58 protein-coding genes and 1 tRNA gene (1 of these 59 only partly in view) are annotated in these 57,671 nt (G+C 44.4%); 41 read left to right on the forward strand and 18 right to left on the reverse strand.

All coding sequences use genetic code 11. The annotated features are described in order from the left end of the window. A protein-coding gene (locus QXR61_00325; GenBank protein MEM3756399.1) for an MFS transporter crosses the window boundary here: on the forward strand, positions 1-952 show its 3' portion. It extends 236 nt beyond the left edge of the window; 952 of the gene's 1,188 nt are visible here — the last part of the coding sequence; its start codon lies beyond the left edge, outside the window; its stop codon occupies positions 950-952. Here QXR61_00325 and pheA read toward each other — a convergent pair. Next, positions 949-1,815 (reverse strand): prephenate dehydratase, encoded by an 867-nt coding sequence (pheA, locus tag QXR61_00330; GenBank protein ID MEM3756400.1) that lies wholly within the window; start codon positions 1,813-1,815, stop codon positions 949-951. The genes QXR61_00325 and pheA overlap by 4 nt on opposite strands. A gap of 173 nt (positions 1,816-1,988) precedes the next feature. Here pheA and QXR61_00335 point away from each other — a divergent pair, with 173 nt between their 5' ends. Further along, on the forward strand, positions 1,989-2,474 hold the full coding sequence (locus tag QXR61_00335) for a 50S ribosomal protein L15e (GenBank protein MEM3756401.1): 486 nt from the start codon (positions 1,989-1,991) through the stop codon (positions 2,472-2,474). Positions 2,475-2,561: 87 nt separating this feature from the next. On the opposite strand, the gene QXR61_00340 is transcribed toward QXR61_00335, so the two are convergent. Further along, positions 2,562-3,101: an arginine decarboxylase, pyruvoyl-dependent gene (locus QXR61_00340; protein ID MEM3756402.1), complete on the reverse strand. Its 540-nt coding sequence runs from the start codon at positions 3,099-3,101 to the stop codon at positions 2,562-2,564. 192 nt (positions 3,102-3,293) lie between these two features. Between QXR61_00340 and QXR61_00345 the strand changes: the two genes are divergently transcribed. From QXR61_00345 to QXR61_00370, 6 genes are all read left to right on the forward strand, one after another. Beyond that, a complete protein-coding gene (locus tag QXR61_00345; GenBank protein ID MEM3756403.1) occupies positions 3,294-3,485 on the forward strand; it encodes a ribosomal protein L13e in 192 nt (63 codons plus the stop codon). Positions 3,486-3,593: 108 nt separating this feature from the next. Continuing rightward, positions 3,594-6,281, forward strand: a complete 2,688-nt coding sequence (locus QXR61_00350; protein MEM3756404.1) for a family 78 glycoside hydrolase catalytic domain — start codon at positions 3,594-3,596, stop codon at positions 6,279-6,281. Between the two features lie 120 nt (positions 6,282-6,401). Beyond that, positions 6,402-6,839: an RNA-binding domain-containing protein gene (locus tag QXR61_00355; protein MEM3756405.1), complete on the forward strand. Its 438-nt coding sequence runs from the start codon at positions 6,402-6,404 to the stop codon at positions 6,837-6,839. After that, positions 6,812-7,570, forward strand: a complete 759-nt coding sequence (locus QXR61_00360; GenBank protein MEM3756406.1) for an RNase P subunit p30 family protein — start codon at positions 6,812-6,814, stop codon at positions 7,568-7,570. The genes QXR61_00355 and QXR61_00360 overlap by 28 nt, the downstream gene beginning before the upstream one ends. Before the next feature lie 20 nt (positions 7,571-7,590). Continuing rightward, positions 7,591-7,905 (forward strand): Rpp14/Pop5 family protein, encoded by a 315-nt coding sequence (locus QXR61_00365; GenBank protein ID MEM3756407.1) that lies wholly within the window; start codon positions 7,591-7,593, stop codon positions 7,903-7,905. A gap of 89 nt (positions 7,906-7,994) precedes the next feature. Then, entirely contained in the window at positions 7,995-8,711 is a 717-nt protein-coding gene (locus tag QXR61_00370; GenBank protein MEM3756408.1) for a DUF120 domain-containing protein, read from the forward strand. Between the two features lie 28 nt (positions 8,712-8,739). Here the strand turns inward: QXR61_00370 and QXR61_00375 are convergent, their stop codons facing one another. The 3 genes from QXR61_00375 to QXR61_00385 form a co-directional block, all read right to left on the reverse strand. Then, positions 8,740-8,979 carry a hypothetical protein gene (locus QXR61_00375; GenBank protein MEM3756409.1) on the reverse strand — a complete coding sequence of 80 codons (240 nt, stop codon included), beginning with the start codon at positions 8,977-8,979 and terminating at the stop codon, positions 8,740-8,742. 45 nt (positions 8,980-9,024) lie between these two features. Further along, positions 9,025-11,202, reverse strand: coding sequence for a CDC48 family AAA ATPase (locus tag QXR61_00380; GenBank protein MEM3756410.1), 2,178 nt, complete (start codon positions 11,200-11,202; stop codon positions 9,025-9,027). A gap of 103 nt (positions 11,203-11,305) precedes the next feature. Further along, positions 11,306-11,575, reverse strand: coding sequence for an elongation factor 1-beta (locus QXR61_00385; protein MEM3756411.1), 270 nt, complete (start codon positions 11,573-11,575; stop codon positions 11,306-11,308). 145 nt (positions 11,576-11,720) lie between these two features. On the opposite strand from QXR61_00385, the gene QXR61_00390 reads away from it, so the two are divergent. From QXR61_00390 to QXR61_00400, 3 genes are all read left to right on the forward strand, one after another. After that, the gene (locus QXR61_00390) at positions 11,721-12,926 is read left to right on the forward strand and encodes an NAD(P)/FAD-dependent oxidoreductase (GenBank protein ID MEM3756412.1); all 1,206 of its coding nucleotides are present in this window, start codon (positions 11,721-11,723) and stop codon (positions 12,924-12,926) included. Positions 12,927-13,007: 81 nt separating this feature from the next. Beyond that, positions 13,008-13,169, forward strand: coding sequence for a zinc finger domain-containing protein (locus QXR61_00395; GenBank protein ID MEM3756413.1), 162 nt, complete (start codon positions 13,008-13,010; stop codon positions 13,167-13,169). Between the two features lie 166 nt (positions 13,170-13,335). Then, the gene (locus QXR61_00400) at positions 13,336-14,448 is read left to right on the forward strand and encodes a uroporphyrinogen decarboxylase family protein (protein MEM3756414.1); all 1,113 of its coding nucleotides are present in this window, start codon (positions 13,336-13,338) and stop codon (positions 14,446-14,448) included. Between the two features lie 20 nt (positions 14,449-14,468). Here QXR61_00400 and QXR61_00405 read toward each other — a convergent pair whose 3' ends face one another. From QXR61_00405 to QXR61_00415, 3 genes are read right to left on the reverse strand one after another with little or no spacing between them, the layout of a single operon-like run. Continuing rightward, positions 14,469-15,683 carry an FtsX-like permease family protein gene (locus tag QXR61_00405; GenBank protein ID MEM3756415.1) on the reverse strand — a complete coding sequence of 405 codons (1,215 nt, stop codon included), beginning with the start codon at positions 15,681-15,683 and terminating at the stop codon, positions 14,469-14,471. Between the two features lie 14 nt (positions 15,684-15,697). Continuing rightward, the gene (locus tag QXR61_00410) at positions 15,698-18,910 is read right to left on the reverse strand and encodes a hypothetical protein (protein ID MEM3756416.1); all 3,213 of its coding nucleotides are present in this window, start codon (positions 18,908-18,910) and stop codon (positions 15,698-15,700) included. Then, positions 18,907-19,662, reverse strand: a complete 756-nt coding sequence (locus tag QXR61_00415) for an ABC transporter ATP-binding protein (protein MEM3756417.1) — start codon at positions 19,660-19,662, stop codon at positions 18,907-18,909. Before QXR61_00415 ends, QXR61_00410 begins: the two co-directional genes overlap by 4 nt. 135 nt (positions 19,663-19,797) lie before the next feature. On the opposite strand from QXR61_00415, the gene QXR61_00420 reads away from it, so the two are divergent. The 7 genes from QXR61_00420 (at position 19,798) to QXR61_00450 (ending at position 25,994) form a co-directional block, all read left to right on the forward strand. Continuing rightward, complete coding sequence (locus QXR61_00420; GenBank protein ID MEM3756418.1) at positions 19,798-20,385, forward strand: PadR family transcriptional regulator; 588 nt, start codon at positions 19,798-19,800, stop codon at positions 20,383-20,385. A gap of 46 nt (positions 20,386-20,431) precedes the next feature. Beyond that, positions 20,432-21,388 (forward strand): 4-demethylwyosine synthase TYW1, encoded by a 957-nt coding sequence (gene twy1, locus QXR61_00425; protein ID MEM3756419.1) that lies wholly within the window; start codon positions 20,432-20,434, stop codon positions 21,386-21,388. 95 nt (positions 21,389-21,483) lie between these two features. Beyond that, positions 21,484-21,762: a UPF0147 family protein gene (locus QXR61_00430; protein MEM3756420.1), complete on the forward strand. Its 279-nt coding sequence runs from the start codon at positions 21,484-21,486 to the stop codon at positions 21,760-21,762. Between the two features lie 12 nt (positions 21,763-21,774). Next, entirely contained in the window at positions 21,775-22,821 is a 1,047-nt protein-coding gene (locus QXR61_00435; GenBank protein MEM3756421.1) for a zinc-binding alcohol dehydrogenase, read from the forward strand. 30 nt (positions 22,822-22,851) lie between these two features. Continuing rightward, on the forward strand, positions 22,852-23,907 hold the full coding sequence (gene amrS, locus QXR61_00440; GenBank protein MEM3756422.1) for an AmmeMemoRadiSam system radical SAM enzyme: 1,056 nt from the start codon (positions 22,852-22,854) through the stop codon (positions 23,905-23,907). An 83-nt stretch (positions 23,908-23,990) separates the two neighbouring features. Beyond that, positions 23,991-25,286 carry a PQQ-binding-like beta-propeller repeat protein gene (locus QXR61_00445; GenBank protein ID MEM3756423.1) on the forward strand — a complete coding sequence of 432 codons (1,296 nt, stop codon included), beginning with the start codon at positions 23,991-23,993 and terminating at the stop codon, positions 25,284-25,286. A 12-nt stretch (positions 25,287-25,298) separates the two neighbouring features. Then, entirely contained in the window at positions 25,299-25,994 is a 696-nt protein-coding gene (locus QXR61_00450) for a CehA/McbA family metallohydrolase (GenBank protein MEM3756424.1), read from the forward strand. 31 nt (positions 25,995-26,025) lie between these two features. Here QXR61_00450 and QXR61_00455 read toward each other — a convergent pair whose 3' ends face one another. The 3 genes from QXR61_00455 to QXR61_00465 form a co-directional block, all read right to left on the reverse strand. After that, a complete protein-coding gene (locus QXR61_00455; protein ID MEM3756425.1) occupies positions 26,026-26,886 on the reverse strand; it encodes a sugar phosphate isomerase/epimerase family protein in 861 nt (286 codons plus the stop codon). Positions 26,887-26,942: 56 nt separating this feature from the next. Then, a complete protein-coding gene (locus tag QXR61_00460) occupies positions 26,943-27,953 on the reverse strand; it encodes a Gfo/Idh/MocA family oxidoreductase (protein ID MEM3756426.1) in 1,011 nt (336 codons plus the stop codon). 97 nt (positions 27,954-28,050) lie between these two features. Beyond that, positions 28,051-29,277 (reverse strand): cation:proton antiporter, encoded by a 1,227-nt coding sequence (locus QXR61_00465; GenBank protein MEM3756427.1) that lies wholly within the window; start codon positions 29,275-29,277, stop codon positions 28,051-28,053. 108 nt (positions 29,278-29,385) lie between these two features. Here QXR61_00465 and QXR61_00470 point away from each other — a divergent pair, with 108 nt between their 5' ends. From QXR61_00470 to QXR61_00490, 5 genes are all read left to right on the forward strand, one after another. Then, complete coding sequence (locus QXR61_00470) at positions 29,386-29,715, forward strand: winged helix-turn-helix domain-containing protein (protein MEM3756428.1); 330 nt, start codon at positions 29,386-29,388, stop codon at positions 29,713-29,715. After that, positions 29,708-30,280 (forward strand): hypothetical protein, encoded by a 573-nt coding sequence (locus QXR61_00475; protein ID MEM3756429.1) that lies wholly within the window; start codon positions 29,708-29,710, stop codon positions 30,278-30,280. Before QXR61_00470 ends, QXR61_00475 begins: the two co-directional genes overlap by 8 nt. A gap of 88 nt (positions 30,281-30,368) precedes the next feature. After that, positions 30,369-30,929 (forward strand): hypothetical protein, encoded by a 561-nt coding sequence (locus QXR61_00480; protein MEM3756430.1) that lies wholly within the window; start codon positions 30,369-30,371, stop codon positions 30,927-30,929. 45 nt (positions 30,930-30,974) lie between these two features. Beyond that, complete coding sequence (locus QXR61_00485; GenBank protein ID MEM3756431.1) at positions 30,975-32,237, forward strand: FtsX-like permease family protein; 1,263 nt, start codon at positions 30,975-30,977, stop codon at positions 32,235-32,237. Then, complete coding sequence (locus tag QXR61_00490; protein ID MEM3756432.1) at positions 32,230-32,913, forward strand: ABC transporter ATP-binding protein; 684 nt, start codon at positions 32,230-32,232, stop codon at positions 32,911-32,913. The genes QXR61_00485 and QXR61_00490 overlap by 8 nt, the downstream gene beginning before the upstream one ends. Positions 32,914-32,965: 52 nt before the next feature. Here QXR61_00490 and QXR61_00495 read toward each other — a convergent pair whose 3' ends face one another. Both QXR61_00495 and QXR61_00500 read right to left on the reverse strand, forming a co-directional pair. Then, on the reverse strand, positions 32,966-35,020 hold the full coding sequence (locus tag QXR61_00495) for a beta-galactosidase trimerization domain-containing protein (protein MEM3756433.1): 2,055 nt from the start codon (positions 35,018-35,020) through the stop codon (positions 32,966-32,968). 180 nt (positions 35,021-35,200) lie between these two features. After that, positions 35,201-37,555 (reverse strand): ABC transporter substrate-binding protein, encoded by a 2,355-nt coding sequence (locus tag QXR61_00500; protein MEM3756434.1) that lies wholly within the window; start codon positions 37,553-37,555, stop codon positions 35,201-35,203. 166 nt (positions 37,556-37,721) lie between these two features. On the opposite strand from QXR61_00500, the gene QXR61_00505 reads away from it, so the two are divergent. The 6 genes from QXR61_00505 (at position 37,722) to QXR61_00530 (ending at position 42,760) form a co-directional block, all read left to right on the forward strand. Beyond that, positions 37,722-38,543, forward strand: coding sequence for an ABC transporter permease (locus QXR61_00505; GenBank protein ID MEM3756435.1), 822 nt, complete (start codon positions 37,722-37,724; stop codon positions 38,541-38,543). 8 nt (positions 38,544-38,551) lie between these two features. Further along, positions 38,552-39,418, forward strand: a complete 867-nt coding sequence (locus QXR61_00510) for an ABC transporter permease (protein MEM3756436.1) — start codon at positions 38,552-38,554, stop codon at positions 39,416-39,418. Between the two features lie 6 nt (positions 39,419-39,424). Beyond that, a complete protein-coding gene (locus tag QXR61_00515) occupies positions 39,425-40,426 on the forward strand; it encodes an ABC transporter ATP-binding protein (GenBank protein ID MEM3756437.1) in 1,002 nt (333 codons plus the stop codon). Positions 40,427-40,437: 11 nt separating this feature from the next. After that, the gene (locus QXR61_00520) at positions 40,438-40,809 is read left to right on the forward strand and encodes an ATP-binding cassette domain-containing protein (protein MEM3756438.1); all 372 of its coding nucleotides are present in this window, start codon (positions 40,438-40,440) and stop codon (positions 40,807-40,809) included. Further along, entirely contained in the window at positions 40,800-41,408 is a 609-nt protein-coding gene (locus tag QXR61_00525; protein MEM3756439.1) for an ABC transporter ATP-binding protein, read from the forward strand. Before QXR61_00520 ends, QXR61_00525 begins: the two co-directional genes overlap by 10 nt. 86 nt (positions 41,409-41,494) lie before the next feature. Continuing rightward, complete coding sequence (locus QXR61_00530; protein MEM3756440.1) at positions 41,495-42,760, forward strand: cytochrome c biogenesis protein CcdA; 1,266 nt, start codon at positions 41,495-41,497, stop codon at positions 42,758-42,760. 119 nt (positions 42,761-42,879) lie between these two features. Here QXR61_00530 and QXR61_00535 read toward each other — a convergent pair. Continuing rightward, positions 42,880-43,035, reverse strand: a tRNA-Leu gene (locus QXR61_00535). Between the two features lie 76 nt (positions 43,036-43,111). Between QXR61_00535 and QXR61_00540 the strand changes: the two genes are divergently transcribed. The 3 genes from QXR61_00540 to QXR61_00550 all read left to right on the forward strand — a co-directional run bounded on the left by QXR61_00540 (position 43,112) and on the right by QXR61_00550 (position 45,373). Continuing rightward, on the forward strand, positions 43,112-44,044 hold the full coding sequence (locus QXR61_00540; protein MEM3756441.1) for a trypsin-like peptidase domain-containing protein: 933 nt from the start codon (positions 43,112-43,114) through the stop codon (positions 44,042-44,044). A gap of 59 nt (positions 44,045-44,103) precedes the next feature. Beyond that, entirely contained in the window at positions 44,104-44,418 is a 315-nt protein-coding gene (locus QXR61_00545; GenBank protein MEM3756442.1) for a 4Fe-4S binding protein, read from the forward strand. 88 nt (positions 44,419-44,506) lie between these two features. Next, positions 44,507-45,373, forward strand: a complete 867-nt coding sequence (locus QXR61_00550; protein MEM3756443.1) for a VIT1/CCC1 transporter family protein — start codon at positions 44,507-44,509, stop codon at positions 45,371-45,373. Positions 45,374-45,443: 70 nt separating this feature from the next. Here the strand turns inward: QXR61_00550 and QXR61_00555 are convergent, their stop codons facing one another. Continuing rightward, complete coding sequence (locus QXR61_00555) at positions 45,444-46,106, reverse strand: peroxiredoxin (protein MEM3756444.1); 663 nt, start codon at positions 46,104-46,106, stop codon at positions 45,444-45,446. Between the two features lie 173 nt (positions 46,107-46,279). After that, positions 46,280-48,109, reverse strand: coding sequence for a transketolase (locus QXR61_00560; GenBank protein MEM3756445.1), 1,830 nt, complete (start codon positions 48,107-48,109; stop codon positions 46,280-46,282). Between the two features lie 259 nt (positions 48,110-48,368). On the opposite strand from QXR61_00560, the gene QXR61_00565 reads away from it, so the two are divergent. The 6 genes from QXR61_00565 (at position 48,369) to QXR61_00590 (ending at position 54,256) form a co-directional block, all read left to right on the forward strand. Continuing rightward, positions 48,369-48,491 (forward strand): hypothetical protein, encoded by a 123-nt coding sequence (locus QXR61_00565; protein MEM3756446.1) that lies wholly within the window; start codon positions 48,369-48,371, stop codon positions 48,489-48,491. Between the two features lie 124 nt (positions 48,492-48,615). Further along, a complete protein-coding gene (locus tag QXR61_00570) occupies positions 48,616-49,482 on the forward strand; it encodes a YciC family protein (GenBank protein ID MEM3756447.1) in 867 nt (288 codons plus the stop codon). A 154-nt stretch (positions 49,483-49,636) separates the two neighbouring features. Beyond that, complete coding sequence (locus QXR61_00575; GenBank protein ID MEM3756448.1) at positions 49,637-51,400, forward strand: ATP-dependent DNA ligase; 1,764 nt, start codon at positions 49,637-49,639, stop codon at positions 51,398-51,400. 246 nt (positions 51,401-51,646) lie between these two features. After that, positions 51,647-52,294, forward strand: a complete 648-nt coding sequence (locus QXR61_00580) for a hypothetical protein (GenBank protein ID MEM3756449.1) — start codon at positions 51,647-51,649, stop codon at positions 52,292-52,294. A gap of 6 nt (positions 52,295-52,300) precedes the next feature. Then, on the forward strand, positions 52,301-52,933 hold the full coding sequence (locus QXR61_00585; GenBank protein ID MEM3756450.1) for a rhomboid family intramembrane serine protease: 633 nt from the start codon (positions 52,301-52,303) through the stop codon (positions 52,931-52,933). A gap of 126 nt (positions 52,934-53,059) precedes the next feature. Further along, a complete protein-coding gene (locus tag QXR61_00590; protein ID MEM3756451.1) occupies positions 53,060-54,256 on the forward strand; it encodes a glycosyltransferase in 1,197 nt (398 codons plus the stop codon). Between the two features lie 10 nt (positions 54,257-54,266). Here QXR61_00590 and QXR61_00595 read toward each other — a convergent pair whose 3' ends face one another. Together QXR61_00595 and QXR61_00600 are read right to left on the reverse strand one after the other, a co-directional pair. Then, positions 54,267-54,872, reverse strand: coding sequence for an RlmE family RNA methyltransferase (locus QXR61_00595; protein ID MEM3756452.1), 606 nt, complete (start codon positions 54,870-54,872; stop codon positions 54,267-54,269). Positions 54,873-54,904: 32 nt separating this feature from the next. Then, the gene (locus tag QXR61_00600) at positions 54,905-55,258 is read right to left on the reverse strand and encodes an Lrp/AsnC family transcriptional regulator (protein MEM3756453.1); all 354 of its coding nucleotides are present in this window, start codon (positions 55,256-55,258) and stop codon (positions 54,905-54,907) included. Positions 55,259-55,379: 121 nt separating this feature from the next. Between QXR61_00600 and kae1 the strand changes: the two genes are divergently transcribed. Genes kae1 through QXR61_00615 form a run of 3 tightly spaced genes read left to right on the forward strand, consistent with a single transcriptional unit; the run spans position 55,380 to position 57,661 of the window. Further along, positions 55,380-56,390 (forward strand): KEOPS complex N(6)-L-threonylcarbamoyladenine synthase Kae1, encoded by a 1,011-nt coding sequence (gene kae1, locus QXR61_00605; GenBank protein MEM3756454.1) that lies wholly within the window; start codon positions 55,380-55,382, stop codon positions 56,388-56,390. 36 nt (positions 56,391-56,426) lie between these two features. Next, the gene (locus tag QXR61_00610; protein MEM3756455.1) at positions 56,427-57,065 is read left to right on the forward strand and encodes a KEOPS complex kinase/ATPase Bud32; all 639 of its coding nucleotides are present in this window, start codon (positions 56,427-56,429) and stop codon (positions 57,063-57,065) included. 2 nt (positions 57,066-57,067) lie between these two features. Beyond that, the gene (locus QXR61_00615) at positions 57,068-57,661 is read left to right on the forward strand and encodes an XTP/dITP diphosphatase (GenBank protein ID MEM3756456.1); all 594 of its coding nucleotides are present in this window, start codon (positions 57,068-57,070) and stop codon (positions 57,659-57,661) included. The last annotated feature ends 10 nt before the right edge of the window (positions 57,662-57,671 follow it).

Below are 57,671 nucleotides of genomic sequence, written 5' to 3' on the forward strand. Positions count from 1 at the left end.
AACACTCCTATACGGGCTATCATGCATATTTTACGCCATGGCTGAAAACCCACACATACTCATCCCCATAAGGGCCCTAGAATGGTGCTCAATAGCCCTATTCTGGCCGTCCGCCGAAGCATTATTGGCGGAAGTCGGCGGAAAAAGAATCGATGAAACCCTTGAGAAGTTCAATCTCTCGTGGGGTTCAGCCATGATTGTAGCTCCGATGATCGGCGGCCTACTGGTGAACGCTTTAGGCGCAGACTCAAAAATACCGTTTATCTCCCTCTCAATCATTTTATTTGCGCTGTCCTGCTCCTCGATTCCAGCGATAAGAGAGGGGAAAGAGAAGCCAATAAGCCGGGAAAGACGTGGAAAAACTGAGCGGGAGCGGCTGAACGCGCACGTTATAATCGCTGTAATAGCGATTTTCCTTTTCGCTTTCGTCGGCGGAATAATATTTAACCTTTTCCCAGCCTACGCCGTAGACTTAGACGTATCGGCAAGCGAGATCGGGCTGATAATGCTCTTTAATGGTCTGTTTAGGCTGGCAGCATTCCTGCAGGCATATAGGATAGAGAGTAAAATCGGCGAAGGCCGCATATTTCTCATGGGTTCTGCGGCAATGTCCCTAGCGCTAGCTCTAACAGCCCTAGGAAGAACGACGCCGGCTTTCTTAGCAGCCCTCTCAATAATGGGCTTCGGCGCCGGAATACTTTACGCGGAATCCATATCAATCATGCTTAAGAACTGGAGGCATGCGAGGGGATATGCGGCCGGACTATTTGAGAGCCTCATAGGCACCGGATACTTTTTAGGCTCACTGCTCGGAGGGGTCGTCGCCGACAAATATGCTCCGAACGCGCCATACATCTTAGGTTTCCTAGCCAGCTTAGCGGTAACCCTAGCGTTAGCTTTAAAGCGACCCCCTAAGAGGGATTCTGGGGCGGAGCGTTTAGGCCCGGTTTAAATGGCGTTATTTATCTCAGGGGCCTTAGGGTAAGACCCCAAAATCTTAACGAATAATGTATTAGCCTTCAGCCCCTCTAAGGCTTCGGCGCACCTAGCCTCAGTTCTATGCCCCTCAAAATCTAGATAGAAATTGTATTCCCAAGGCCTCTGTCTCGTAGGCCTAGACTCTATCTTCGTCAGGTTTATTCCCCTTAGGGCAAACTCCCCTAAAGCCCTATAGAGCGCTCCCGGAACATGTCTCGTTGAGAAAATTATGGATGTTTTGTCGTTGCCAGTCGGCGGAGCATCAGACCTTGAGAGGACGAAGAACCTTGTGTAATTGTTTGGGTTGTCGGCTATATCTCTCGCAAGAATATTCATGCCGTAGATCTTTGCAGCCCTCTCGCTAGCTATAGCTGCGGCGTTAATCATATTATTCTCCTTAATCATCTTAACGCTTCCAGCAGTATCATACGTAGATATTATCTCACAGTTCAACCTCTCAAGAAAGTTTCTGCACTGGCCTAGCGCCTGCGGATGCGAGTAAACAACCCTTATGGAGCTAAGCGCGACGTTTGGGTTCGCTATTAAACAGTGGGCTATTTTTAAGACCACTTCTCCACAAACCTTAACATCATATTCTAGAAAAAGGTCGTAAACCTGCGTTACGCTGCCTTCAATAGAATTCTCTACTGGGACAACGCCAAACCCCGTCTCCCCGCTATCCACGTATCTAAACACATCTGAGAAGCGTTTACATGGAACTGGCTGAACATCCTGCCCGAAGAACTCATAGATTGCGCTCTCACTATATGCGCCTATCTCACCCTGAAAGGCAACTTTAACAGGCTTCTCTGAGCGTCCATTGCTTAACAGCGCCATTTCCCCTCTCACTCTAAAGCCGAACTCAAAGACGTACGGTAAATCAAATTAGTTTTCGAACTCAAAATATAAATATTATCTCTCTTAAGCGGATAATTAACAAAAAGGTTAAATTCGGCCCATGATATTAGCATAACCAATAGTTCGGGGTGCTATGATTGGCATATAAGTACATGGCTGAAGCCTGGAGAAAGCCCGGTGAATCATATGTAGAGGAGGTAATGCGCCAGAGAGCGGTGGAGTGGCGTAAGCAGCCGTCAATCATCAGAATCGATAAGCCGACGCGCATCGACAGGGCTAGAAGGCTTGGCTATAAGGATAAGCCTGGATACGTCGTCGTCAGGGTTAGGGTTAGGAGGAGCGGGTTCAGAAAGACAAGACCGGTCTCCGGAAGAAGACCTAAACGCATGGGCGTCCTCAAATATAAGTCAGCGAAAAGTTTAAGGCTGATAGCTGAAGAGAGAGCCGCAAGAAAATTCCCAAATCTAGAAGTCCTCAACTCATACTGGGTCTGGGAGGACGGACGCTACAAGTGGTTTGAAGTCATAATGGTGGACAGAAACCTTTTACCCGAACTGCAACTCGGTAAGGGTAGAGGCAGAGTCTTCAGAGGATTAACGAGCGCCGGGAGAAAAGTCCGCGGCCTACTGGCCAAATAGAGACAATAGAGCCTTCCAGCGAGCCAGCGCCCGTTAACGGAAAACTGAAAGATAACGCTACAGTTTTCTTAAAAATCGGAATAAAGTTCACGGTAAGAAAACCGCTGCGGCGATCACGGTTGTCCAAAGCCCATCTTTATGTCCTTCAGCCGACTGGCATATATGTGTCGTCTTAAAGATCTTTCCGCTGGCCTTATACACTTTTTTCCGCTCATCCCACGCTTTCTCCGGGTCAAACTCTATTCCGAGGGTTGTGGCAAGCATCGTCGCCGCAAGATCTTCAGCATACTCGCCAGCCTTCTTAGCGGTCTCTCCAAACGAGTGGTGCTCAGATAAGTAGCCATACCCGTTATCTTTCGGTATAGCTAATCCAACAGCCGCCGCGATCAAGCGGTTAGGTTCATTGGTCTCATTTTTAGCCATAACGACATATGTTATTTGACCTGGACGTAAGAGCTTAAGCCCCTCCTCCCTCGGAATTATCTTGCAGCCCGGCGGAAAAATGCTTGAGATGCAGACGAGGTTACACTTCTCTATTCCAGCATCCCTTAACGCGAGCTCAAAAGAGACTAACCTATCCTTATGCACGCCCACTCCTTTCGTAAAGAACATCTTTGTTGGAATCATCTCTATATTCATAAAAATTATATGAGCAGGAGAACTTTTTAAAAAGTTTTTTGTTAAAAAATGCGGAGATAATTAGCCCTTAAAATTTAAATAAACTGGAAAATAATCCTTTCTACCGAATAATTTTTAAATGAGCATTTAAATGTTAAATCATTATGAGCATTCTTTTTAATTCGGGGTGAAAAACCGCAGATGCTTAACGCAATAGTTTACAGGAGGGGGAAAAAGAGAGCTGGCAAAGGGTTTAGTAGAGAAGAGCTTAAAGCTGTGGGCTTAAGTCTCAAGGAGGCGTTGGCGCTAAAGATTCCAGTAGATCCGAGAAGGAGAACTAAGCACGAAGAAAACATAAAAGCCCTAAAAGAATATCTATCCAGAAAAGGTTAACGCGTTTTTCCGTAGATTTATATTCTATGAGCGATCATTGATATATGCCTAATTTTGACGAAAACTTCTTATAGATTTTTGCTTAAAAGTTGTTTTGCGTGGTTTATTATGGGTGAAATGGAATATTATTTAGAGGGGCCTGTTGAACTGTTCTGCGAGTATTGTGTTGACCCGGTGGGCCTACAGGTATCTAGGCCAAGGTTCTCGTGGAAGTTAACGCATCCTGAGCGCGGGCGTATGCAGTCAGCCTACCAAATACTGGTAGCATCCTCAGAGGATAACCTAGCGAAGGATTTCGGCGATATGTGGGATAGTGGTAAAGTTGATTCAAATCAATCAGTAAATGTCGAGTATGCTGGAAAACCCCTAGAAAGCGGCAAAATCTACTATTGGAAGGTTAGATGGTGGGACGATAAGGGGCAAGCTAGCTCTTGGAGCAGAACCGCTAAGTTCGAGATGGGGCTGCTTAAGCCGGAGGACTGGAGGGCGAAATGGATAGGTGGCGGAAACCTGCTCAGGAAAGAATTTATTTTAGATGGTAAAGTTAAGCGGGCAAGAGCCTATGTCAGCGGCTTAGGCTACTACGAGTTAAAGATAAATGGATGTAGGATCGGTGACCGCAAGCTCGATCCCGGATGGACTGACTATGAAAAGATAGTTCTCTACGCGGTTTATGACGTTACCTGCTACCTTAAGGAAGGAAGAAACGTGGTTGGTTTAATGCTAGGTAATGGTCGATACAATGTTAAGCCTCATAGAAGGAAGCCTCCAAGCCCTGCGCCAGCTCATAAACATTACGGGGAGCCGAGAGCGATACTGCAAATGATGATAGAGTTTTATGATGGAAGGCAGGAGCTTATTGTCACTGATGAAAGCTGGAAAGCATATAAAGGCCCGATAATCGATGACGATATTTATGATGGCGAAATCTATGACGCTAGGCTGGAAAAGGATGGCTGGGATCTACCCGGCTACGATGACTCTTCATGGGAGAACGTTAAACTCGTGGAGCCACCAGGCGGAACCCTGATTTCGCAGGCAGCCTTCCCGCCAATAAGAGCCGTCAAGACCCTTCAACCAGCCAACATAAGTAATCCTAAACCGGGCGTCTATGTGGTTGATTTTGGCCAGAACTTTACTGGTTGGGTTAGATTATATGTTTATGGGCCTAGAGGGGCCGAGGTTAAACTGAGGTACGCGGAACTGCTTAACCCGGATGGAACAATAAATACCGCGCCTAATGTGGGGGCTAAGGCTGCGGACACATATATTTTAAGAGGAAACGGTGTCGAAATCTATGAGCCGAGGTTCACTTATCATGGATTCCGCTATGTGGAAGTTACCGGCTCTCCGGGCGTATTAAGCATCAACAATATTGAGGGGGTAGTAGTTCACACGGATGTTGAGCCTACCGGAGGTTTTTCATGCTCAAACCAGTTAATCAACAGCATTCACAGAAACGTTTTGTGGGGCCAAGTAAGCAACCTAATGAGCATACCGACCGACTGCCCCCAAAGAGATGAGCGCATGGGTTGGATGGGCGACGCGCAGCTCTCGGCTGAAGAGGCAATATACAACTTTAACATGGTGAACTTCTACGCCAAGTGGCTTAGAGACATAAAGGCGGCTCAGATTGAGGATGGAAGCGTGCCAGATGTTGTTCCACCATACTGGAGCCTTTATCCAGCTGATCCAGCGTGGGGAACAGCATGCGTAATAATCCCATGGTACCTATACCTCTACTACGGCGATAAGAGGATTCTTGAAGAGAACTATGATGTGATGAAGAGGTGGGTTGACTTTTTAACTAGTAAGGCTGAGGATTACATACTTAAGTTCAGTAAGTATGGGGATTGGTGCCCTCCGGGACAAATAGTGTCGCTGAATACCCCAGGCGAAATCGTTTCCACGCTATGCTATTATGAGGATGCATTGCTGCTATCTAGAATTGCATGTGTGCTTGGAAAAAATGATGATGCTAAGAAGTATGCTGAGCTAGCTGAGAAGATAAAGGATGCGTTTAACAAGAAATATCTTAGGGGGGATTATTACGCGGTCTCGGAGGCTGCGGGTTACAGCCAAACAGCTAATGCTATTCCGCTTTACTTCGATATCGTTCCCTCTGATAAAAGAGAAAGCGTCTTAAAGAGACTGCTAAACGATGTTATGGTTGCCCGCGATTATCATCTTAATACCGGAATAGTTGGCACAAGATACCTTTTTGATGCGTTGACTAAATGCGGCTACGCCGATGTAGCGTACAGAGTTGCGGCGCAAACGACGTATCCGAGCTGGGGATACATGATTAGAGAGGGGGCAACAACCATCTGGGAGAGATGGGAATATCTAACGGGTTCTGGAATGAACTCCCACAACCATATAATGTTTGGCAGCGTAGACGCATGGTTCTATAAGGCTTTAGCGGGCATAAATGCTGACCCATCGCGCCCCGGTTTCGAGAAGGTGATAATTAAGCCTCATATTGTCGGCGACCTAACACATGTTAGCGCATCGCTTAAAACAATCCGCGGGTTAATAGCGTCAAGCTGGTGGAGGGAAAAAGACTCATTAACCCTAGAAGTCAATATACCGGTGAATAGCGTAGGGGAAGTTTACGTTCCAGTAATAGGTGCCTGGAACCCGGTGGTTAAGGAGGGAGAAACAATTGTTTGGAGAGATGGGGAACTCGTCCAGAAAGTACAGGGCGTGACATCTGCCAGAAGAGAGGGAGACCACATAGTCTTCAACGTTGGCTCAGGAAAATACGTATTCCGAGTGGAAGAAGAAAAAAGGTGAGTGGAAACCCGGGGGCCCCATAGCCCACCATCATTTTTGTCTACCTAAGCGCCTAGAAATATCTGAGAAAACTTAAAGGGGAGAACTGAACGTTAAAAGAAATAGGTGTTGAAGGCACAAATGAGGAAGATATCCTACATCGATGTGAGCTTTATAGTCCATGCGACGGAAGATCAGGAGAAAGCTCTCATCGCAGCCAAGAACATTTTTCCGCCAGAGCATGCTGACAAAATATCTTTCGGTAAAAGTAGGCTTAAAGGCGAGTATGGGAACCCGATAATCTTGTTTAAAACGCAGATAAGGGAGCCTGAAATATCTGAGTCGTTTCTACTCCACTTATCTCTAAATCTTCCAAGCGTGGATAAAGAGGATTTATTTAGGCACCTACACCTACATTTAGATAAGGGAAGCCTATATATGAGGCTGGATAAACAAGAGGCTTATAGGAGAAGATTCAGGCTCTGTAAGGCAGACCCGATAAGAATCCATGTAAAGTTTAAGACATCAAACGTCGAAGAGATTAGAAAGGCATGTCAAGCAATAGGACTATTACCCTAAAGAGGGCGTTTGCAGATCTACACCTCTGCCCACCGATACATCAACCCGATAAGATGAGGAGCTTGTTAGAGAAGTCGGCTACATTAGGATACAATATTGTAGGATTAACTTTTCCAGTTAACGCTGATAAAGAAGGTATTAAAGACGCCCGTAAAATATGCAATGACCTGAACTTAGATATGGTTGCAAGGGTTGACTTAACGCCGAAAAACGCCAGAGACCTCCTAAGGATTTTAAGCGATGCCCGATGGAAGTTTGAAGTTGTCGCGGTCTTCTGCAATAATAGGGAGGTTGCTCTCCAAGCAGCTAAAGACCGTAGAGTAGACCTGCTTTTATTCTCGTCAAGCGAGCCGAAAAAACACTTTTTTGGAGGCTCGGAGGCGAAGCTTGCCTCTGAGAAGAATGCTGCCCTAGAAATCAATATAGCGCCATTAATTTACCTCGATGGGAAAACTAGAATCAATATGATAAGCGTTCTTAGAAGGGAAATATCGATAGCCAGCGACTTCAACGTACCCATAGTCCTATCAAGCGGAGCCAGCAGCCCAAATATGCTCAGGAGACCTGAAGACTACGCTTTCTTCTCCTACATTATAGGCTTAGATATACGCGGCGCCAAGCGAGCCTTATCGGATAACCCTATAAACATAGTTGAACGCAACCGAAGGAAGCTTAGCCAAAACTATGTCTGTCCAGGGGTTTTCATCGTGAAGAGGGGTGAAGACTGCTGAGGAGGGAGAGGTGGCGCTACATTCTCGTTAAAATCGACTGCAATAAGATGCCCAATGAAAGGAGCTTCCACAACGCATTATGGTATAGCATTATCCGACTATTTGGTGAATATGGTGCTAGCCAAGCGAACATATCCTTCATCGAATATAATGAGGAGATGAAGTACGCCATAATTCGCTGTTCGCATAAGGCATTACCGATGGTTCAGGCTTCAATAGTCGCGGTAACGAAGGTTGACGGCGAAGACGCCGCGATGTATGTGCTCCTCGTCTCCGGGACTCTTAAATCTTTGAGAAGAAAAATGCTTAACATTCTTCGTGGGAAGAATGAATGAGAAAAAGAGGCTTCCTCTAAGAATTAAAATAAAATAATTATTATGGTATTACATCTTGTTGATTAGACGAAGGCTTAAAGGCGGATTTTATGGATGAAAATAGATCCATAAAGAAATTTACAGACAATAGGGAGGATCCGAAGGATTTTCTCCTACTATATAAGCTTGCTGAATTGGGAGCATGCCGCGGCACAATAAAGATTTCGACAACTATCCTCGCTAAGGAAACTGGGCTATCGCAGCAAAGCGCATCTAGAAGATTAATTGATTTGGAGAGGAAGGGGCTAATACAGCGGAAGACAACTAAAAATGGGAGCTTCATTAGAATATCTAGGGATGGAGAAGAATATCTTCGAAGGATTTATTTAGGTTTACGCGCAATTTTTGGGGAGAAGCCTTTCTCCATAAAAGTCGAGGGGAAAGTTTTCAGCGGTCTCGGTGAAGGCGCCTACTACATGTCTAAAGAACACTACAGAAAACAGTTCGTTGAGAAACTTGGCTTCGACCCATACCCGGGAACACTAAACCTAAAGATAATCAGCAACGAAGAGAGCGTTAAGCTAAGAGCTGAATTAGACGCTCACCCAGGTATAAAAATTGAAGGGTTTAAGAATAAGGATAGGACGTATGGTCCCGTGAAATGTTTTCACGCCATGATAGATGGAAGGGAGAAGGGCGCCGTTGTACTTGCTTTCAGGAGCCATTACGGTAAGGATGTGCTGGAGATCATCGCTCCAACCTGCCTAAGGGAGCGGTTAAAACTTAAAGATGGAGATAAGGTTAACGTAGAAATATTTCTCTACTAGTAGGCTACTTGTGATCTGGAGGGAAACCTCATTTCTTATTAGCCAGCTGAATAAGCCTTCTCCCCTTAGTTAAAGACGAGACGAAAATTAATCCAGCTATCTCCATCCTCATTAATACCCTATTCAACTCATTAAAACTAAGATCCTTATATGCTGAGGAAGACTTTAACATCTCCAATAGCTCAACATCCGACAGTGAACCCTTCTTTTCAAGAGCCTCAATTATGGCCACGGGGAGCGGTTGAACCTTCCATGCTTTCACAGACATAGCATTCATCAAACTCCAATAAATCTTAGGCTTAATTACTTATATTTATGTTATTAACGGTGGAGCTGCCCTCTGTATCTTCTTAAACTGCTGGCTCCAGCTCTTATACCAGTTTTCCATGTCCGGCGTTATACTCGGCCCAACCCTCTTCATGGCTTCTTGGAAATCAGACATAGTAACTTCCTTAGCATTAGTATCGCGCCTTAAAGCTATTAGCGCTGCTTCACGGCACAGCGCCTCAATATCGGCGCCTGAGTACCCTTTAGTCATGCTTGCCAGAACCTTTAAATCGACGTCTTTAGATAACGGCATATCTTTTGTATGTATCTTTAATATGGCTAGTCTACCCTCATCGTTAGGCGACGGAACATATACGAGGCGATCAAATCTACCGGGCCTCAGTATGGCTGGATCTATAAGGTCCGGCCTATTAGTTGCCGCTAGAACAACAACGTCCTCCAGCGTTGATATGCCGTCTATCTCCGTTAAAAGCTGGCTGATAACGCGCTCAGTAACCCCGCTGTCCCCGTAACCTAAACCCCTTCTTGGAACCAGTGAATCGATCTCGTCGAAGAATATTACCGCCGGAGCAGACATTCTAGCCTTCCTAAAGACTTCTCTAATAGCTCTTTCCGATTCGCCGACCCACTTAGATAAAACTTCAGGCCCCTTAATAGAAATAAAGTTAGCTTCACTCTCGGTTGCAACAGCCTTGGCTAGAAGGGTTTTACCGCAGCCAGGAGGCCCGAAAAGCAGTATGCCTTTAGGCGGCTTAATACCCATCCTCTTAAACATCTCCGGATTCTTAATAGGCCATTCAACCGCCTCTTTAAGTTCCTGCTTAACATCCTCAAGATCCCCTATATCATCCCAGTGAACAGTGGGAACCTCTATGGCAACCTCCCTTAAAGCCGTCGGCGTAATCTCCTTGAAGGCGTTAAGGAAGTCCTCCATTTTAACCTCCATCTTCTCAAGAACCTCAGCTGGAACCCTCTCCTGCTCTAAGTCTATTTCCGGAAGATATCTGCGGAGAGCCTTCATTGCAGCCTCCCTGCAAAGTGCCGCCAAATCGGCCCCAGTGAAGCCGTGAGTTATCTCCGCAAGCCTCTTTAAATCAACATCTTCGGAGAGAGGCATACCCCTAGTGTGAATCACAAGTATCTCGTATCTACCCTGCTTGTCAGGTATGCCTATCTCTATCTCGCGGTCGAATCTTCCAGGCCTCCTTAAGGCCGGGTCTATGGCGTTAGGTCTATTGGTGGCGCCGATAACTATAACGTTGCCTCTCTCAGATAACCCATCCATTAAGGCTAGCAGCTGGGCGACAACCCTCCGCTCAACTTCCCCGGTGACCTCCTCCCTCTTGGGCGCAATCGCATCTATCTCATCAATAAAGATTATGCTTGGAGCGTTCTGCTGGGCCTGCTGAAATATCTCCCTGAGCCTAGCTTCGGACTCGCCGTAGAACTTATTCATTATCTCAGGGCCATTTATCGATATGAAGTATGCGTCTGACTCATTTGCAACAGCCTTGGCTAGAAGGGTTTTACCGCAGCCAGGAGGCCCATGGAGCAGTACGCCCTTCGGTGGATCTATACCTAGTCTCTGGAATATCTCCGGATGCCTTAGAGGCAGCTCAACCATTTCTCTGATCCGCTGTATCTGCTCCTTCAGCCCACCGATATCTTCATATGTAACCCTTGGAAGACCTTTAACCTCTGGAACCGGCTCCGGCAATATTTGAAGGCTTGTGTCGTATGTTAATCTAACTATGCCATGCGGCCTAGTCTTCGTGATTATAAACTGGACTGGGTGGCCAAGCATCATAACGAGCGTTGTGTCGCCCTCAACGAAGGTTCTTTCCAGAAGCCTATTCTTCACAAAGTTAACGAAGTCTTCATCGACGTTTAAGCGCATATCTACTGGCGCAAGGGTTATGCTTGTAGCGTCGACGACTTCAGCTTTCCGAATGGTGACGTATTCATTTATTGAGACCCCGGCGTTTTTACGCGTTATTCCATCTATTCTTATGATCCCCTTGCCCTGATCTTCCGCGTAGGCTGGCCAAGCTATCGCTGAGGTTCTTCTCTTGCCCACTATTTCAATCACGTCGCCCGCTGAAACACCTATTTTCTCCATGGTTTTCTGGTCAATTCTAGCGATACCCCTGTATACGTCTCTCTGCCTCGCGTCACCTACTCTAAGCTGAACCTCGTTCCCCATGCTATGCCTTTTCCTCCTCCTTTAATTCTTCGATAATCTTCACTAGATATGAGAGGGAAGTTCTAAAATATAAATGTGCGCATCTCGAAACTAGTCTTCTCGCCTAAATTCTCCTAACTAAAATCGTTTGAATGTCGCCTACGCCTTCTAGACCCTGTATGCACCTCTCTACCTCATCTAAGCCTCCAGCGCGGTCTTCCGGCAGAACTATGTGAGCTATAAGTGCGACCAAACCGAAGGCTATAGGCTCCTCCTCAAACCTGTAAACTGACGCGTAGCTGGGTATAGACTTCTCTATTTTCTCCTTTAAAACATCTAGGCTAACATCTATGTCTGAAGGAAATATTTTCAGCGAAACCACGACTTTAGCCAACTTTAACCCTCCTCAGAGGATGCACAATAAGTAAGCGCTTGCAGTATTTTAAAGTTACGCTTAATTAAGCCGATGCATCTAGGTTCAACATGCAGCATCAAACATGAGGCTCTTCAAAAACTAGTCTTTAGTGAAGGGGAAATTAATGGGGAGAATTGAGGCGGACATAGCCGTAATTGGAGCAGGCCCTTCGGGGCTAATCTCAGCTCGAGAGGCATCCTTAAGAGGCGTTGAAGTCGTTGTTTTTGAGGAGCATGGAGAAGTTGGGTTGCCATGCCATTGCGCTGGTCTTTTAAGCATAAAAGGCTTGAGAGAAATTAACGTTCCATTGAATGGCTCCTTCGTACTTAACAGGGTTAGAGGCGCGCGCTTCTTTTCACCATCAAAACTTTCATTTTCAATCGAGAGGAAGGAGCATATAGCTTGCGTTGTCAATCGCCATATCTTTGACCTATTTCTAGCAGAACAGGCCTCTAGAAGCGGCGCCACCATAAAGCTGAACTCACGGGTTAAGAGATCGAGGCGCTGCGGGAGCCGATGGATTCTAGATACTGATGGTGAGGCGGCTGCAAAAATACTTATTGACGCTGAAGGAGCCGCATCAAGGATACTCAGCATGATTGGCTTAAAAACGCTCGATAAAAGCCGCCTTCTAAGCGGTTTACAAGTAGATTTAGAAGGGGTGGACTTAGACCCGGACTATGTTGAAGTATACTTCAGTAACAAGTTAGCTCCGGGACTATTCGCTTGGGTTATACCTCTGGGCGAAGATTCCGCAAGGGTTGGCTTAGCGTGTAGAGGATCTGATGTGAGGATGCGACTATACAAGTTTATAAAAAAGCGTTTTGGGGAAGATTTCGAGAATAAGATGAGAATCCTCAAATTTTATTCGGGCCCAGTCATTACGCAAGGGGCCATTAAGAGAACTTACGGAGACGGCTTACTCGTCGTTGGCGACTCCGCTGGGCAGGTTAAACCCATAAGTGGGGGCGGCGTAATTTTCGGCGGAATCTGCGCCTCGATAGCTGGAGAGGTCGCCTCTAAGGCTATTATAGAAAGCAATACCAGTGAAAGTTTCCTAAAAACCTATGAGGTTAAATGGAGGGAGAAGATTGGGAAGGAGCTTAGAACCGCATTATTCGTTAGAAGAATGCTAGATAGGCTTTCTGATAGGAACTTAGACAAAGTCTTTTCAATAATAATTGAGAAAGAAATTTATAGGGATCTCACTGAGGGAGAAATGGATTTTCATGGAACTCTGATCATGAAGACCGCTAGGAGGAGACTTCTCAGCTTTTTTCCAGTGGCAGTTAAAGCCATGATAACGCGTCTAATAATGTTGGGAGAGTAGAAAATTAAATATATGAGTGAAGCATTACACAAAATATCTGCGCATCCAATTGAGGTGCAAGGATTGAGTAAAAGGCTCGTAATGCCAACCTGCACATCATGCAATAAAATAATTCCGCCGGGAAACAACGCAACATCGTTCCAATGCCCAAACTGCGGCGAGGTAACCATATGGAGATGCTCTAAATGCCGAAAGTTTAGAAGGCAATACAAGTGCCCGAACTGTGGTTTTATAGGACCATAAAAGTTCTTTCATGGAAACTGGTTAATTTTTCCTCGAAGCGCTGAGCTACTATATAATTACATTAATAGGTGTCTTTTCAAGCCTTTTATACGCTCACGTAACGCTTTTTTAATGAATCAAGCAAAGCTTAGAATGCAGATGGATTTAAAGGTAAGGAGATGAAAACTTGCTCAGCCCGAGGGAACGCTGCATCAGAAGCATTTTACTTGAAGATCCCGATAGGGTACCCCTCAACCTAAATGTTCGTCCAGAACCCTACAGGGAGCTTAAAAAGGCTCTAAAAATTGTTGGAAAAGACAGCTTGGATGAGAGACTTAGGGTTAATAAGGCTCTAGGAGTGGATACGGCCAATGTGAGTTTAGGTTTAAAGGGCGGGTACCTTCCAGAAGGTGTCGAAGTGAAGGAGGGACCCTATGGGCCCGCCTACACCTTGTGCTTTAAGGATGGATTTGAGGTTAGAAAAGACATATGGGGAGTATGTAGCATATGGGCGCCCAATCACACATACACTTACACCTATATAGATCACCCTTTGAGAAGCATGGATATCGACGAGTATAATTGGCCTGAAATCGATGAGAAAACCATAGATTACGCTAAAAAAGCCCGTAAAATATTTGAAGATTACTGCCTATACGGTGGGGTAACCCATCTTTGGGAGATAGCGTGGCAGTTAACTGGCTTCCAAGAGATGATTAAAATCATGTTTACTGACCCGCGTAAAGTGGACAACATCCTAGATAAACTTCATAGGCTTAGGATGAACGAAGCCTCGATCCTATGCGAGGTTGGAGCCGACGTAATAGTTGATGGAGACGATGTGGGAACGCAGAGAGGATTAATGATGTCTCCATCAATGTGGAGGCGCTTCCTTAAGCCAAGATATGCCGAGCTCGCGAGCCTATGCCATAGAAAGGGCGCGTTCTTCTTCTTTCACAGCGATGGGTGGATAGAGCCTATAATACCAGACCTAATAGAGATAGGCGTGGACATATTAAACCCGATCCAACCGGAATGTATGGATCCATATAGGCTTAAGAAAATGTATGGAGATAAAATATGTTTTGAGGGAACTATCGGTGTGCAGAGCACGCTGCCATTCGGTAGGCCAGAGGATGTCGCCCAAGAGGTCAAGAAGCGCATATATGATCTTGGGCCAACAGGTCTCATCTTAGGTCCAACCCACTCTATACAGCCGGACACCCCGATCGAAAATATTTTAGCGATGTATAGAACAGCGCTGAAATATGGGCAGAATAGTAGGCGACTGATTAGCTGAGATCCAGTTAAGCGTGTAATCTATTCATATCTTAAGGCTACTATAGGCGGTATTTTCGAAGCCCTGTAGGCCGGCAGAATTCCACCTATTAAACCTATCGACATTGTGAGCAACATTGTCTGTGTCAGTAGCTCGGATGTTATCTTTGGGCTTAGTGCGAGTGTCAACCCTATGCCTCTTATAGTTAGGCCCCTAGAAGATAAGAAGTGAGCGCCAATAACGCCAAGCGATATACCAATTGAGCCGCCGATAACGCTCATGACTATGGATTCTAAAAGGATTAGAAGCAGAATTTGATTGTTTGTGTAGCCTATGGCTTTCATCACACCTATTTCACGAGTCCTCTCCATAACGGACGTTATCATCGTGGCGGCGATCCCAGCCACAGCTACGGCGAAAGCTGAGAGCGAGGTTGAAAAGTTTATGAAGTTTATTGCGCCAGTAACGCTTGAGATCGCTTCAGCTATCGCGCTAAACGCTATTACTTGAAGGCTGTCCTCATATTTCTCCCTCAGGGTTGAAACAGTGCTCCTAACGTACGAGGGATCGCGCGTGAGAACGAATATCCCAGACCAGCTCTTCATCCCCAAAAGCTTTTTGCCAGCATCAGGGCTTAGGAAAACTGTTGAGTCTGGATCAACTATTAAGGCTCCGCCATATTCCTCTAGAACCGCGCCAATTTTAACATTTATGTTTCTCTTACCTATGATTCTGTCGCCCTCAATCTTCGGAACCGTTAAAGTTATGACATCGTTAAGTATGAAGAATTGCTCTCCACCATCCTTAAATGCTATCTTCTTACCGACTATAGCATTAAGCGTTCCAGAGGGTATATCGCCCTCAAGTATCTCTAGGCTTCCGATAGCCTCGAATAGCAAGTCATAGTCTATGGCAAATATTGAGACCCTAACTTCTTCAGACCCCCTTTTAAGCAGCCCTTGAGTTGAATAGAAAGGCTCGGCCCTCGCTACTCCCTCCAAAGACTTGATGAAGTTAAGCTCCTCTTCCCCTAGCCTATAATTTTCTCGTGGAAAGATAGCTATAGCGTTCTGCCCGAGGGAAGTCACCCTTTCAACTATATAGTCAGAGTAGCTCCTAACAACTGAGCTCATCATAACTAAAACTAGTGGCCCTATAGATATGCCGATTATCGTGAGAATCGCTCTAGCCCTCCTCTCGCTCAGAGCCTTCAGCGCCAACCTAATGAAATCCAGCAGCATTAGGTAAAGCGCCATATCTATCACCTCAACTACACTTTGTTAAGCGATCTGGATCTTAAAGCCCTATAGATGAGGAGGAACGCGAAGACTAGGAAGGCTATTACCGCACCGATAACGATCCATCGCTCAAATCCTAAGCCCTCCTCTTTTGGCAGCGTCACAGGAGCTTCGGGCAGCATCTCGACACTAATCAAAAACTCCTTCGAGAATTGCTCATTAAAGGCATCATAGTATTCTATTCTCAAGGTTCCTGTCTCCCCGTATCTTGGGACTTCCACTTTAAAAGCCATCTCTTCGCCCGGCGTAACATCGCCCACTAAAACGAACCCGCTCATATTTCCTATGTTGAAGGTGGCCCTTACCCTATACGCTGTAGCTGAACCGTAATTAGCCACCACTCCGGAGACCGTTGACGAGGAGACTTTTCCAGAGGCGCTAATGTCTTTCACTAAGAGATCTATGAACGGTTCAACGACAACTGTTATCGTATTATTGAAGCTTCTCAGCGCCCCGCTCGCATCCCTGTAAATCATTGATGTCATCAGGGGAACCGGACCATAAGTTATTATGGTTGCTCCGCCAGCCTGCGACATAAAGCCGATCGGATTGTATACTAAAGTTATTGGGATTTCGGCTTTACCGCCCGCATCTATTTTTCCAATATATTTAATGGTGGGAGACGCTATTAGGATCGGCGTCCCCTGATATGGTGAAATAATAGTGTAAACATCGTATAATGGCGATGTCCCAACATTCTCAATTATTAGAGAAGTGTTTGTGAACCTGCTCCTAACGTTTAAGCTGCCGCTCATATAGATGTTTATATAATGAGCTCTGCCCAACACAACCACCGAAATAACTACTTTAGCCGACCTCCTAGTGCCCCACTGATCAATGTAGGAAACTTCGCCTTCAAAGCTGTGAACGCCGAGACTAACATTCAGAACGTTAACGCTTAACATGAAAGTTAATATGTCGCCCCTGCTAAACGCTTGTGCTTGACCCGCTTGAAGAGTCCTTAAATATTCACTTATCTGGGCGCCTAAATCTTGGGGGAAGATCTGCTGTGAAAACCCGACAAAGCCGGCTGATAGCGGAGATACCCTAGCAAGCGACGAGTTATCTAAGGCGTTAAGGAAGCCTTCTGGAAACTTTACCTCCAGTATGGCGCCCCTCATACCATCAATATAGTTGTTCCTTACTGAGATGAGTAGGTGCGCACCATAAGTGTTCGGGCCTACGGAGCCTTCATACCACCTCGCGCTGACGAGCTCTATGGCGTCGCTATCGTCATTAACGCTTATGGTTAAATTGAATTCCTCATAACACCGCATCCCTGGGCCGCCCGATAGCAGCGTGAAGTCTACGGTTAGCTTTGCCCAGTATTTACCGGGCCTAACATCCCCAACTGATACTGTAAACGACGCTGTGAAGGTGCTTAGGCTTCTAACCGGGCCCTCAATGTAGGTCTTCGCAACCTTGCCTCCCTGTGAAGACATGTTTCCCGGCAGGTTCAGTTGAAGGATTATGCCGCTTACTGGGAAAGGAGCCCTATTCGCGATCGTCACTTGATAGGTTGCGTTATCGGTTCTCGGAAAAACATTATAGTTGCCCTGCCAGCCGGAATAAACTACCATAAGGTTGCTGGACGAAGCCGGATACTCCTCAACAGGTAAGTATACGCTGAACTCTCTGGTGACGTTTAAGTGAACGCCAAATTCTTCGAACACGTAGCTTACTGAAACGTCAAGTGGAACCTCCCCTGCATCAGCATTCACATCAAAATACAGCGTTACAGATGAGCTTGACCCGGGGATAAGCCTAGGTCCTAATGTCTCGGAGCTCTTTATGGGTCTTAACAGGCTTGAGTTCGCCTCGACGACTCCCCCAACAACATCATATCTACCATCGTTAATGAAGCGCAACGTTAACGGCACATACCGAGACCCGCTGTACACTGGCATTGGATCCGGTGAACCCCAGTACGCTGAGATAAGCAATACCTCGGGCACGTAGCTATGAGGGGTCTCAACAATAGCCTTAACGCTCAGACTCTGCCTGCCCACGTAGGATGCGCCGGAAACTATTTTAACATACGATAAATCCATCGAAATCTCAATTAGCCCCGGCCTAATTCTCGGGGAAACATCAACTGCTATATCTATGAAGCATGATCCCCCCGGCGCCATACCATTAGCGTATGTTCCTGACACCTCCCTCACATTAACGTTATTCGGCGGCCGTATCACTATGCTTATCCCGCCTACAGCCTCTGGAAGCCTATTAACTAGCGTAACCCTAACTGTAACGCCGTTGGCTGAGGGCAGTAGTGGCGCTGGTGAGCCCTGATATAATATTGAGACCGATGAGATTATTATCGGATCCTCTCTAGGCGGATCCGAAACCCTGAATTTTACAGTAACTGTACCCGTAGAATTATAATTCACGTTATCATCGGTTCTCATAGCGGCGTTCACGTAAATTGTGGCGCTATATGCGCCGACCTCGGCGTTTAATGGGACGGATACGCCGGAAAACATTATAGTGAACCTTTCGCCAACATTAACCGCGCCAACAGAAGCCCTAGGGCTATTTATCACAAAGCCTTCAGGAAGAGCCACATTAAAGCGCGCGGACACTATGTTTGATTCTCCGGAATTCTCCATCAAAACGTATAGATTCGTGTTAACTGAACCGGGATAGGACGCTGGACTTAAATAAGCATCGATCACGCTGAGACTTAACCTAGGATATTCTGAAACCTCAAACGGCACTTCATGTACTTCCCACCGAAGCGCGCTAGCGGTCTCCAGCCGATACGTTATGTTAAGAGATAAAACGTAAACCCCGGGTTCCAGAGACTTGGATACATCAAGATAGTAGTCAAATGTTATGTATTCGCCCTTCTCAACCTTCAGATCAATCGAGCCGTTAAGCGCCCTAGCCTGTGCCACTGGCCCGCTTCCGGCACTAAAATTTATGCCTTCGGCCGTCCTTAAATGGCCATATACGTGGATCGCTGACTCATCGCCGATATATATGGCTTCTATCCTTAAACTAGCTCTTCTGCTTCCGGGATAGATCTTTAGAGAGCCAGAAGACGACCTCGCAGTAACGCCGATAACTATGAATAGCTCCTCTTGGATTTGATCACTGGAAGCTTCCATTGTAGGTGGCGTTAACAGTAAGCCTGCTAGCATAAGCAAGGTCAACGTTATGCTAAACAGTTTTTTAGAATTCATGGTTTTTCCTCCTTAGCGCTATGCGGCATCTTGGCCACGAGGGATTCCTTCTGGTTAGCTTCATACTCACCAACTATTGCTCCATCCCTTATAATATATATTTTCTCCGTGCAGTTCGCAACTTCCGGGTCATGTGTCACAACTATTATGGAATGGCCCTCCTTGTTTAAGTTCAGGAAGGTTTCAATAACGGTTCTAGCCGAAGCCCTATCCAAGTTTCCCGTCGGCTCATCGGCGAGAATAATAGGCGGGTTGCCGACAATCGCTCTGGCAATAGCGACTCTCTGCTGCTGTCCGCCAGAGAGCTGGTTTGGCTTCTTTCTCAGCCAGCTTAAATCCCCTCCAACCTTAAATATGGCCTCCTTAACCATCTCAGCCCTAACACTGCGAGGGATTCCTCTAGGTATTAGCGGCAGCTCCACATTTTCGAAGACCGTCAGCCTATTGATTAAATTGAAGGTTTGAAAGACGAAACCGATTTTCCTGTTCCTTAGGTTAGCGAGATCCCTGTCGCTAAGTTTTGAGACATCCCTCTCCTCAAAAAATATTCTTCCCTTAGTTGGCCTATCTAGGAGACCAAGCATATTAAGCAGCGTCGTCTTACCTGAGCCTGAAGGCCCCATTATGGCTACCAGATCACCCTCATAGACTCTAAAGGTAATTCCTCTAAGGGCCACGGTAGAAAACTCGCCAACCCTATATTCTTTACTAACATCTAGTAGCTCGATTAGCGCTCTTCTTGAGGTGGCCATCGCTTTCACTCAACGCAGCCGCTTATCTAATCCAGTGGCAGTGCGGAAATTTAAATATATTGGAAATCAATATATCGGAAACCAATATATTTATAGAATAGATTATAATAAGCCTATATAAGGATTGTGTCCACCATGACGAAAAGCGAAGAACCTGAGGTAATGAAGGAGCAGTTGAAAAGAGGTTACCTAAAGCTGGCAATCTTATACACTTTGTTGAGGAGCCCGACACATGGATACGATATGATTAAAAAGATAAGGGAGAGCACGTTCGGCCTACTTTCCCCTAAAGCCGGATCCCTTTACCCATCTCTGAAAGAGCTTGAAGATAACGGTTTTATTAGAGGAGAGTGGCATGATGGGAAAAGAAAGGTAAAGGTTTACACTATAACAGAAAAGGGTAAGGAAGTGTTCAGGGAAGTTATCGAGAAGCACTTTAGCTTAGCCTCAGCGATCAGAAGGTGGCTTTTTGAGAACCTCGCTCCGATACACCCCATCGGAGATTACAGCGTATCCTCAGAGCTCATGCAGCAAGCATTGAAGATCATACTTTTAGGCGAAAAAGCAACAGTAGAGGAGAGAATAGGGTTTTTAAAGGATTTTAGGGATGGTCTTAAACGGGTTAATGAAGCGATAGGTAGGCTAATCGCCAACATTGATAGGAGGATAGAAGAGTTAGAGACTGATTTAAACAAGGGCGCATTGCGGAATGAAAGATTATAATTAACCTCTAGAATTAAATTCCTGATTAAAACTCGAGGTTTATTTGATGGAGGAGAAACTAACATATTCGCTTAAACCCGAAGTAATTAGAGCCTATCACAGGCAGGGCTACAGGTTCGCTGGAAAACATCTCCACAGCGCCGTGAAAATATGTCAGTGGACTAAGGAGAGCCTTAGATCTAATAGGGTCTGCTACAAGGAGCTATGGTATCCGCCAGTACAGAGCCATAGGTGCATGCAAATGACCCCCTATTTCGGCTGCAACTGCCACTGTCTACACTGCTGGAGAATGCACTCCGGCGATAGGGAGGGGCTGGTTTGGAAGGAGTTTCCGCTGGAAACCGAAGAGTTTGATGAGCCCTCTGAGATCATTGATGAGTTAATTGAGAAGAGAAAAGATCTCCTTTCAGGTTGGGGAGGAAACCCGAGGGTTGATGGGAGAAAGCTTGAAGAAGCGTTAAGGCCAACGATGATGACTATGAGCCTAACTGGTGAGCCAACGCTTTACCCAAAGATCTCTGAGCTTATATTTGAAGCAAGAAAGAGGGGGATGATAACCTTTCTAGTGACGAATGGAACCATGCCTGAAATTCTAGAGAAAATGGATCCGCTGCCCTTTCAGCTCTACATTAGCGTGCTGGCGCCGGATAAAAACACTTACATTAAAGTTGCTAGACCGCTTATTAGAGATGCTTGGGAGCGTTTAAATAAGACGCTGGAGCTTCTCCCAAGCCTAGAGACGCGTAGGGTTTTAAGGTTAACGGTTATTAGGGGCTGGAACACGCATAATATTGAGGGCTACTCGAAGATAATTGAGAAGAGTAGGCCAGATTTCATTGAGGTTAAGGCGTATGAATGGGTTGGGCAGAGCCGCGAGAGATTGCCGAAAGAAGCCATGCCGTACATGAGGGATGTGGAAGAGATCGCATACAACATCGCGGATTTAACTGGATACGAGATTAAGGGTAAGTATGAGCCGAGCGGCGCAGTTCTTCTCGCTTAATTTTCTATGCTGAGCGTAAAACGTAAGAGTGCGAATCAACTTAAATATTTTACCAGTATCTAGTAGAGGCTATCAGCAGGTTTGGAGGCGTCTGCATGGTAAGTAAGAAGAAGATGCAGGAGTATGAGGAGAAGATAAAGCAGGCTTTAGCGATTTTGAATCAAGTTTCAGAGGACACCACAACCCCAAGAAACATTAGGAGAACCGCTAAGGAAGCCATGAACATGCTTCAATCAACTCAATACACGCTCGGCGTTAGGGCTTCAAATGCTATATCCATAATAGACGAGATACTGCAGGATCCAAACATGCCGCCTTACACCCGAGTAAAGCTATGGAATGTGATGAGCCTACTTGAGGGAATAAAAGATTAGGGTGGTGTAGGATTGCCGAAAGAGCTGCTAGCCGTAGCGCCGGGAAAACCTGTTTTAGTAGAGTACGAGGAGCCTCCCCTCAAACCAAACCAAGTGAGGGTTAAGAGCATTTTCTCGGCGGAAAAGCATGGAACCACCCTGCTGATCTATAGGGGTTTATCGCCTTTCTCTGAGAAAGCCTTTGACCCCGACACGGGGCTATTTATGCCTAAATATGAGGGTAAAGGTTGGGCGATCTCATTTCCAATTAGGCTCGGTAACATGACCGTAGGCACGGTGATTGAAGTTGGAAGCCAAGTTAAAAAATTTAAGCCGGGAGACAGGGTTTACGGCTACTTACCGATCCGTGAAACGCACACCGTTGATGAGGAGAAGATAGATTCAGCTCCACCAGAGCTTAACGATGAGGAGATAGTCTGCATCGACCCAGCTGCCGTCGCCCTAATGGCTGTCCGTGAGGGACACGTTAGGCTCGGCGACACTGTGGCGGTTTTCGGCCTTGGTGCGATAGGGCTAATGGCTGTTCAAATGGCTAAGCTTTCCGGAGCCATACTGGTGATAGGCGTAGAACCCATAGAGAAGAGGAGGAAGCTAGCTGAGCGGTATGGAGCGAACATAGTTATAAATCCGAGGGAACGTGACGCTGGTCTAGAAATTAGGAGGGCTACCGGCTGGAAAGGCGTGGACATATCCGTAGAAACAAGCGGATCCTACTCAGCCCTACATCAAGCTATCAGGGGGACAAGGTATGGCGGAACAATAGTGCCGGTCTCATGGTATCATGGCGAAGCAAAGGGACTAAACCTAGGTGAAGAATGGCATTTCAATAGGCAAATAATGGTTTCAGGCGCGCGGGTTGAGAGCGAACCTTACAGGGACTACCCCTCATGGGACAGAAAGAGGGTTTATGAAACCGTGATAAGTCTGTTTAAGCGGAAGCTTTTAAGAATCGACGGGATGCTTTCGCCAATAGTGCACTTTAAAGATGTTGTTGAAGCCTATAAAATAATTGATGAAAGACCAGAGGAAACAATTAAATTAGGCGTTAAATATAGTTAAAAATGAAGGTTTGGGGAAGGATTTAGCTTAATGATTAGACGTGAAGCAATGCTATATGAGCTGCTCCAAGGTAACAGGGTTAAGTGTAACCTCTGCGCTCGCAGATGCATAATATCTGATGGCGGAATGGGATTCTGTGGGGTCAGGAAAAATGAGGGTGGAAAACTCTATGCGCTGAATTATGCGATGGCTTGCGCAGCCAACGTTGACCCAATTGGCAAGAAACCGCTGTCGCATTTCCATCCCGGAGCGCTCGTGATGTCGATAGCAACTGTTGGATGCAATTTCAGATGCCAGTTCTGCGATAATTGGAGCATAAGTCAAGAGAAGGACATTATAGGCAGGAGTCTTCCACCCGAAGATGTCGTTAAAGCTGCTATTGAGAATAGTTGCCACGGGATAAGCTACACTTACACTGAACCAACAATCTTTTTTGAGTACGCTTATGATACAGCTGTCTTAGCCCATGAGCACGGTCTCTTTAATACGTTCGTCACAAACGGCTATATGACCCCCGAAGCCATTGAAGCTATTGCGCCATACTTGGACGCTGCAACAGTCGACTTTAAGGGTGGAGGAGACCCAGAGTTCTACAGGAAGTTTTCCATGGTTCCATCAGTTGAGCCGATCTTCGAAGCCTTGAAGGAGATGAAAAGGAGGAACATACATATTGAGGTGACGAATCTCGTTGTGCCGAAAATAGGCGATTCTATAGAGAGAATAAGGGAGCTGGCTTCATGGATTAGAGAGAATCTGAGCGAGGATACGCCGCTTCATCTGTTGAGGTTCCATCCAGACTACAAGCTGACGGACATACCGTCCACAGAGATCAAAACCCTTGAGAAAGCATATGAGGCGGCTAAGGAGGCGGGGTTAAACTATGTTTACTTAGGGAATGTTCCCGGCCACAAGTATGAGAACACGTATTGTCCAAGCTGCCAAGAGCTAATAATAAAGAGATACGGTTTCGATATAATAAGGTGGAATTTAACGGCTGATATGAGATGCTCTAAGTGCGGTAAACAAATAGCGATTAAAGGAAAATTCCATAGATCAGGACTAACATTTCCATTTTCAATAATCTAGCTTTCAATTATAAGCGCACACCGTTTTTCTAAATTAGTTTAATAAGTTAGGGTATTGTAGAAGAAGTTTGGAGGACAATGAGTATGAAGATGAGCGCCATAGATGTTTGGAAATTAGATGTGGGCGTAGGGCCAGCTGAGCACGGAGTTTATGTGGACGGATACCTTTATCTCGCCCCCACCTTCAGGGATGAGTTTTGGAAAGTTGACCCTGAAACCGGGGCCATATTGGATAGATTTAGGATGCCGGGCCATGTTTGGGGCGCTCCATTAGTAGACGGATCTGGGCTTTACGGCGCTTCAACCGGGGGAGACTTGATAAAATTTAGGCACGATGGTGTTGTTGTGTGGAGGGTAAATACAGGTTTAGACGACTTTATAGCTGAAGCCGTTGTTGAGGCCTGGGGCAAATGCCTAGCAGTACAGTATCCGAAGGGAATAGCCCTCGTGGATAAGGCTGCTGGAGAAATATTGTGGGTTGATGAGTGGAGCCCTGAGGCGCCCGGAGGTCAGGAACCGACATTCGATCAAGAGACCGGTGTCCTATGGGTCTGCCGGCCGACGGCGGAAAATGGGCTTGTCGCCTACGATGCAGGCGGCGAAAAAGTCCATTTGATTAATCTTCCCTCTCCACCAACCACTTATGCATGTCCGCAGATTTGGTCCGGCTACATCGTTCTAGTATGTAGAAGGCATCTGGTGGTTTTAGATAGGGGATCCGGAAGAATACTGTGGGTTAGGGATTTCTCCACAGTTAATTATGGGGGAGAAGAACAGGATTCGTTAAGCGGCGGGCCCAGAACCCTAACGCACAATGGCAGGGTGATGGTTTGGACGGCTGATGGGGTTTTCACATGCATCAGTATATCTAGTGGCGAAGAAATGTGGAGGCTAGATTTTAAGAGCCTTGGTTTCGCTTCCGCCGAATGTAGTGACCCTTGGGGTTACGCTGGAGGGGCTGCCGTTGACGGCGTCTTCGTTATCCTTGGCAGAAACAACCTTCCGGAGGACGCTGGGTCGCCATTCTCAATCGATAGAAATCGTCTATTCATGATAGATTATAATTCAGGAGAGATAGTATACGTCTCTAAACCAGTTTACCAGATGGCATGCTGCTGTAAACCGATAGTCGCGAAAGGTAAAGTTGTGATCGGGAGCTGGTATAAAGATTCCGAAGAAAGAACCTACAGGAACTTTTATAATTGCTGGCGAATTGTCCCTTTGGAGAGCGAACCAAGTGAAAGCAGAGTCGTATTAGACAGAGACTACGCATGGCTCGGAGGGCCGCACCATGGAGGATATTCAAGAGGCTGCCTACTTGGCGTAAAGAAGAAGCCAGCGAGAGAAGATGCCCATAACATGGCATGTTGTGGGGTTTAATGAGGTTTCAGTTTGCGTCTAAAAATTGATTTACATGTTCACACATCTTATTCAGATGGTTCCGGAACAATTAGAGAGATTCTTAAGGTTGCTGAGAACAAAGGCTTAGATGGTTTGGCTATAACTGACCACAGGGTTCTTGACGGTTATTTTGAAGCTAAATCTTACGGTAGCAGGTTAATCATTTTGCCCGGATACGAGGTTGCTACAGATGCTGGGCACGTCTTAATCATAGGTCTAGAAGAGGAGCTGCCGCCTAATGTTGGATTGAAGCGATTTATGTCTTATTCCGAAATCATAGATTGGGTTAGGCTTAACGATGGATTAGCTGTATTAGCGCATCCAGCTATCGAGATGTTCAATTTTGATAGGTGGATGCGGAATAAACCAGACGCCGTAGAAGTTTTAAATTCCCTATATCCGCTTCAATACTTTGTTAAGAGAGGTTTAAACGTATCTTTAAAGCTGGGCGTCGCAGGTGTCGGCGGAAGCGATGCACACAGCCCATCAAATGTTGGTAACGCATACACTATTTTGAATCTGGACGGTGAGCCAAGCGAAAGAAAAATTAAGGAAGCTATCAGGAGGAATAGGGCTACTTACAGCGGCTCATTAGCGCCCTTCTCCACTAGATTGAGAATAGGGGCTAGCTTTCTACTGTCAAGCATCACCCGCCGTATCACCAATAGCGCGTGGTGTGAGGCTTAGATTTAACGTTAATATTGAAGGTGAAAATTTCTCAACATGGCAACCCAGCCTTTCTCCAAACAGTTTTTAAGGCCTCGCCTGTTACTTTCACAGCGTCTTCGGGCTTCATTCTATTGACTTTTTCGCTAAAGGGTTCAGGTGTCACCGGTCCCTCGTATCCCAGATCTCTTAATGTCTTAAGGAAGCCTACTAGATTAATTACATCAGTCTCTCCGGGTAAGCATCTCACGTTATCTACAAGCTTGTCCAGCGGAACATTCTCCGGGGCATCATTTATGTGAACATATATTATGTCTTTACCTCCAAGTTTCATAAGGTCTTCTATGGTCCCCCTAGACGCATACCAATGCCAGCTATCTAGTAGGATACCCACGTTCTCGGCTTCAAGCGCCCTACATAGGGAGAGGAGCCCATCCAAGTCATATATAAAAGTGTATTTGCGCCCCACTCTAAGCGACTCCGTGCCCACAAACTCCAGCCCAAGCGAGCATCCGTTCTCATATAGAATGTTAGCTATCGGTTTAAGCCTAGATATGTGCCATTTAAAGTTGTCTTCAAACGGTTTATCGTCTGAAAATGGCAGAATAAACGTTAGCGCTCTCGTACATTCTATTTCAGCGGCTAAGGAGGCTAGACGCCCCAATTCCTTTAACCCACTATTAAAGGTTTCCTTGTCGCCACGCCAGTCGAAGGGTAACCACCAGCCGCTTGGCTTTATCCCCTCTTCAGAAAACATTCTCTTCACGTAGCTTGGGGATCTCTCCTCAATAAGATTTGAGACTTCTGTTATATTTACTTCGACGCCTTGGAAGTCTCCAAGTTTAGCTAGCTTTATGTTTTCCTGTAAACTTTTATGTATGCCTATGGCGTATGGACTTAAACTCCTAAACATACTAGTACATTTGCCTCCAGAAACCTTTTAAGCTTTCCTTAACACTGCGAACTGTTTTAATCAACTCGAACTTTTCCTCCAGCATTAACGCTTTTAACTATGGCGTCTAGGGTTTTCAGCGCATAGTAAGCGTCTTCCGCGTCCGCGTGTGGATGAGACCCCGAGAGAATGCACTGCGTAAAATGCTCAAGTTCCTCCACGTAGCCTGGGCGGGAGACGCCCCTATAATGGCTTCCATGCTCGAATATCAGGGTTTGTATAGCGGTTGGATCCGTCGGCTCCATCCATCCTTTTCTACTTGCATATCTCAGTCTCTTAAACTGTTCTGCCTCAGCCCATCCTTCCGTCCCCTGAACTCCAACCCGCTCGTAGAAGATCGGTGAGCAGCCGCTTAAGGTAAATGAGCCTACAGCTCCGGAGGCAAACAGCAGGCTAGCCGACACCGCGAGCTTTCTCCCTTCCACCGCTATGCCCCTCGCCTCAACCTCAACTACTCTTCTCCCAAGAAACTGGAGACAGTCCATTGGATGAATCGCTTGGTTAAGCATGAATCCCCATAGGAAGGGTTGCCCCCAAGCCCCTCTGGTGTCCGGGGCTAGGTATGTGGCTTCTAAGCGGAAAATATCGCCGAAATCTTCCCTCTCAGATATCTTTTTGAGAGCTCTGTGGACTGGCATGTGTCGCCAATGCGTCCCAACCATGCAAATTTTCCCGGAGGATTTCATCGCTTCATAAATTCTTCCCGCGCCGTCCAGCGTTAAGGACGGCGGCTTCTCTATGAACACATTTACGCCCTTCTTTAGACATGCGATCCCTAATTCCTCATGCATCTGTGGCGGCCCAACAATTATCACGCCGTCCGGAGACTCCTTATCTATCATTTCGCTGTAATCTATATACCATCTTTTAGCACCAAAGCGCCGCACAGCCTCTTTCGCTCTTCCCTCAACTAAATCACAGGCAGCTACATACTCGATTTGTGGGATAAGCGCGGCAGCCGGCTGAAGACTCTCCATCGAGTGGTGCCCACATCCTATAAAACATATGCGCACTTTATCCCGGCTCATCTAGATCACCAATTTAAACGTGAAACCAGATAGAAATTAGCTTTTAGGTGGTATTTAGTGATTTCCTAAAACTTTTGAAAACCCAGTAAATAATTTATTAGGCAGCTGCTTTCAGGTTGATTCTCTTCAGTTCTTTCCTCAATATTAGCGGTGTTAAAGATGTTATCACGTTGGTTACTATAACGATAGTTGTTACAATTAAAGGATATAGGTTTGCTATGGCGATCTGACGCATGCTCATCTCATTGTAAACTACTATGCTTAATGTTGCGTTCGCTAATCCAGTTCCACACATTAAAGTCATAAGTTTTCTGTATTTTTGTAGCGTAGTGTTGCGGGTTGATATTTTAACCGCCAGGTCGCGAAGCAAAAGGTTCACTGACGTAATTACTACAGCATAAATAAATCCGAGCATGTCGGGTACATATAGTAGACCTAAAATCACGAAGAAGAGTGCCTTAACAAGGAATGTTAATTCATTTTGGAATCTCTTAATGTTCTCTATAAGGGCTTGTATGGATTTTGCATTTATATTTATGCCTAGATTTTTTATAGCTGTGAAATTTCCAAGCGTTATTCCGAAGACTAGGGCAGATAGGGAGCCGCTTCCACCAAGCATCTCCGTCCCAGCATAACATAGTATCAGCGCCGCAAGCGTGAGCATATAAGTGCACTCCTGCCCTTTAATTATATCCAGAATTTTTATCCAAGCTGCGCCAACGATTACTCCTAAAAACATGCCGACAGCGAATTTAGCAATTAATGAAGACATTATTTCCTGAAGGTTAATGAAGCCGCCGAAATATATGTCTAGGAGCATCATTACTAGGATTATGTTGAGAACGTCGGTAATAGTTGATTCCAAGGATAGAGTTGCCCTCACCTCATCTGGCACCCTCATCCTCAATATTAATGGTATTATCACAACGGAGCTTGTTCCGGCGGTCATAGATCCAAGCATTAATCCCTCAAGCCAATCGAACCCCATCATGAAGTAGCTTAAAAGCGGAACGAAAACCACGGCCAGAATGACATGCGTGAAAGCTAGCATAGCTGACCTAAAACTCTGCGAAAGAACTGTGCGGGCTTCTAGGTTTAGTCCCCCCTGAAAAAGAATTAGCGCCAAAGTTAAGGCTGAAAAGATCGGTGCCACCGATAAAAGATCCGCTGCTGAGAAAAACTTCAGTAGGGAGCCAAAAATGATGCCGATGAGTATTAGAAATAGAATATCTGGAAAACCCGTCTTCTTGAAGATAAAGTTGGCTAGAAAGCCAACAGATATTATTACGCCAGCTGCCATAAAAACCATTTCAACATTAGCCATAGGGCTACGAACGCCCCTCTTAAGATTGGTTAGTAGGATCATACCTCTTTTATCTTTTTTATACTGAGGTAAGGCTATTTATTATTTTTGGAGCTCGGAGATAAGTGGATGAGCTATAGCGCTAAACAATTAAAGTATGTGCTCAACTGGCTTATCGCCGGAAGTAGGGGCGGAGCTATGAGGGCTAGGATAATCATGGCGCTAAAGGAATCTCCCATGAACGCTAATCAGCTGGCTAACCTGCTTGAAGTAGACTATCGGACTATAAGGCATCACTTGGAGATCCTAGAGAAGAACAAGATAATTTCTTCGGCTGGAAAGAAGTATGCGGTCACCTATTTTCTAACCACACTTATGGAGGAAAATTACACAATATTCGAGGAGATTTGGGAGAAAATTGGAAAAAAGGAAAAAAGGATGGTTAAGCGAAATGAGTAAAATGATGAATGGTAAAGATAGAAAAGTTGCGCTTATAATAATCGTTCTCTTAGCGGCAGCTATCATTGCAGCTATATGCAGCCTACATATTACTGGGGCCTCGCCAGAGCGCCAAGTTAGAAGGCGCTGGGGTCTAACAGAGAACCAGATAATAGAGATTAAGCAGTTGGCGGATAAATATCGGCGCGGCGAGATAAATCGAGAAGAATTCGAGTCCAGTATATTGTCAAGGTTTAGGGATTGGGAGATTATTCCGCCGCCGAACATCCTTATACCGGATATAGAGGTTTTCTACACCGCTAAATCCATAATTTCAACCGTTAACGTTACGCTTGTACTAATACTGCTCCTAATATACGTAGATGTTTACCGGAAGACTAAAGCTCAATTTTCAGCCGGCCTCATAATATTCTCGCTGGTGCTGCTTTTCTATACGCTTTCGTCTAACCCATTCATGCACATGCTCTTCGGCTTTAGAGCCTTCGGACTCGGCCCATTCGCTATGCTGCCGGACGCCCTCACATTTGCCGCTTTAATAATCCTGCTGTATCTCAGCCTTAAATAGCATCCAAGATTAATGCTGAATAAAATTTGACATAATTCTGAAAAACCTTTTTAATGCATTAGCCTCCTATCTTAGGTGGTGATGTAGATTGAGAAAGAGCATACTGTTGGCGGCTCTGGGCTTAGTCACATTAAGCGCCATAATCATTTCAACATACAGTGCTTTAGCGTGGTACAATGGCTACCCGCGGATAACCCAGATACGTGAATTCAGAGCCACGCCAGTCTCAGCCGAGCCCCCATGTATCATTAATGCTCAGAATTTCACGTGGAATTTCAAGCGTTACTGGAGATGGATGCTAGGAAATGAATGTGGCAGGTGGAAGATGATTGTTAAAGGCGATTTTCGTAGAGCCGAGTTAGAGTTAAGTGAGGAATTTAAAGAGAGGGTTTTAGACATAGCGAGCAAGGATGAGGATGTACAGAGTCTCCTTAACGAGGGCTATAATATTAGCTGTATTAGACCAGTTCACATGAAATCCATAGTTCAAGAGAATGGTCAGGTTACAATCGAGGTTGATGAGGTTCTTCTCGTGTTGACTAAGGATAAATATAGCCGTGCATTCATAGAAGTAGACCTTAAAGCCGAGAAGGTTACTAGGATAACCATGATAAATGTAACAGTGATCGAAAAGAGCACAGCAACTTAAAACTTCCCTACCCTATTTTTATCTATTTAGATTGGAGGATAAGGAATGTTTACATGGAGTTTAGCAGTTAGAAACTTGAAGAGGCGGAAGCTGAGAACAGCTCTTACGGCTTCCGGCATAGTTGTAGGGATAAGCATGATGTTTATTCTACTGTCCTTGGTCTCGGGGATGGAGGTTCAGGCGAGAAGGATGGTTCGAGCCTTAGGCGGAGCAGATATGATAGTATCTAACTCCACGTCGTTTAGGGGTGGTATGGGCGGAGGGTTCTTCGGCACACTGCCGAGCCCAAGCACATTAGATATATCAATCGTAGATGTGATAGGCGGGATGCCGGGGGTCTACGCTGTTTCGCCGCAGTTCTCGTTCAGCGGCTCCATTAACGGTAGGAGGGTTACAATGTATGGAATTGTGCCACCGCTATACGATCTTGTTACCGGTGGATTAAACATTGTTGAGGGCAGGTCCCTCACGGAGAACAGTAGTGGAGAAATAGTTTTCGGAAAAGCTTTAATGGAACTCTTAAATCTAACCCTAGGGCAAACTGTTAGCTTATCTGGCGGTCAGGAGAGTGTAGAGCGAACCTTCACTATAGTTGGCGTATTTGAGACCGGCATGGTTTTCCAAGAGTATGCGGCCTACATAACGCTAATCGATGCGCAAAATATCACCGGTGAGCGCGACCTCGTAACTCAGATACTTGTGAAGTGCGAGGATCCATCAGTAGTTAGTGATGTCGCATCCCTAATCTCGTCAACTGTGCCCGGCGTTAGGGTTACAACACCCACAGCAGTGCTCCAGCAGGCGAACCAGATGCTAAACACTCTAACAATGTTCTTCGCTACGATAGGGCTGGTAGCCTTATTCGCCGGCAGCTTCGGCGTGGCAAACACCATGATAATGTCTGTAACTGAGAGAACCCGCGAGATAGGTGTATTGAAAGCTATAGGGGCGAAAAGCTATGACATAATGAAGATTTTTCTCGCTGAGTCGCTTCTGATAGGATTTATAGGTGGTGGGGTAGGCGTAGCCGTTGGAAGCGTGCTGGCATATGCGTTCCCAATGTTAACGTCCGGACTATTTGTGGCTGGCACCTCCCCATTAGGCATGAGGAACCCGTTCTCTGGCGCAGCGAATCCGGGATTAGGCGGCAGATCTATGCAAACAGTTATGTTGGCTACCCCAACCATAACGCCCATGAATATCGCAATATGCTTCTCTCTGGGGGCATTAGTTGGGGTTCTGGCCGGACTCTATCCGGCTTGGCGTGCTTCAAAAATGAGACCTGTGGAGGCGCTTAAACATGTCTAAAACTATTGTTAGAACAATTAATTTGAGCAAAGTCTATAGGCGCGGCAAGGTTAATGTTCCAGCCCTAAATAACGTTAATCTCCAAGTGTTATCCGGCGAGATAATTGGCATAATGGGGCCTTCAGGCTCTGGCAAGACAACTTTGCTAAACCTTATAGGCGGCTTAGATAGGCCGACAAGCGGAAAAATATTTGTTGACGGCGTTGACATAACGGCTTTAGGTGAGAAGGATTTAGCCGACTACAGACTTAGAAAGGTTGGATTCGTATTTCAATTCTATAACCTTATACCGACGCTAACCGCACTAGAAAACGTTGAAATACCGATGGCGTTAGCAGGCGTCCCAAAAAACGAGAGGCGTGAAAGGGCAGTTAACCTCCTAAAGATGGTTGGCTTAGAGGCGAGAGCCGACCATAAGCCTGATGAGCTGAGCGGTGGAGAACAGCAGCGCATAGCAATAGCAAGAGCATTAGCAAATAATCCATCAATGGTTTTAGCCGATGAGCCGACCGGAGATTTAGACTCTAAATCAGCGCTCACATTAATGAATCTCATAAAGGATCTGAACAAAAAGAATGGACAAACATTTATCATAGTAACCCATGACCTGATAGTCGCAGAAAGATGCACGAAAATCTACGCTATCAGAGATGGAAGAATAGATATACAGAAATAATTTGCTCAACGAATTATTTTTACGCTCAATTCTCTATTAAGTGGAAAAATGTTTATCTATAGTTCAGTGCAAAAGCCGCAAATCTTTTTAACTCGGCAGCATTAAATTCTATGCGCCCCTCTTCTTCCTTATAATTCAATTCCTTTTCCTCCGGAAGCTTCAGCAATCTTTCAGGCTTCTTGCCATTTAGAGCGATTTTAACGTTTATTCCTCTGATTGGAATGCATTCTTCTATTAAGTTAAGCAGAGTGATTATATATCTTCCATGGTTCTTTTGATCAAACAATGTCATTTCCACGAATCCAGGCGCGTCGCTCTCGAAACTAAATGATTTTGGATAGAGAAGACGAATTAGCCGAATAAAGGTATTCTGATGATACTTAACTCTTTCCAGATCTCCCGTAATATAGATTGCCCTACCTTTACCGTAATTATTTAAAATAATTGCTGGATAATTTGTGATTTTACCAGGAGGATTGCTATGTATAGAGGCGAAATGTTTCGTATCAGCAGGGTCAGTATACGGGAGAATTATTTTCCCTAAAACCTCGGCACCTTCTCTTGCTTCAACCTTCAGCTGAGAGCCATATATACTTAAAGGATACTTTGAAGAATAACCTAAAAGAACTTCTTCCCCCTTTCCTATCGGGGATATGTAAGTGAAGCTTTCTTTTGTTTCACCTAAATAAGAGACCCCAAGAAGGTCAGATAACAAGAAGTCTCCCATTTTCCCATCTTTTCTTATAAGGGATGTATGCTTGCTGGCGTAAAGCACACCGCCATTTTTTACAAACTCTCTGAACGCCTCAGCTTCTTCTTCACCCATCATTAGAACATTAGGAAGCACAAGCACCTTGTAAGATGATAGACTCCCTAAGTTCTTCTTCGTTATAACAGTGAAAGGAATATGATTCCTAATGAATGATTCAGCAACATTTAAAGCAGATTCTAAGTGAGGCATTTTTTGAGATGCTTCCATCACATTTTTCCCATTATCAGCGAGGTCGAACTTGGATTCGGTACTAAAGTAAATGGCTGCGTCAGCAATAGGCTCACCCCCTAAGTATTTTTCGTATTTCTCTATTTCCTCAAAGATTTCTCTCATGGTATAGTATACACTCTCATTCAGCGTTCCATCAGGGTTAATCGCGTCAATAAAAACAAAAGCAGCCCCATTTGCAATAGCTGCATAGGCTTCTAACTCCAGTAATTCCTTCGGTTTCAGAGTTGTGTGATCGGTAAGAGAAACATTAGAAGATGTTTCAAATGCACACGGTTTATTTTTCGTTAAATTGTGAAATAGCTTACAGGCAAAGCTCTCTTCTAAGAGCCCGCCATAAAAATCGCCTTGCAAAAAATCGCACTGTTCACTCAATTTTTGAGTGACGCCCAGCAACCATGATTTATCGTACGTAGAGGATTGATGCTCCACAGTAACTTCAGGCTTTATTCTTCTTACTGTAGAAGTAATTAAGGCAGCAAAGTCAATCAACCATTTTTCTCTTTTTCTTTGAAAGGTTACCCACTTTTGGTCAAGCCAATTGACGATTCTCGGGATCTCTCCTCCCACCTCCTCAGAATACTTTTCCTGACAATGTTTACAGTAGCAAACTGTGGGCCAGAATGTCATGTCGAAACGAATACCCTCAAAATCATAATTCTTACAGATCTCTTCGACCTGCTTTACGGCAAAGTCTCGGTAAGGTGAGTTTGGACAACAAACACCGTATCGACTATTTTCAGCAGCCTCTTTTCCATCTGCTCTTATAATTCTCCAATCAGGGTGAGCGTCGTAAGCCCATACATTGAATATCAAACTATAGTAAACTACAACATTAATTCCATTTTCATGGCATAGATCGATAACTTCCCCCAGTATATCTCTTCCCCTTAAACCCTTATGCATAGCTCCAATTTTTGTTGGATAGTAGCAGAGACCCATATGAGATGTTGCATATACAACTGTCGATTCAACTCTAGCTAACGTTAGAGCTTCTACATATTTTTTCGCGTTAAACTCGGATAGAAAATTTTCATCCCAATCAGCAATATGCATATCAACAACATTTCGCCGATAAACTTTCTTAAACCATTCCCTATCCTTCAAAGCAACCATCCCTTAACATTTTAAGCATTAACACTAAAAGTATTTTTGGTTATAGGAGAAAAAGAGCGTATCTAATCGAATTTTTACCAACATTCCATTCAGAGAACATTAAAGATTTTCCTATTTTTATAATCTCACTCAAAAAATTAAATAAAAAATAGGATGGTGAATGGTGATCCGCTAAGATGCAGGTTTTCTTAGTAGCAGGATCACTGTTACCACTAGGGTCAATATAACTAGCGCTATCAAAGCGTAGCTTATCGTCGCTATAGTTGATAATTGGCTTCCAAGCGCAGATATATCGCCTCTTAAAGCTGATATGCTGTCTTTTAGATCCGATACGCTTGCGCTCATAGTGGATGCGCTGCTCTTTAAGTCAGATGTAGCGGAAGTCAGCTCGGTTCTTATGGCAGAAGTCGTGGCCTCTAATGCTGAAACTTTTCCTATGAGGTCTGATACCGCTTTCGCAATCTCAGGTATCTCAGCTGGGACCGGTGGGCTATATGTAACTTTGCCTTCAGCAACAAGCTTCTCAGCATCTTCTCTTGGAATAACTAGTGCGTCACCCGCTTTAAATGGACCATATGTTTTACCATCGGTGCCAGTAAAGGCAGGTATGTTAGTCTTGGCGTATACAGTCACGTAAACGTAGGCTGGAGGTACGTGGCTGGCCAGCCCTTGAGCTATTAATCTCTCGGCATCCTCTTTCGGTATGCGCACGTAATCTCCCATGCTATAGGGTCCATAAGATAAACCGTCAACTCCAGTGAATGCTGGGACATCGCCAACAATCCATACGCTGGAATATTCAACGGGCGTCCATCCCGGTCTTGGTAACGCGTCTTTCGTGGGCGCCCTTCCGGTTGGGTATAGCCTTAGTATAACGAACATGTGCTGAGCCCACCATGAAACCGGATCCATGTAGTAGTTTTCTGGGTATGTTGGCCATCCATCCCATGCATAGCCGTCTTGGAGGGTGTAGAATGGTGTTGGGAAGAAGCCTATCCACGGCATCTGCTCAGCCCATATTAATAGGGCTTTTCTGCCAAGCTCTATTACCTTCTCCTCCTCCCAGGGAGGAGTTCTCTCCATCTCATCTATAATGGCGTTTAATTCCGCCCTCCTTGGGAATGAATAATTGGCCCATCCAAGCCCAGGCGCAAGCGGGTTATAGTATTTTGAGTGCCATCCTTGTATATGCGGTGTAAGCTCCAATAGTAGGGTGCATCCGGGCCATCTTGTGCCAGCTCCTCCCGGATCCCCTTTAGCTCCTCTAGCTGAGAATATTCCCGCCTCTACGGGTTCCACTTCCACATCTATGCCAAATTTCTTCCAGTGATCCGCAACTAAAAAGGCAATTCTCAAAGATTCCATCTCAAAGCCGCTGGGGGCAGTTATACCTATCTTCCAAGGTTCACCTGTAGGCAGCCTCCACTTACCATCTGGCACCCTTGTAAATCCAACTGATTTAAGTAGCCTTTCAGCTTCAGCTGGATCGTACTTCCACCAACCCGTATTTGGATCTAAACCAAGCTTTATGAGTTCTGGTAGTAATGGTTTAGTGTAGGCTTCAATGGCGAATGGATACGGCACTATCGGGAGCGGTGTAGTAGATGGAAGAGAACCGTCGACTCCACGGAAAGCCTCGTATACATCTCTGAAGTTTATGGCGAAAACCAGCGCTTTCCGCACCTCTGTTATATTGTATGGATACATCAGCAAGTTGAACCCTATACCTTTAACACATGCATCAAGTGGCCATGCGAAAGGAGCTATACGTCTCCAACCCATAATATATGGGTTTCCTTTAATAACTATCTCAGCGGCTTCAGGCACCAAGGTTCTTAAGCAGTCTAGCTCATGCCTAACCATGGCAAGAGCTTTTACTTCATCTGGACCTGGGTGTATATAAAGCACATATTTAGGTGATGGTTTAAGTCCGAGAAGTTTTGTCGCCCACCAATTCTCTTCTCTTTCCCAGAGGAACCAGTTGCCCGCTGGGTCGACGGCTTTCAGATTATATGGGCCTATACTTAACGGTGGATAGAATTTAAATGTTACTGGGTCTTTTCCCTCCCATATATGTTTGGGCACAATCCACCAGCCAGTACCATATATTATCACGGTGAAAGCATAGTGGAACCTTGGATATGGCGCCTTAAGCTTTATTTCTACAGTGTAATCGTCTACTGCCCTAGCGCTTTCTATCCAAGTAACAGCGAAGGTGTGAGTGGCCCATTCTTTAGTTTTTAAGGCGGTTTCAATTGTGAATACCACGTCGTGCGCTGTGAATGGTTTTCCATCATTCCACGTTGCTCCCTTTCTAAGGAAGAACCTCACCGTCTTAAAATCTGCAGAATACTCAAAGCCTGTACCCAACCAATTTATAAGCGTACCAGTAGTTGTATTAACATACCAGAGGAAAGCTGCACAAAGTTGCTGGAAACCGTTACCGCCGGTGGCTGGCTTACCTGGAATCTTAAAGTTGAAATCGTATGGATCAATATAGGTTCCCCAATGGTTTTCTACGACCAAAACATCTCCACGTGGAACACCTGGGGGTAAGGGCAATTGCGCTGAAACCGGTGTAACACTCATCATTAATGAGAGGACTGTTGATATCAGCAGAAGAAAAGATAGATTCACTACACTTGTGGCAGGGGTTTATGATCCGCAATCAATAAATAAGCTACGTGAAGACTTGTATGAGATTTTTGGTCTATCTGGTAAATCTCTTTTAGAGGATTATTTAGCTTTTATTCGTAGAGTATTAACTTTTAATTTCGGGCCATCTTTTATCTCTTTCCCAACACCAGCGTTTGAATTAGTATTGAGAAGATTACCATGGACTATAGGGCTTCTTTCAGTATCAACTCTGATTACATGGACAACTGGAAATCTTTTAGGGACTATGGCTGGCTACTTTAGGACGAGAAAATTTGCCAGAATACTTGAGAGCGTAGCAATATCATTATATCCGGTGCCATATTATATAATGGCGTTAATACTCATGTTACTTTTTGCGTTTTTAATACCCATTTTTCCTCTAGGCGGAGGAATCAGTATAATTCCGGAGACCTTAAACTTAGAGTTGATCCTTAATATAATTTGGCATTCATTTCTCCCGGCTTTATCCCTAATACTTCCGGGAGCACTAGGTTGGTCCTTTCTTAGCTCCAGAACACTGACTTTAGAAGTCCTATCTGAAGATTACACAAAGTACGCGGAGTTCAGAGGTTTACCCGGAAAACATGTATTAAGGAGGTATGTGCTCAGGAATATTCTTGTGCCGCAAATGACGGTCTTAGCATTGTCTCTTGGAGGAATATTTAGTGGAGCACTACTCACTGAAGTCATATTTGCGTATCCAGGCGTGGGTCAGCTAGCGTATAGAGCTGCTTTTGCGGGCGACATAAATACTCTTATGGCTGTACTGCTCCTATCCATGATAGCCGTGTCTACAGCTATCTACTTGCTAGATTTGCTCTATCCGCTTATAGATCCAAGGATAAGATATAGGTGAAAACAACGATGAGTTCGTCATTTTTAAAGAATGTTGGCAGAAATTTCGTGCTTCTCTACAAGAGCAACTTTAAATTTAAACTGGGTTTCACACTGATTCTAATAATTTTTATTTTAGGCTTTGCGGTATCCTCATTCTCTCCAATAAACACTCGCGCTTTATACACTGTTCCAAAGGATCAGCCCCCATCCTTCAAATACTTGTTAGGAACATCTAGCATGGGTCGGGATGTATTCTGGGAACTCTGCGCCTCAATTGGCAAATCTCTAACTATAGCATTGATAACCGCACTTATAGCATCTCACATAGGCTTATTTATCGGTTTAATATCTGGAATAAAAGGCGGCATGCTTGACAGACTCTTAATGTTTATTTCAGATACCTTCATAATAGTGCCTGGCTTCCTTTTATTGGTTGTAATCATTTCAATAATTAAGTCATGGATCACCGTGCCTCTTATAGGTGCAATAATATCTATAGTTTCATGGCCTTGGCCCGCCAGGCAAGTTAGGTCCATGGTTTTATCTCTTAGGGAGAGAACCTTTGTTTATACGGCTAAGCTTTCAGGTATGGGAACTGGCAAAGTTCTACTTTTTGAAATAATGCCTTATATATTTGGATGGCATCTTGTGAATTTCACTAATACAATACTTTTCTCTATAGGTACAGAGTCGGGTTTAGCGATATTCGGCTTATCATTATTAGGCGATAACACATTAGGTGTAATGCTTTATTGGGCTCTAAATTATTACGCTCTTTTTAGAGGAATATGGTGGTGGATAACAGCTCCAATTGTGACTCTCGTATTAATTTTCGTTTCATTTTATCTTGTTTCCACGGGATTAAGTGAGTATTTACATCGCATAATGAAGTGACCTTCTATGGAACTGGTGCTTAGAGCAACCAACTTGAAGGGTGGTTATCTGCTGAATCCCGCATATGCCGCAGCCTCGCAACATGAATTATATGTGGACGCTGTTAGCGGCGTATCACTAGATCTATTTAGAGATGAAATATTTGGTATAGCGGGAGAATCCGGATGCGGCAAATCAACATTCACTAAGATAATTTACGGATATCTAGAACCCCCATTAATATTAAAGGATGGAGCCGTTCACCTCTACACTAAAAAGGGGAAAGTTTTTCCGATAACGTCTTTAAGTAGAGAACAGTTAAAGAAGGATGTCTTCTGGAAGCACGTTTCTTATATACCTCAGAGCTCCATGAACGTATTGAACCCTACCATGAGGATAAGAGACCACTTCGCAGAGATGTTTAAGCTACATGCTAATATGGGTAAAACAGAAGCCTACGAGGAAGCTAAAAAATATTTAGAACAAATGGGGCTTCCTAAGGATGTATTATCGGCTTTCCCCCATCAGTTAAGCGGAGGTATGAGGCAAAGAGTAGTAATATCTCTAGCGTTAATAATGAGACCGGATTTGATTTTAGCAGATGAACCAACCTCAGCTCTTGACGTTATAAATCAGCAAACGGTTTTATCAATGCTTAAAGACGCCCAAGAATCTTTTAAAAATACGGTCGTGATAGTATCTCACGATATGGGAGTTCATGGAGTTATAACTCACAGAATAGCTGTTATGTACGCTGGCAGGATCGTAGAAGTGGGGAGAACAGAGGAAGTCTTTGAAGATCCTTTGCATCCCTATACTCAAGCTTTAATAAAAGCATTGCCGAGATTAGGTGATAAAACTCAACGTAAAGGTTTAAGTGGACATCCGCCTGACCTTAGGAACCCTCCACCAGGCTGCAGGTTTGGTCCTAGATGCCCATTCTCTGGGCAACAATGCAAGGAAGAGAGCCCTACTCTGCGCGAAGTAAAACCTGGACGTTTTGTTGAGTGTTGGTTATATTACACGTAAGGGGTGATTTTATGAGCGAGAATTTTTTGCTTCAAATAATAGATGTTAGCAAAATATTTGGTTATGGTTTTCTCGGCAGAATTAAATTTCCAGCGGTAGATCACGTATCTCTCACCATGGAGAATAAACCAAAAATATTCACGATTGCTGGTGAGAGCGGATGTGGAAAGACAACGCTGGCAAGAATGATGCTTGGAATAATTGAGCCAAGCATGGGGAAGATCCTATATAAAGGCAAGGATCTACATAAACTCAATTCAAAAGATAAGTTGTTGTTCTTAAAAGAGGTTCAAGGTGTTTTTCAGGATCCCTATGACACGTTTAATCCACTAAAAAAGTGGAAACATATCTTTATGAAACCACAAGGAATTTGTTGGGATTAAAAGATGATGAGGCTGTGATCAAGTATATTAATGATACGCTGAGCTTCATGGGGTTATCTTTTAAGGATGTGAAGGGTAAATATCCGCGAGAATTTTCGGGTGGGGAATTACAGAGAATTTCTATTGCTAGGGCGCTCCTATCTAAACCTAATTTAATGATCGTAGATGAACCTGTATCTATGATCGATGCATCTATGAGAATGAATATATTAAATATGTTTAAGAGTCTCCGAGATGATGATAAGGTATCATTCATTTATATAACACATGATCTCGCAACAGCCTACTACATAAGTGACGACATAGCAATAATGTATAGGGGAATCATTGTGGAAGCGGGCCCTGCTGAAAAGGTGCTTACGGAAAGATATCACCCCTATACTAAGGCTTTGATAGAGGCTTTACCTGAATATAGCAAGAGAAGCGAGTGGTTCACTAGAAAAACAAAGCCTCCAGGCATAGAAGTTAAGGAGTTCGTAATGCCCTACTGCAAATATGCTCATTCATGTCGTTTCAAAATGGATATATGCGATCAAAAAAGGCCTCCCATGATCAATATCAATGGAGTAAAAGTTTCTTGCTGGTTATACAAAAAATGAGCGGGATGAAAAGCAGGACTCTTTTATCATAATTGTTGTAAAACTTAAAATACTAGGTTTAAAATATTTATTACATGGTTGGCCTAATGTCGTTGAATAAGTTTTACATAATAATTCTTTTGAGTATTATAGCAGCTTTATTATCACAAATTATTCTAGTTAACGCTAAGGCTAACATTGAAGTTTTCATCTACGATTTCCCCGAATTTGAAAGTTCAAAATATATGAATAATTACCTCAGCAAATACTCTGAATTAAAACCGACATTCTATTATTTGAATGATTCAAGTAATTTAAAGGACTTTTTGAACATAGCTAATCTACTAGTTACACATGGCGTTTCTGTATTACCACCCAACTTCTGCACTCCCTGTGAAATGGCACGAGGATTAAATTGGCAGGAGATTTACATACAATACCTGACGCCATTAACTCTAATCTTTCGGGATGGAAGATTAATGGCGATGGTGATTTCAAGATACGATGAGAATACGTTGGAGCAAGCGCTCACGCATTCTAGTTCTGGCAACAAAACAAAAGTATTTTTATCTGGCGGAAGTACGGAATTGTTGAAGGATGAAGCGAGAACTAAATTAGAAGAACTTTTTAAAAATAAAATAAGATATCAGGTAAACTTCTTTCATATTTTGCCCATCATCGTCATAGCAGCATCCCTGGATGCCATAAATCCATGTGAATTTTTTATTCTTATTGTTTTTCTCTCGTTAGTTGCTATACGATTTGGAAGAGAAGCCCTTTTAAAGTTTGGGTTAGCCTTCTCAGTGGCGATTTTCGCCGCCTATTTTATGATGGGTCTTGGAATATGGAGGTTAATCGGTTACCTTCATGAGGCACGAATAGTAGTTATCATTTTAGGCTTATCTCTTGGGCTTAGGTCGATGCTAAACTTTATTTTTGGCCTTTTTGGTTTGTCGATAGGCTTCAGAGAAACTATTGGAAGTCTTCTAAACAAGAGGTTTAAGCGCATACCAAAGCTCATCTCAGAAAAAGTTGCTACTCAATTAAGAAGGTTTTCCAATAACCCCGTATCAGCTTTCCTCACGGGAATAGTCACGAGCATATTCCTTCTCCCATGTACGTCAGGGCCATATTTAATTGCCCTAAGCCTTATAGCAAACCTAGAAACGCAAATGCAAGGGCTCTTACTTCTCATATTATATAATGGTATAATAATGGCACCGTTCTTGGTGATAACTTTTGGCATTTACCTATTAAAAATTAAAAGTAGCCGATTAAAAAGGTGGTTTTCTACAAAACAGAGGTGGCTAAATCTTATAAGCGGACTATTAATGTTAACCTTAAGCATTTACTTAATTTTCTATGCATTGTAGGAGAATTTCCAGAAGCGCTTAGGAGACAAGAGATGAATCCTTGGCCAAGAGAATATGCACAATGGAAGTAAATATTCATGGCTTTTCCAGATGGTGAGGGATAAATTTTATCGGTGGATTGGTGCGGGGGGTGGGATTTGAACCCACGAACCCCTTCGGGACGGGATACCCCATCGTTGGATCTTGAGTCTTACGCGCACATGGCCTTTTATCCGTCATGTGCTCCGCGCATCTGGTCTCTGCCTTAATGTTTGACCTAGCTCTGCCACCCCCGCATTAACCACATATTTTTTAGGTAAAAAAATATACTTGATCTCACCATTAAATTTATCTCTTGAGAGCGAGGGAGGCATGCTGTTGAGCGAGGATGAGATTGTTGAAATTATTGAGAATGCTAGCAGGAGCGTTGTGAACATTAATACTTTAAGGGTTTTCCACGACTTCTTCTATCAGGTTGTCCCAGTTGAGGGTATAGGTTCAGGCTTCATATTTGAGGAGAGGGGATACATTTTAACCAATTATCATGTTGTTGAAGGGGCTGAGAGGATAATTGTCACTTTAACCGATGGACGCGTCTTTGAGGCTAAGCTCGCTGGAGCCTACAGGGGTTTAGATATAGCGGTCCTGAAGATAGATGCTGAGAACCTAGTGGCCGCTAAGCTAGGCGACTCCGATAAGTTAAGGGTTGGGCAAAGGGTTTTCGCGATAGGAAATCCCTTTGGGCTGGCTGGTGGGCCAACAGTCACGTCGGGAGTTATAAGTGCGCTGAGAAGGACGATTCATTCTGAAAGGGGGATTTTTAGGGATCTTGTTCAGACGGATGCTGCCATCAACCCGGGGAACTCCGGCGGGCCGCTCATAAACATTAATGGCGAGGTTATCGCAATAAACACGGCTATAATACCTTTCGCTCAGGGAATAGGTTTCGCTATACCGATAAATGCCGCTAAGGAGGTTGCTAGAGAGATAATATTGCGTGGCTACTATACGAGACCTTGGCTTGGAATCGCTGGCGTAAGCATAAATAGGCGCATAGCCGAATACTATGGTCTACCAGTTGAGCATGGCGTGCTCGTTGCTAGGGTTACACCTGGAAGCCCCGCGGATAAGGCTGGGATAGAGCGAGGCGACATAATACTTGAGTTTGATGGGAGACGTATTGGTGGAGTAGAAGAACTTCAGGGGATCATTTCTGAGAAAAAGCATGGTTCTGAGTGCGAAGCCGTAATTCTAAGGGGTGTAAGAAGGTTTAGGGTGAAAATTATATTGGAGAGGGAGCCCTGAATCAATTGGGCGCCAACCATATATTCTGGTTAACATTATAATCTCTATGGTGATGTTAAATGCCCATAGACCCGGACTTCCATAAGAAGAGGAAGATCGTTGATAACCATAAGGGGCATGCCGTCTGGGGCCCCATTGAGCCGCCCACAAAACTTGGAATTCATGGAACAAATGTCGCCGTTGACTGGGATATATGTGAGGGATGCGGAACATGTATCGACGTCTGCCCAGTAGGCCTTTATGATTGGGCTGAGGCGCCCGGTCATCCGGTTTCAGAGAAGAAGTCGGATCCAGTTAGAGAGTCTGAGTGCATACAGTGCTTAGCATGTGAAACCCAATGTCCAACGCAAGCGATAAAAATCACCCCGCCCTAACATCCTTTTCTTTTTTAAACCACCCTTAATCCATTAACCCTATATCAGCGATGAGAGTTATCGCTTTCGCGGTAATGTAAGGGGTGAGATGATAGAGGACATCAGGAGGATAATGTTGACTGCTCAGAAAAATGAGATTACTGAGCATTATGTCTATAGAAAGCTGGCCCAATCTATGAAGGATCCTAATAACAGAGGTGTTTTGAAGAGTATTTCAGACGAGGAGCTTAAGCATTATGAGTTTTGGAGAGAATATACGCGTAAGGATATTAAACCCAGCAGGCTTATAATCTGGAAATACTTCTTAATTTCCAAGATTTTCGGGATAACCTTTGGAATAAAGCTCATGGAGAGAGGTGAAGAGAAGGCCCAAGTTATATATGAAAAAATAGCTGAGCGTATTCCCGAAGCTTCTAGAATAGTTGAAGATGAAGATTCACATGAAAAGGAGCTTATGGGTCTAATTGATGAGGAGAAGCTCAGATACGTTAGCTCCATAGTTCTAGGATTAAATGATGCGCTTGTTGAGCTTACAGGGGCGCTAGCTGGCTTCACGCTGGCTTTGCAGGAGGCGCGTTTAGTTGCGATGACGGGATTAATCACTGGGATTGCAGGGGCGCTCTCAATGGCTACATCAGAGTATTTGTCAACTAAATCCGAGGCGGATGCTAAGGATCCGATTAAGGCGGCCGCATATACGGGTACAACCTACATCCTCACCATACTATTTCTGATATTACCATACATGCTCTTAGATGAGATCTATATATGCATTGGTTTATCGCTGATGAGCGCGGTAATACTTATTTCCCTATTCACTTTCTATATATCTGTGGCGAAGGATTTGCCTTTCAAGAAAAGATTCCTAGAGATGACCGTTATAAGTCTCGGAATATCTTGCTTAACCTTCCTTATAGGCTTTCTAGTAAGAATATTTCTGAACATAGAGATATGAGATATTCTGAGAAGAATTCATAGTAAAAAAGATAAGTGAGGTGATGTTTTAAGGGTTTACGAAAAAACTTTCACTCCAATTTCTTGTAGCAGAGCCACCAGTCTAGGCACTTTATTTCTCCAGCTTTCTCCTGCTCTCTTCTCTTCTGGATCATGTCTACAGTGTTTGCGGGCGGGACTATCACGTTGTCGCCGACTATCTCATTGTTCGGCCAGTTGGCTGGTATAGCGTAGCCTTTATCAGCGATCTGGAGCGCTCTCACCATTCGGAGAATCTCATCCATGTTTCTGCCAAGCTCCATTGGATAATAGAGTATAGCTCTGATAATGCCCTTAGGATCAACTATGAAGACGGCTCTCACAGTCTGTGTTCCCGCAGCCTGCTTATGGCGCATGCCTAATCTTGCGGATATTTCTCCAGTGTTATCCGCAATTATTGGGAACTGTATCTCTACGCCGAGCTTCTCTTTAATCCACTCCTCCCATTTCAGATGCGCGAAAACCTGATCTATGCTTAGCCCTATTAGCTCGCAGTTTAACTTCTTAAACTCGTCATATCTCTTCTGAAACGCGACGAACTCTGTAGTGCATACTGGCGTGAAGTCCGCCGGGTGGCTGAACAGGATAAACCACTTACCGCCATAATCATCTGGAAGCTTAATCACGCCTCTAGTAGTTCTAACCTCCATCTGGGGGAATCTGTCGCCTATTAACGGCATCCTATACTCTTCCATAAAAATCCCACCAATAAAATTAAGCGTGAAAAGTAGATATAAGATTTGCTTGCGAAAATCGGCTTAAAACAATGGTTAGAAAACCGCTTTCGGAAGATTTATCACAATTATCGCGAAATTTTCACAAAATATTTGAGTAAGATTAAATTATCCTTTTAGTGGCTTAAGAGATGCTACGACACCAGTTCTTTTACTTTTCTCACTATGCCCGCTGCATCTATTCCTTGCTCCGCCATGAGCTCCTCCGGTTTTCCGGAGTGCGGCATCTTTCTGACCGCCAATATATGTGGCTTTATCCCTAGCGACGCCACAGCCTCGCCGATCCCGCCCTCCGAATAATGATCTTCAACCGTTATTATACGCCCCGTCTCCTCGGCGGCCTTGATTAGAGTTTCAGCGTCCAATGGTTTAACCGAATAGCAGTCTATAACCCTGACGCTGATCCCATCCGCTTTCAATTTCTCATAAGCTTTTAAGGCTTCGTGAACCGTTATCCCGGCCGCCACAATGGTTGCCTCATCATTTCCGCTACATTTAAGAACTTTTGAACCCCCGATGTGAAATTCTTCATCATTATTATAGATAACCGGCGTTTTAGGCCTAGTTGTCCTAATGTAAGATATGCCTTCAAAGTTTGCCATTGCGCATGTAAGCTTCTCGGCGCTCACAGCGTCGCATGGATAGAGGACAGTGCTGCCGAAGACCGCTCGAAAGAGGGCTAAGTCCTCTAAACCCATCTGGGAGGGGCCGTCTTCGCCTATTGATACTCCGGCATGCGAACCAGCTATCTTCAGGTTGGCCCTAGAGTAAGAAGCCATTCTTATCTGGTCGAAGGCTCTTGATAGGAAGCATGCGAATGAGGAGAGAAATACGTCGAAGCCCTGTGATTGAAGCCCGACGGCTACGCCGACCATGTTCTGCTCAGCAATATAGCATTGTAGGCTTCTCTCCGGGAACTTATCGAAGAAATACATTGTGAATGTTGAGTTCTTCACATCGCCGTCTAGAACAACCATCCTTTCATTCTGCTCACCCATTTTAACAAGGGCTTTCCCGAAAGCTTCTCTAGTTGCAACCATCTCGCCTACCTTGTATTCAGTTCTAATTAAGTATTTCTTTCTCGGCTCAATGGGAATTTTAGCCTCTGTAAGGTTCCGCGGCCTAAAATTAATATCTTTTATTTTAGGAAGAATCTCTTTCTCCGCTCGGCCAAACTCCTCTTTGCTTAAAGCTCTTCCATGCCTATCTTCAGCGTTTTCAAGGAAGCTCACGCCTTTACCCTTAACCGTCCTAGCGATTATAAAGAAGGGTTTATCAGAATTTTTGGCCTCATTAAAAGCCCTCATTAAATCTCTAATGCTGTGTCCATCGCATACGGTTACATTCCAGCCGAAGGCTTTAACTCTCTCAGCGTATGCTTCCCAGTTCCACTGAAACATGGTTGGCTCGCTCTGACCAAGCCTATTCATATCCAATATAGCTATAAGATTCGACAATCTCAGCTTACCAGCCAAATTTAACGCTTCCCAAACAGAGCCCTCAGCAACCTCCCCGTCGCCTAGAAGAACATAAACCCGTCTATCTATGCCCAGAAGCCTTTTGGCGTAAGCCATACCTAAACCTATGGATAAACCTTGCCCAAGCGAGCCTGTTGCAACCCTTATACCCTTAACCCTAGGTACAGGATGCCCCTCGAGCTCGGAGTCAAACTGCCTTAAAGTCATAAGCTTCTCTCGAGGAAAGACGCCTATTTCAGCTAGAGCCGCATATAGGATTGGGGCGGCATGACCTTTCGACAAAACAAACTCATCATTATCTAAGTAATCCAAGTTTTTCGGATCCACATTTATAATGCTGAAGAATAATGTTGCCATAATTTCAGCGCTCGATAGGCAGCTGGTTGGGTGGCCAGACCCAGCATTTGTAGTGGATCTAAGACTATGCAGTCTCAGAATGTTCGCAATGTTTTGGAGACCTTCCTCAATATCCTCCGGAACATTCATTATGGACACCTATAATAGATCAAAAATTTTAAAGAATTATTAACGTTTTGCGTTATCCACCTTTAAGTCTGCTTAAAGTTTCCTTCCGCGCTAACCTAACGATTTATTGATTTATGACAGTTTCCTCCTAAAATATTCTGAGATGAGGAACCACCACCTTCAACGTAGATAAGTGTGAATTTAAAGCGGAAGTTTAAGTTTTAAATACTCATTGTGCACCTATAATTAATGTACGAATATTTGATTGGAGGCTGAAAAAGTGAAGTGCCCAGTTTGCGGTCAAGAAGCAAAGCTCGTGAAGGAATGGGATTTAGGTCCTAGAGTCCACATAAAGCTTTATGAATGCTGCGGCAAAAAGTTCCGCGAGTACATAAAGAAGTAGAAAATGCCGTCGACGCGCCTAAGAACATTGAGGCATGGTTTCCACCATAAGTCTCAACTTTATTTATATCCTTAAACTATTCATGTTTATGTTGTGATAATGAGAGATGAGGAACGCTTCAATCATGAGAATCTCTGTTACTGAAATACTTAATAGCTCGTTTTCCGTTTATCTAAGCAGCTTAGAAATCTTCTTCTCGATCTTTTTAGCCTTAAACGTTGTTAACGTCGCTTTAATTAAATTTATTCTAGGTTTTTTGCCGCCTTTTAATCCACCATATATTTCAGCGGATAGTTTTCTTCTTCGAACAGTTAATTATTTGGCTTCCTCAACACCGATCCTTTCTCTCGCTTTCCTTTCAGCTTGGATATTAACAAACTTAGGTTGCGGTTTAGCGGTCAAATCTGCTTTCGACATTTTTGAGGGGAGGAAAGTGAATGTGAAAAGCAACCTTATATTAGTTTTCAAATTACTGAAAGATATATTGAGCGTAAGTTTCTTGACAGGAGTTCTTATTGTCTCGGGAATAATCCTCTTCATATTTCCGGGGATTATTATGGCTGTGATCTTTAACCTATCTATACCAGCGCTAATATCTGAGCGGTTAGGGGTTTTTAGGAGCTTGAAGAGGAGCAGAGATCTAACTGATGGCGCATGGTGGAAGACTTTTCTACTCCTCACAGCAGTATTCATATTGCTTGCGGCGGCCTATTTATCCGCGGAGCTACTGACGACAGTTCTTCGCTCAAGCATTGCTAAAACGATGGCTACCATCATAGCTATCTCGCTCGTTGAGCCTATATATCCCATAAGCATATCCAATCTCTATAATGTTCTTGAGAGGCAGAAAGCCGCCCATCGGCCGATAGATCGCGAGACAGCATACCAGCAACGCATTTTCGAGTCGGAAGTGAAGGTTTGCTACAACTGTGGACAGATTTTGCCATATGATGCAGTATACTGCCCGAATTGTGGAGTAAGAGCCGTCTAACCAGCCTTCAATAAACACCTTGTGAATAAAGATGTAAATTATTTTCGTGGAAAACGCGTTAATTGCTTTTATCGTTAAAGCTAAGAATAAATTAGGCACGCCATTAAAAATAAATTGATAGATTTACGTTAAGCTGCTGGGGGATTCCTAGATAATGGATTACTCTCTCGTCACAGAGGCGTATGAGAAAATCGAAGGCACGACAAAGAGGCTTGAAATGACCGATTACCTAGTTGAATTGCTTATGAAAACACCCAAAGAAGTCATAGATAAAGTTGTGTATTTAACTCAGGGTAAACTTTACCCAGACTATGTAGGCATAGAGCTCGGCGTAGCGGAGAGGCTTGCGTTAAGGGCTGTAGCTAAGGTTGCGGGGCGCAAAGAAGAAGAGATTGAAGAAGATTTGGCGAGAACCGGAGATTTAGGTGAAACCGCGCAGATCTTCCTAGAGAAAAGGCGCCAGGTGTCTTTCTTTAGAAAGCCTTTAACCGTAGAGAGAGTTTATCAGACTCTTGATAGGATAGCGAAGGCTGCCGGAGAAGGCTCTATGGATTTGAAGGTAAATCTTCTGGCAGGTCTTTTAGCTGACGCGACGCCGAAAGAGGCAAAATATATTATTAGAACTGTTACCGGGAAACTTCGCCTCGGCATAGCCGACATGACCATTCTGGATGCGCTGGCAATAGCCTACGGTAAGGGGAAGGGTGCAAGAGACATTATTGAGAGGGCGTATAATATATCCTCTGACCTAGGCAAAGTTGCCAAAGCCCTCGCTGAAGGCGGACTTGAAGCCCTCAAGAATTTTCATGTCTCAGTCGGCAATCCAATTAGACCGATGCTGGCCGAGAGATTAAGCTCTCCTGCCGAGATACTTGAAAAACTTGGCGGAAAATGCATCGCCGAATACAAGTATGATGGCGAGAGAATACAAGCCCACAAGTCTGGTAACGACGTAACGCTATTCTCAAGGAGACTTGAAAATATTACAAGCCAGTATCCCGATGCAGTAGAATTAATCAGGAACCATGTTAAAGCTGAAGCCGCCATAATTGAAGCTGAATGCGTGGCTGTGAACCTCGATACCGGAGAGATGATGCCCTTCCAAGAGCTCATGCATAGGAGACGCAAATACGATATTGAGAAAGCCGCAAAAGAGTATCCTGTCTCCCTCTTCGCATTCGATGTGCTCTATGTTGATGGTAAAGATTTAACGTTAGAGCCGTACCCGACGAGGCACAAGGTTCTTGAGGAGATGATCGAGCAAAGCGATAGGTTTCAGATAGCTAAATACTTGATTGTTGATAACGCTGACGACCTAGAGCGTTTCTTTGAGGAGGCTGTAGAGGCTGGATGCGAGGGGCTTGTCTGCAAGTCGCTGAGCGGCGACGCTATTTATCAGGCTGGAGCTAGAGGCTGGCTCTGGATAAAATATAAGCGGGACTATAAGAGCGAGATGACCGACACGGTAGACCTCGTAGTTGTCGGAGCATTCTATGGTAGGGGAAGGAGAGCTGGAACCTATGGAGCGCTGCTTCTAGCAGCTTACAACCATGATAACGATACTTTTGAAACAGTTTGTAAGTGCGGATCCGGCTTCACAGATGAAGATCTACAGAACCTTCCAAAAATGCTTGATCCCTATAGGATTAACCATAGGCATCCACGGGTAAACTCAAACCTTGAGGCGGACGTATGGTTCCTGCCAAAAATGGTTATAGAAGTAATCGGAGCCGAAATAACTCTAAGCCCAATCCACACCTGCGCGAAAGACCTGATAAGAAAGGGAAGCGGATTAGCAATAAGATTCCCGAGATTTACGGGAAGGTATCGCACCGATAAATCGGCGGAGGATGCTACAAGAGTGGACGAAATAGTGGAAATGTATAGGAGACAACTAAAGAAGATAGAAGCCGAGTAATATTAACCAGAAAATTTCTATTATACGCCAAGCCAGGTCTAAGCCTTGAGCACCACCCGGCCCGTTTAAGCAAAGTCTTTGTCGCACGTCAGTCTTCAGCCGTTTCGACTGACGTGCTCTTTGCTTAAACGCGGTGCTCAAAGCCTACTTCCTGGCTTGGGCATAATAATTTTTCGTGTATTTGACTTATAAAACTTTTCACACAATTTTTTAAGTTTAAAATCTAAATATTTTTGGAGGATGGTTTTGAAAAGACCTCTTGAGCGATTCGAAGAAGATTTAGACCTTATTGTGAATAAGCTTTGTAGTGGTGAAAGTGAGAAAACTTGTCAGCAGATTTTGAGGCTAAGAGATAAGCTGATTGCTCTTTACAGGAGAAACCTTGTTAAAATTAATCATTCTGTTATGGAACTTATATGCGCCAAATACCTTATTTTGAGCGGATACTATGTTGATGTGGAATATGCTTTAGACGGCATATCATGCGACATATATGCTTTAAAAGGGCTGGGCAGCCTAATTGTTGAAGTTGAGACAGGTTATGTTCCGCCAGAGCATGCTGTCGACCCAGAAATATACTGCATGGTTAGAGTGACAAGTAAAATCGTTAGGTACAGCAATTATGCGGAGAAATTCGCTTTAGCGACGCCGCCATACTATGTGCTCTGTTTTTCGCCAGCATTAATTAAGCCGCCGAGATATAGGACGTTGAGCGAGATCAAAGAGATTAAAGCCTTATGCGACCTGTATTATAGTAATCCGCCGGTCACTATTGAGGAAATAAGGAATGCTCGCCTACACGCAATATACATAATCGACGTGGATAAGGGAGTGGTTAAAGAGACCGACCCAAACACTTATCTGGAGAAGACGCAGGAACTCTATAAGTGGTGAAGAGCATTGAGGAAAGTTACATTGCTAATTCTCCTCTGCATACTCACAACTATACTCTGTTCATACTTTGGTGAAAACCCTCTGCTCGACGCCTTGTATTTTAGCGGCGAGAACCTCGCGAAAGGATATTTTTGGACCCCGATAACATCTCTTTTTATACATGCAAATTTAATGCATCTAATCGGAAACATTGTTTTTCTCTACATTTTTGGGAGCACGTTGGAAAGGGAGGTTGGGTCGGCTAGAACCATGTTGGCATTCTTTTTTGGTGGAGCATTATCGTTTATTTTAAGCCTATACTTTTACGGTTACAATGCTAGGATGGTTGGTGCCTCAGCTGCGATTTTCACATTAGCGGCCGCGGTTATGCTCATTAAACCGCTTAAATTTTCCTGGATATTTTTGATGCCTTTAGGACTTGTCGCAGTCTTATATTTCATATATAATCTTTTCGCGGCTTACTATTTAGCTGGCAGCACTAGTATAGGTTACTGGGGGCATGCTATAGGCTTTTTAATAGGAGTCCCGTTTGGAATTTCTTGGAGCCGCGGTAAATGGAAAATAAACCTACTGATAACGGTGGCGCTTTTAGCATTATACCTGTTTGCAGTTTTCATTATAACGAGGATGCTTTTTTGAAGGCGCTTAAAGGATGTTTTCCCAAAAAAATTAAGAGTGAAATGGTGTCAAACTAAACTTTAGAATTGAGCATCATTGAGCATAGCGGCTCTTGAAGCGTGAAGCGTATCTGAAGGGGGGATTGCTATTAGAGTTTACTTTGGGGTGTGCGGTATCGGATTTGGGCATGCTGGAAGATGCATACCAATAGCTAATAGGCTCAGGGATCTGGGCGCCGAGATATTATTCTCAACCTACAAAGATGCTGTAGAATACATTAGGAGAGAGGGTTACCCCGTGGTTGAACCCCCCTCAATGGACGTCATGGTTAAACCGGATGGAACGATAGATTTCAGGCAGACAGTAGTCAACCCCGGCCCCTTCCTAGCCGCCTTCATGTTTACTAGGCAGGTTGAGACCGAAATTAGATTTCTCAGAGCGTTTAAGCCGGACGTTGTTGTCTCTGACTCACGAGTTTCCCCTATTATAGCCGCAAGGTCTCTAGGCATCCCAGACATATGCATAGTTAACCAATTCAAAATAATAATACCTAGGAAGAAGAGGCTTCTCAGGCTTGCAAAGATCACCGAGACTGGGGGATTAGCAATAATAGGTAAAATTTGGGTTGCTGGGCCATCCCCCCTTCTGATCCCGGATTTTCCGCCACCATACACGATATCTGTTGAAAACCTAAAAATGCCGATGAGATATTATAGGCGCGTAAAATTTGTCGGCCCTATACTGCCCACTTACCCGGACGAACTGCCAAGTAAGGAGGAGCTACGCGAAAAGCTTGGTTTTAACGATGATAAACCGTTGATATTTGCGCCCATAAGCGGGCCATTAAAAGAGAGAGCCTACATAATCGAAGTCTTAAAGAAGATTTTTAGGGAGTTTCCTGAAGACTATCAGATCGTCATGTCTACTGGAAGCCCGGATAATCCTATTCAAGTTACCAGATATAAACGCAACTTTACGGTTTATAACTGGCTTCCAAACAGATTTGAGTATTTGAAGGCTTCGGATCTGGTAATCTCTAGAGCTGGGCACGGAACATTAACACAAAATATTTACTATGGTAAGCCAATGGTGCTAATACCGACGCCAAGCCACACTGAGCAAACAAACAACGCAATAAGGGTCAGGGAGATGGGGATTGCTGAGGTTATAGAGCAGAGTGAAGTCACTGTGGAGACTCTTCTTAGCGCCGTGAACAAAGTCTTATCAGATGATACGTATAGGAGGAATATTGAGGATATACGAAGTAAGGTTATTGGGATAAATGGATTGAAAACCGTGGTAGAAACGATTCTAAACTTAGTAGAAGATGGTTATGGCGCTTAGCGCTGGATCATCACCCTCTGTAGTTTAGTCCCAGCACATATATTTCAGCGCTACTCTTCCTACTTGCTTCAGGCTTTATAACTTTCACCTGATTGAAATGCTCTCTAACCCTACCTAAGAATTGCTGAAATAAATCTCCTTGGAAAACCTTCGTAAAAAAATTTCCACCTTTCCTAAGAGCCGCGAGAGCTATGTTTAGCGAGGCTTCCGCGAGCTCTATTTGCCGTGCATGATCTAGCTCCCAGACCCCGGAAACATTCGGTGAAACATCTGATATCACAACGTCTGCCGGCCTTGGCAAAATGGCTTTAATCCTTCCTATTGTTTCAGAATCCCTGATGTCGCCAACAATTGTGTGAACATTCTCAAAGTTTAACGGTTTAATCTCCCTTAAATCTACGCCTAAAACGAAGCCTTTATCGCCAACCAGTTTTCTAGCGGCTTGAAGCCATCCGCCTGGAGCAGCACCTAAATCAACGACGACATCTCCATATTTTATAAAACCATATTTTTTCACTGCCTGTAGAAGCTTATATGCTGCGCGCGACCTATAATTTTCCTCTTTCGCTCTCCTATAATAATAATCTCTTTTTCTCAAAAGCCATTGACCGGGCAAATAAACATTCACCATGAAAAAGCGGCATATATTTAGGCTTGGTCTTCCTTAAGTATCCACTGCACTAATTTTTCGCAGTTGTTTGGTGAAGTTCTTCCACCAGCACCACACTTTAAGCTTTCCTCACATGAGATGCATGGGCAGTCCAGTATTGAGTCTATTGAGACAGCATGGCGCTTAGGATACAGCCTATATGTCCACCGCCCCCTTGAAATCTCCGGCTTCCGATAAATTAATCCTTTGCTTTCAAGCCTAATCGATATTCTAGACCCCTCCCTACTCGTAGCGTTAATCTCGCGCCAGAGATCCGATTGCAGTATCCCCTTCTCGCCGCTCCTCATTATTATCTCAAGCGCCTTCTGTTCAAGATCATTGTCTCTAGGCATAACTAATTCTCCTCAAACTTCGCAATTCCCTTAATAAAAATATTCGTCATCCATAAATATAAAGCATATTAAGTGAAAGATAAAGCATTAATTTTTAAGGATCCATTCCCCAATATATCTTATGCGAAGGCTAGAAGGCTACTGCCTAGGCATCGAGAGCACAGCCGATGACTTTGGGGTTGGAATAGCTTCTTTTAGCGGCGAGGTGCTCGCCAACGTTAATGATGTTTATATTCCGGAGAAGGGGGGAATTCATCCGAGAGAGGCCTCAAGACACCACGCCATGGTTGCCGGTAAAGTTATATCTGAAGCGTTTAGGAAAGCTGGGATAAAGCCGAGGGAAGTCGACGTGATAGCTTTTTCACAGGGGCCGGGTTTAGGGCCATGTTTAAGGGTTGGCGCAACCGCCGCAAGAGCCTTAGCATCATATTTAAACAAGCCTCTGGTCGGGGTCAACCATTGCTTAGCCCACATAGAGATAGGTAGAATGGTTAGCGGGGTTAAAGACCCTGTAACGCTTTACGTGTCCGGAGGCAACACCATCGTGGCCGCTTTTGAAGCGAGGAGGTATAGGGTTTTCGGCGAAACCTTAGATATCGCTGTTGGAAATTGCCTAGATGTTTTTGCTAGGGAAGCTGGCTTAAAGCCTGAGGCCGGCAAACCCCTTGGAGCGATCGTTGAAGAGTTGGCGTCGCGGGGCAAGAGGTTTGTCCAGCTACCGTACACCGTTAAGGGTATGGATTTATCCTTTAGCGGACTGCTAACCGCTGCCATAAATCTTCTACATGAAGGAAAACATTCTCTTGAAGATATATGCTATAGTTTTCAGGAAATAGCGTTCGCGATGCTAACAGAGGTTACTGAAAGAGCATTAGCGCACACGGAGAAAAAGGAGGTTTTATTGACTGGAGGAGTCGCGGCAAACAAAAGATTGCAGAGTATGCTGAGCGCGATGTGTGAGGAGCACGGCGCACGCTTCTGTGTTGTACCTAGGGAATATGCCACAGATAATGGGGCCATGATAGCTTGGACCGGAGTATTATGCTACAGGCATGGGTTGATCACCCCGATTGAGAAGAGCTTTGTTAAGCTTAAGTGGAGGCTAGACGAAGTCGAGGTTCCATGGATTTAAGTTAAATTTGAGAGGGCAGAACCGAGGGGTTATGAGATGAGCGTCCTGATAAAGAAGGGTGCTGAGGCAAGTATTTATCTCGAAGAATGGTGTGGCATGAAAGCCATATTTAAGAGAAGGTACCCGAAAAAGTATCGTACACCTGAACTCGATAGGATGCTGCAGGTGCAGAGGACTAAACATGAGCCGCAGATGATTCATAAGGCTAAGGAGGCGGGGGTCCCTACGCCAATAATATTTATGGTTGACTTAGAGGAGTCTACAATAATCATGGAGTATGTTGAGGGCAAGCAGATAAAACAGATACTTAATGACCTGCCGCCCGACGAGAGAATTAAGATATGTCGGCAAATAGGCGTACTTGTGGGTAGGCTGCATAAAAATGGAATAATCCACGGCGACCTCACCACCTCAAACATGATTTTAACAAAGCATGGAAACATAGTTTTTGTGGACTTCGGTTTAAGCGAGCAGAGCACGGATCTTGAGGAGAAAGGCGTAGACTTACATTTAATGAAGAGATCTTTTGCTAGCACACATTATAAATACGCTGACGAATGTTTTAGGGCGGTTATGGAAGGTTACGAGGAAGTGGTGGGAAGCGAGGTTGCGAAAGAAGTTTTAGAGAGAGTTAGAGAAATAGAGAGAAGAGGCCGATATATAACGGAGAGGTGAAAATGCAGCCCAAAAGATTCCCCTACGGTAAACTAATATTTTTTGCGACTGGAAACATCAATAAATTTAATGAAGCCAGAGGGGTTTTAGCGGAATACGGAATATCAGTTGCAATGCTCAAAATTAAAACGGTGGAAATTCAAGATGACGATATTGAGAATATTGCGAAGGCGAGAGCCTTAAACGCTTTACGTGAGGTTAATTTGCCGTTGATCGTCGAAGACGCCGGGCTCTTTATAGATGCTTTAAAAGGTTTTCCGGGACCATTCTCCTCATATGTTTATAAGACGATAGGGTTGAACGGAATAATTAAGCTTTTAAATGGGGTGGAGGATCGTAGAGCGCATTTTAAGTCCGCAGTTGTATTCTGTGATCCAAGCGGCGAATTAAAGTGTTTCATAGGAGTGTCTAATGGTAGGATTGCTAGAGAACCCAGAGGCAGCAGCGGCTTCGGCTTCGATCCGATATTTGAGCCTGATGAGCGGCCTACAAAAACCTTTGGTGAAATGGGCATCGAAGAGAAAAATCTTTTCTCACATCGTGCAAAAGCTTTGAGAAGATTTGCTGAGTGGTATAGGGATTGGTCTACTTCCTGAAAACCGAAAA

It is taken from the genome of Candidatus Bathyarchaeia archaeon (assembly GCA_038882715.1).
Taxonomy (GTDB): domain Archaea; phylum Thermoproteota; class Bathyarchaeia; order Bathyarchaeales; family DTEX01; genus DTEX01.

Bases quoted from the DNA above. Each gene is read 5' to 3' on its own strand.
- QXR61_00455 (MEM3756425.1), bottom strand. From the start codon at position 26,886: ATGTTTAGGAGTTTAAGTCCATACGCCATAGGCATACATAAAAGTTTA.
- QXR61_00530 (MEM3756440.1), top strand. From the start codon at position 41,495: ATGTCGTTGAATAAGTTTTACATAATAATTCTTTTGAGTATTATAGCA.
- amrS (MEM3756422.1), top strand. From the start codon at position 22,852: ATGATTAGACGTGAAGCAATGCTATATGAGCTGCTCCAAGGTAACAGG.
- QXR61_00470 (MEM3756428.1), top strand. From the start codon at position 29,386: ATGAGCTATAGCGCTAAACAATTAAAGTATGTGCTCAACTGGCTTATC.
- QXR61_00520 (MEM3756438.1), top strand. From the start codon at position 40,438: ATGAGCGAGAATTTTTTGCTTCAAATAATAGATGTTAGCAAAATATTT.
- QXR61_00460 (MEM3756426.1), bottom strand. From the start codon at position 27,953: ATGAGCCGGGATAAAGTGCGCATATGTTTTATAGGATGTGGGCACCAC.
- QXR61_00550 (MEM3756443.1), top strand. From the start codon at position 44,507: ATGATAGAGGACATCAGGAGGATAATGTTGACTGCTCAGAAAAATGAG.
- QXR61_00380 (MEM3756410.1), bottom strand. From the start codon at position 11,202: ATGGGGAACGAGGTTCAGCTTAGAGTAGGTGACGCGAGGCAGAGAGAC.
- QXR61_00515 (MEM3756437.1), top strand. From the start codon at position 39,425: ATGGAACTGGTGCTTAGAGCAACCAACTTGAAGGGTGGTTATCTGCTG.
- QXR61_00540 (MEM3756441.1), top strand. From the start codon at position 43,112: ATGCTGTTGAGCGAGGATGAGATTGTTGAAATTATTGAGAATGCTAGC.
- QXR61_00350 (MEM3756404.1), top strand. From the start codon at position 3,594: ATGGGTGAAATGGAATATTATTTAGAGGGGCCTGTTGAACTGTTCTGC.
- QXR61_00490 (MEM3756432.1), top strand. From the start codon at position 32,230: ATGTCTAAAACTATTGTTAGAACAATTAATTTGAGCAAAGTCTATAGG.
- QXR61_00555 (MEM3756444.1), bottom strand. From the start codon at position 46,106: ATGGAAGAGTATAGGATGCCGTTAATAGGCGACAGATTCCCCCAGATG.
- QXR61_00610 (MEM3756455.1), top strand. From the start codon at position 56,427: ATGAGCGTCCTGATAAAGAAGGGTGCTGAGGCAAGTATTTATCTCGAA.
- QXR61_00405 (MEM3756415.1), bottom strand. From the start codon at position 15,683: ATGGCGCTTTACCTAATGCTGCTGGATTTCATTAGGTTGGCGCTGAAG.
- QXR61_00340 (MEM3756402.1), bottom strand. From the start codon at position 3,101: ATGATTCCAACAAAGATGTTCTTTACGAAAGGAGTGGGCGTGCATAAG.
- QXR61_00600 (MEM3756453.1), bottom strand. From the start codon at position 55,258: ATGCCTAGAGACAATGATCTTGAACAGAAGGCGCTTGAGATAATAATG.
- QXR61_00335 (MEM3756401.1), top strand. From the start codon at position 1,989: ATGGCTGAAGCCTGGAGAAAGCCCGGTGAATCATATGTAGAGGAGGTA.
- QXR61_00545 (MEM3756442.1), top strand. From the start codon at position 44,104: ATGCCCATAGACCCGGACTTCCATAAGAAGAGGAAGATCGTTGATAAC.
- QXR61_00445 (MEM3756423.1), top strand. From the start codon at position 23,991: ATGAAGATGAGCGCCATAGATGTTTGGAAATTAGATGTGGGCGTAGGG.
- QXR61_00485 (MEM3756431.1), top strand. From the start codon at position 30,975: ATGTTTACATGGAGTTTAGCAGTTAGAAACTTGAAGAGGCGGAAGCTG.
- QXR61_00375 (MEM3756409.1), bottom strand. From the start codon at position 8,979: ATGTCTGTGAAAGCATGGAAGGTTCAACCGCTCCCCGTGGCCATAATT.
- QXR61_00370 (MEM3756408.1), top strand. From the start codon at position 7,995: ATGGATGAAAATAGATCCATAAAGAAATTTACAGACAATAGGGAGGAT.
- QXR61_00430 (MEM3756420.1), top strand. From the start codon at position 21,484: ATGGTAAGTAAGAAGAAGATGCAGGAGTATGAGGAGAAGATAAAGCAG.
- QXR61_00560 (MEM3756445.1), bottom strand. From the start codon at position 48,109: ATGAATGTTCCGGAGGATATTGAGGAAGGTCTCCAAAACATTGCGAAC.
- QXR61_00410 (MEM3756416.1), bottom strand. From the start codon at position 18,910: ATGAATTCTAAAAAACTGTTTAGCATAACGTTGACCTTGCTTATGCTA.
- QXR61_00360 (MEM3756406.1), top strand. From the start codon at position 6,812: ATGTCAAGCAATAGGACTATTACCCTAAAGAGGGCGTTTGCAGATCTA.
- pheA (MEM3756400.1), bottom strand. From the start codon at position 1,815: ATGGCGCTGTTAAGCAATGGACGCTCAGAGAAGCCTGTTAAAGTTGCC.
- QXR61_00390 (MEM3756412.1), top strand. From the start codon at position 11,721: ATGGGGAGAATTGAGGCGGACATAGCCGTAATTGGAGCAGGCCCTTCG.
- QXR61_00355 (MEM3756405.1), top strand. From the start codon at position 6,402: ATGAGGAAGATATCCTACATCGATGTGAGCTTTATAGTCCATGCGACG.
- QXR61_00345 (MEM3756403.1), top strand. From the start codon at position 3,294: ATGCTTAACGCAATAGTTTACAGGAGGGGGAAAAAGAGAGCTGGCAAA.
- twy1 (MEM3756419.1), top strand. From the start codon at position 20,432: ATGGAGGAGAAACTAACATATTCGCTTAAACCCGAAGTAATTAGAGCC.
- kae1 (MEM3756454.1), top strand. From the start codon at position 55,380: ATGCGAAGGCTAGAAGGCTACTGCCTAGGCATCGAGAGCACAGCCGAT.
- QXR61_00570 (MEM3756447.1), top strand. From the start codon at position 48,616: ATGAGAATCTCTGTTACTGAAATACTTAATAGCTCGTTTTCCGTTTAT.
- QXR61_00575 (MEM3756448.1), top strand. From the start codon at position 49,637: ATGGATTACTCTCTCGTCACAGAGGCGTATGAGAAAATCGAAGGCACG.
- QXR61_00510 (MEM3756436.1), top strand. From the start codon at position 38,552: ATGAGTTCGTCATTTTTAAAGAATGTTGGCAGAAATTTCGTGCTTCTC.
- QXR61_00475 (MEM3756429.1), top strand. From the start codon at position 29,708: ATGAGTAAAATGATGAATGGTAAAGATAGAAAAGTTGCGCTTATAATA.
- QXR61_00465 (MEM3756427.1), bottom strand. From the start codon at position 29,277: ATGGCTAATGTTGAAATGGTTTTTATGGCAGCTGGCGTAATAATATCT.
- QXR61_00615 (MEM3756456.1), top strand. From the start codon at position 57,068: ATGCAGCCCAAAAGATTCCCCTACGGTAAACTAATATTTTTTGCGACT.
- QXR61_00415 (MEM3756417.1), bottom strand. From the start codon at position 19,662: ATGGCCACCTCAAGAAGAGCGCTAATCGAGCTACTAGATGTTAGTAAA.
- QXR61_00395 (MEM3756413.1), top strand. From the start codon at position 13,008: ATGCCAACCTGCACATCATGCAATAAAATAATTCCGCCGGGAAACAAC.
- QXR61_00420 (MEM3756418.1), top strand. From the start codon at position 19,798: ATGACGAAAAGCGAAGAACCTGAGGTAATGAAGGAGCAGTTGAAAAGA.